Annotated in this window: 32 protein-coding genes and 1 pseudogene (2 of these 33 cut by a window edge); 21 read left to right on the top strand and 12 right to left on the bottom strand. The window is 33.4% G+C overall.

What is annotated here, in order from left to right:
• Both ACMZ42_RS12930 and ACMZ42_RS12935 read right to left on the bottom strand, forming a co-directional pair.
• On the bottom strand, positions 1-1,130 hold the 5' portion of the coding sequence (locus ACMZ42_RS12930; protein WP_415731710.1) for an ABC transporter permease. The gene continues 1,216 nt to the left of window position 1, outside the view; the window shows 1,130 of its 2,346 coding nt (coding positions 1-1,130); it begins with the start codon at positions 1,128-1,130; its stop codon lies off the left edge, out of view.
• Positions 1,130-1,837 carry an ABC transporter ATP-binding protein gene (locus tag ACMZ42_RS12935; RefSeq protein ID WP_370076243.1) on the bottom strand — a complete coding sequence of 236 codons (708 nt, stop codon included), beginning with the start codon at positions 1,835-1,837 and terminating at the stop codon, positions 1,130-1,132. The genes ACMZ42_RS12930 and ACMZ42_RS12935 overlap by 1 nt, the downstream gene beginning before the upstream one ends.
• Positions 1,838-2,708: 871 nt before the next feature.
• Between ACMZ42_RS12935 and ACMZ42_RS12940 the strand changes: the two genes are divergently transcribed.
• The 10 genes and pseudogenes from ACMZ42_RS12940 to ACMZ42_RS12985 all read left to right on the top strand — a co-directional run.
• Positions 2,709-8,519: a type I polyketide synthase gene (locus tag ACMZ42_RS12940; RefSeq protein ID WP_415731711.1), complete on the top strand. Its 5,811-nt coding sequence runs from the start codon at positions 2,709-2,711 to the stop codon at positions 8,517-8,519.
• A gap of 17 nt (positions 8,520-8,536) precedes the next feature.
• Entirely contained in the window at positions 8,537-17,698 is a 9,162-nt protein-coding gene (locus ACMZ42_RS12945) for an amino acid adenylation domain-containing protein (RefSeq protein WP_415731712.1), read from the top strand.
• A gap of 268 nt (positions 17,699-17,966) precedes the next feature.
• A complete protein-coding gene (locus ACMZ42_RS12950) occupies positions 17,967-25,916 on the top strand; it encodes an amino acid adenylation domain-containing protein (protein ID WP_415731713.1) in 7,950 nt (2,649 codons plus the stop codon).
• Between the two features lie 55 nt (positions 25,917-25,971).
• Positions 25,972-26,676 (top strand): thioesterase II family protein, encoded by a 705-nt coding sequence (locus tag ACMZ42_RS12955; RefSeq protein ID WP_415731714.1) that lies wholly within the window; start codon positions 25,972-25,974, stop codon positions 26,674-26,676.
• Between the two features lie 108 nt (positions 26,677-26,784).
• A complete protein-coding gene (locus ACMZ42_RS12960) occupies positions 26,785-27,717 on the top strand; it encodes an acyltransferase domain-containing protein (protein ID WP_370076233.1) in 933 nt (310 codons plus the stop codon).
• A 121-nt stretch (positions 27,718-27,838) separates the two neighbouring features.
• The gene (locus ACMZ42_RS12965; RefSeq protein WP_370076231.1) at positions 27,839-28,684 is read left to right on the top strand and encodes a 3-hydroxyacyl-CoA dehydrogenase family protein; all 846 of its coding nucleotides are present in this window, start codon (positions 27,839-27,841) and stop codon (positions 28,682-28,684) included.
• 26 nt (positions 28,685-28,710) lie between these two features.
• Complete coding sequence (locus ACMZ42_RS12970; RefSeq protein WP_370076229.1) at positions 28,711-28,980, top strand: acyl carrier protein; 270 nt, start codon at positions 28,711-28,713, stop codon at positions 28,978-28,980.
• A gap of 14 nt (positions 28,981-28,994) precedes the next feature.
• On the top strand, positions 28,995-30,128 hold the full coding sequence (locus ACMZ42_RS12975) for an acyl-CoA dehydrogenase family protein (RefSeq protein WP_370076227.1): 1,134 nt from the start codon (positions 28,995-28,997) through the stop codon (positions 30,126-30,128).
• 27 nt (positions 30,129-30,155) lie between these two features.
• Positions 30,156-31,208, top strand: a complete 1,053-nt coding sequence (locus ACMZ42_RS12980) for an HAD-IIIC family phosphatase (RefSeq protein ID WP_370076225.1) — start codon at positions 30,156-30,158, stop codon at positions 31,206-31,208.
• Positions 31,209-31,281: 73 nt separating this feature from the next.
• Positions 31,282-31,581, top strand: a pseudogene (locus tag ACMZ42_RS12985) (thiamine pyrophosphate-dependent enzyme); the annotation flags it as partial.
• A 344-nt stretch (positions 31,582-31,925) separates the two neighbouring features.
• On the opposite strand, the gene ACMZ42_RS12990 reads toward ACMZ42_RS12985, so the two are convergent.
• The 5 genes from ACMZ42_RS12990 to ACMZ42_RS13010 form a co-directional block, all read right to left on the bottom strand.
• Positions 31,926-32,639, bottom strand: a complete 714-nt coding sequence (locus tag ACMZ42_RS12990) for a 4'-phosphopantetheinyl transferase family protein (RefSeq protein ID WP_415731715.1) — start codon at positions 32,637-32,639, stop codon at positions 31,926-31,928.
• Positions 32,640-32,949: 310 nt separating this feature from the next.
• On the bottom strand, positions 32,950-33,822 hold the full coding sequence (locus ACMZ42_RS12995) for a glycine betaine ABC transporter substrate-binding protein (protein ID WP_370076221.1): 873 nt from the start codon (positions 33,820-33,822) through the stop codon (positions 32,950-32,952).
• An 82-nt stretch (positions 33,823-33,904) separates the two neighbouring features.
• Positions 33,905-34,759, bottom strand: a complete 855-nt coding sequence (locus ACMZ42_RS13000; RefSeq protein ID WP_402871916.1) for an ABC transporter permease — start codon at positions 34,757-34,759, stop codon at positions 33,905-33,907.
• Positions 34,752-35,951, bottom strand: a complete 1,200-nt coding sequence (locus ACMZ42_RS13005; protein WP_370076217.1) for a quaternary amine ABC transporter ATP-binding protein — start codon at positions 35,949-35,951, stop codon at positions 34,752-34,754. Before ACMZ42_RS13005 ends, ACMZ42_RS13000 begins: the two co-directional genes overlap by 8 nt.
• A 283-nt stretch (positions 35,952-36,234) precedes the next feature.
• Positions 36,235-36,870, bottom strand: coding sequence for a TrkA C-terminal domain-containing protein (locus ACMZ42_RS13010; protein ID WP_370076215.1), 636 nt, complete (start codon positions 36,868-36,870; stop codon positions 36,235-36,237).
• 273 nt (positions 36,871-37,143) lie between these two features.
• On the opposite strand from ACMZ42_RS13010, the gene ACMZ42_RS13015 reads away from it, so the two are divergent.
• Genes ACMZ42_RS13015 through ACMZ42_RS13030 form a run of 4 tightly spaced genes read left to right on the top strand, consistent with a single transcriptional unit; the run spans position 37,144 to position 40,661 of the window.
• Positions 37,144-37,875, top strand: coding sequence for a GTP cyclohydrolase II (locus tag ACMZ42_RS13015; RefSeq protein ID WP_370076213.1), 732 nt, complete (start codon positions 37,144-37,146; stop codon positions 37,873-37,875).
• Between the two features lie 14 nt (positions 37,876-37,889).
• A complete protein-coding gene (ribD, locus tag ACMZ42_RS13020; RefSeq protein WP_415731716.1) occupies positions 37,890-38,999 on the top strand; it encodes a bifunctional diaminohydroxyphosphoribosylaminopyrimidine deaminase/5-amino-6-(5-phosphoribosylamino)uracil reductase RibD in 1,110 nt (369 codons plus the stop codon).
• Positions 38,996-40,081, top strand: a complete 1,086-nt coding sequence (locus tag ACMZ42_RS13025; RefSeq protein WP_415731717.1) for an FAD-dependent monooxygenase — start codon at positions 38,996-38,998, stop codon at positions 40,079-40,081. The genes ribD and ACMZ42_RS13025 overlap by 4 nt, the downstream gene beginning before the upstream one ends.
• Positions 40,082-40,097: 16 nt before the next feature.
• Positions 40,098-40,661 (top strand): 5' nucleotidase, NT5C type, encoded by a 564-nt coding sequence (locus ACMZ42_RS13030; RefSeq protein WP_415731718.1) that lies wholly within the window; start codon positions 40,098-40,100, stop codon positions 40,659-40,661.
• Between the two features lie 64 nt (positions 40,662-40,725).
• Here ACMZ42_RS13030 and ACMZ42_RS13035 read toward each other — a convergent pair whose 3' ends face one another.
• From ACMZ42_RS13035 to ACMZ42_RS13055, 5 genes are all read right to left on the bottom strand, one after another.
• Positions 40,726-41,493 carry an IclR family transcriptional regulator gene (locus tag ACMZ42_RS13035; protein WP_415731719.1) on the bottom strand — a complete coding sequence of 256 codons (768 nt, stop codon included), beginning with the start codon at positions 41,491-41,493 and terminating at the stop codon, positions 40,726-40,728.
• Positions 41,494-42,023: 530 nt separating this feature from the next.
• Entirely contained in the window at positions 42,024-43,166 is a 1,143-nt protein-coding gene (locus ACMZ42_RS13040; protein ID WP_415731720.1) for a CaiB/BaiF CoA transferase family protein, read from the bottom strand.
• Between the two features lie 20 nt (positions 43,167-43,186).
• Positions 43,187-43,993 (bottom strand): enoyl-CoA hydratase/isomerase family protein, encoded by an 807-nt coding sequence (locus ACMZ42_RS13045; protein ID WP_402871906.1) that lies wholly within the window; start codon positions 43,991-43,993, stop codon positions 43,187-43,189.
• Positions 43,994-44,042: 49 nt separating this feature from the next.
• Positions 44,043-45,119, bottom strand: coding sequence for an acyl-CoA dehydrogenase family protein (locus tag ACMZ42_RS13050; RefSeq protein ID WP_415731721.1), 1,077 nt, complete (start codon positions 45,117-45,119; stop codon positions 44,043-44,045).
• Positions 45,116-46,270 carry an acyl-CoA dehydrogenase family protein gene (locus ACMZ42_RS13055; RefSeq protein ID WP_370076197.1) on the bottom strand — a complete coding sequence of 385 codons (1,155 nt, stop codon included), beginning with the start codon at positions 46,268-46,270 and terminating at the stop codon, positions 45,116-45,118. Before ACMZ42_RS13055 ends, ACMZ42_RS13050 begins: the two co-directional genes overlap by 4 nt.
• A 311-nt stretch (positions 46,271-46,581) precedes the next feature.
• Between ACMZ42_RS13055 and rpoN the strand changes: the two genes are divergently transcribed.
• The 7 genes from rpoN to ACMZ42_RS13090 all read left to right on the top strand — a co-directional run.
• The gene (gene rpoN / locus ACMZ42_RS13060; protein ID WP_415731722.1) at positions 46,582-47,919 is read left to right on the top strand and encodes an RNA polymerase factor sigma-54; all 1,338 of its coding nucleotides are present in this window, start codon (positions 46,582-46,584) and stop codon (positions 47,917-47,919) included.
• Positions 47,920-48,492: 573 nt separating this feature from the next.
• Positions 48,493-49,908 carry an amino acid permease gene (locus ACMZ42_RS13065; protein WP_370076191.1) on the top strand — a complete coding sequence of 472 codons (1,416 nt, stop codon included), beginning with the start codon at positions 48,493-48,495 and terminating at the stop codon, positions 49,906-49,908.
• 162 nt (positions 49,909-50,070) lie between these two features.
• Positions 50,071-51,717, top strand: a complete 1,647-nt coding sequence (locus tag ACMZ42_RS13070) for a sigma-54 interaction domain-containing protein (RefSeq protein WP_415731723.1) — start codon at positions 50,071-50,073, stop codon at positions 51,715-51,717.
• 488 nt (positions 51,718-52,205) lie between these two features.
• On the top strand, positions 52,206-53,534 hold the full coding sequence (locus ACMZ42_RS13075; RefSeq protein ID WP_415731724.1) for an aspartate aminotransferase family protein: 1,329 nt from the start codon (positions 52,206-52,208) through the stop codon (positions 53,532-53,534).
• Positions 53,535-53,572: 38 nt separating this feature from the next.
• On the top strand, positions 53,573-54,970 hold the full coding sequence (locus tag ACMZ42_RS13080) for an aldehyde dehydrogenase family protein (RefSeq protein WP_415731725.1): 1,398 nt from the start codon (positions 53,573-53,575) through the stop codon (positions 54,968-54,970).
• Between the two features lie 244 nt (positions 54,971-55,214).
• Entirely contained in the window at positions 55,215-57,239 is a 2,025-nt protein-coding gene (locus ACMZ42_RS13085) for a hydantoinase/oxoprolinase family protein (protein WP_415731726.1), read from the top strand.
• 23 nt (positions 57,240-57,262) lie between these two features.
• A protein-coding gene (locus ACMZ42_RS13090; RefSeq protein WP_415731727.1) for a hydantoinase B/oxoprolinase family protein crosses the window boundary here: on the top strand, positions 57,263-57,671 show its start. The gene runs 1,574 nt beyond the window's last position; 409 of the gene's 1,983 nt are visible here — the first part of the coding sequence; its start codon is at positions 57,263-57,265; its stop codon lies off the right edge, out of view.

A 57,671-nucleotide genomic window follows, 5' to 3' on the forward strand; every position in this document is an offset into this window, starting at 1 on the left:
TTACAAGACATGAATGATGCTAAAACACCAAATGCAATGGAAAAAATTATAGCGATTAAAATAAAGATATAATATATACGAATTTCAAAGCCAGGAAGTGAAATTATTGCTCTTACTTGGTCCATAAATATTTTTGGAAAGAATATTGACCCTAACAATGATCCAACAAGCCCACCAATAAATCCAATTATTATTGCATAACCAAGATAATGAGTTACTATTTTTGAATTTTTAATACCCAATGCTTTCATGATTCCAATTTGAGTTCTTTGCGAATCCACAAGCCTGGACATTGTTAAAAAGGTAATGATAGCAGCAACTAGAAAGAATATAATAGGCAATATTTTTGCAAGTTCTTCTTGTTGCTTTATTTCACCAGTAAACTGTTTATAACTTAAATTTAAGTCTCTTTTTAATGTATAAAAATAATGTAAATTAGTTGAACTTTTTTCTATTTCATTTTCAACTAAATTTAAATCTAATCCATCCTCTACATCAATAACGACTTCATTATAAATATTTTCCCCTATAATATTACTCATTGTTTGTTCTGAAACGTATGCTATCCCGTATTCTTTATGGTTCGGGGGGAAATCTGAGGTATCCCTAGATTTTATAGTATATTCGGAACTTTCGCCGAATCCGCTTATTTTTAAAGTGATATCTTTATAAGCTGTGCTTAGGTTTATTTCATCACCAACAGAATAATTATGTTCTTTTGCATAATCTGTATCTAATACAATTGAATGAGAGTCTGTTGGTCTATTTCCTTCAATCATTACTATTTGATTAATACGATTATTTTGAGGGAGTGAATGTAGCTTTAAAGTCGTTTTTACATCATCAAACTTTTGATTTGCATCTAAAACATAACGTCCTTCAATATTTTTAATACCATCAATTTCCCCTAATTTTTGGACATCTATAGGAGTTATATTGTCATAGTAAACCCATAAATCAGCTAGGTTCGTCTTTTCGAAATATTCAGAGGAATATTCACTGAGATTTTTTGAGAAAGTTGAAAACCCTGCAAAGAAAAATGCTCCTACAATAATTACTAACGTAATTGCAATAAATTGCCCCTTATATAATTTCAGGTCTCTTATTAATTTTAAAAATAATTTATTCATTACCATTCAATATCCTTTATAGGTTTTTTATTTTCATTTATAGTAATATTCTCAATAACACCACTTTTCACTTTTATTACTTTGTCAGCCATAGGGGCAATAGCTGAATTATGTGTTATTAAGACGACACATTTATGTGTTTCTCTATTTATGTCTTCAAGAAGTTGCAATACTGATTTCCCTGTTTTATAATCTAAAGCTCCAGTTGGTTCATCACAAAGTAAAAGTAATGGATTTTTAGCAATCGCTCTAGCTATTGCAACCCTTTGCTGTTCCCCACCGGAAAGTTGAGAAGGGAAATTATTCATTCTGTCAATTAGACCAACTTGTTTTAGAGTTTCTTCAGGATCTAAATGATTTTTAGAAACTTCAACTGCAAACTCAACATTTTCTAAAGCAGTAAGATTAGGTATTAGATTATAAAATTGAAACACAAAGCCAATTTTTTTTGCTCTGTAGTCCGTTAGTTTTTTTTCATTAAACTCTGTAATATCCTTTTTTTCCACGATTACCTCTCCTAAAGTAGGAGTATCCATGCCACCTAAAATGTTCAAGATTGTACTTTTACCAGCACCACTTGCACCTAGAATGACAACAAACTCTCCCTCCTCAATAATGAAATTTACTCCATTTAACGCTTTTATTGGAACTTCACCTATGAAATATTCCTTGGTAATATTTCTGAATTCAATTAAATTATTAGTCACTAATTTTTTCCTCCTTAAGTAAAATGGAATAAACTACCTATCAATTTTGAGCTCATTGAAAGTGTTTTATCCCTCCCGTACCATGTAAATTAGGTACGTTAGCTTTTATTACATTATTTGTAAAAGCCTTTCTTCTTTAGTCAGTTCATATCAAACTGAAGATAAAATTTCTTAAAAGAGTGGTTTTGTAGAAGGACCTTAGTTAATTCTTCTGAATAATGTCTAATAAATAGAATAGATACAATTGGTAACTCAATAAAATTTGTGTGGTTGCATGAAGGATATGAAAAGAGAAGGTTAAAATTGATAAATATAAAAATTCTAATATTTCACAACAATAGGAATATATCATAATGTTTTTTTATAATCAACCTATTTTGTAAAAAAATAGAAATTTTCAAAAAACAAACAGGATTTTGTTTAATTTGATAAAATTAACATTTTTGTTTGATTAACCAAAAAAGCTGTGATAACATTTTAAAAAATGGCAATAATAGTTATATTTAGTTATATTTATAGAATTACTGTAATTATTATCTGGGGCAAAAAGATGGTGGTGAGTGATATTTAAAATTTAATGTTTTTAAAAGTTATGCTAAGTGCTTAGAATTTTTTCTTCTTACAAAGTCGTAAAATAAAATTTTCATCTAAAAGGCAAAGGTAAGTTTAGATGACCTATTTTCTATATCGATCTTTAAGGAGGAAAATATATTCTTAGCCTTTTTTATTCTTAATAATAATCAGAATTATTTGAATGTAGAGGAAATTTTTGAAATTTCTGTTAAAAACAAAAATAAGGTATATCAAATTTATTTAAACAGTAAGTGAATTAGTCTTAGATAAAATATCTTAACTGAAGGGAATGTATTTAATGGAAAAAAATTTAAAATATTCAAAACAAAATATTTTAACGTATTTAGTAGATTTGATTGAGGATATATTAGATTTAAATATTTCTCACTCTGATGAGCCTTTTACTGATTTAGGTCTTGCCTCTATAGATATCCCATTATTTATTGAAAAAGTTTCGAAAAGATTTGGTATTAACATTCAAGTTTCCTCGTTATTTGAATATCCGAATATAAATGAATATACGGATTATTTATTTAATGAGTTAAATAAAGAAGAAACAACGGTTAATAATTTTTTAGACAGTGATTTAAATGCTACTGACAAAGATTCTATAGCTATTGTTGGAGTTAGTTGCCGTTTCCCAGCAGGAGGAAATAGTCCGGAGGAATTTTGGGATATATTAATGAATGGAAAAGATGGTATATCCAATATGCCAGAAGAGAGATGGGATATAGAAAAATTCTATAGTCCGGATAAAGGCGAACCTGGAAAATTATATACAAAAAAAGGTGGTTTCCTAAATATTCCAATAGAACAATTTGACGCGAAATTTTTTAATATATCTCCAAAAGAAGCTTATGCTTTAGATCCTCAACAAAGAATGCTATTAGAGCTAACTTGGGAAGCTTTTGAAAATTCAGGGATAAATATAGGTAATTATTTTGGTAGTAATACTGGTGTATATGTAGGTATTGCGGGAGAAGAATACTCATTTGCACATTATAAATCAGGAGATTTACGTAAAATAGATGCATATTCTCTAACTGGAACAACTTTTAGTACAGCTTGTGGAAGAATATCCTATACTTTTGGCTTTGAGGGGCCTTCAATGGTCCTTGATACAGCATGTTCCTCTTCTTTAACAGCTTTACATGTTGCATGTAAAGCGTTGGAAGCTGGTGAAGTAGACACTGCAGTAGTAGCAGCAGCTAATTTGATGATTTCTCCAGCTGTTCATGTATGTTTTTCTAAATTAGAAGCTATTTCTGTAGATGGACGTAGTAAAAGCTTTGATGCATCTGCTAATGGATATGGCAGAGGAGAAGGTGCTGGCGTTATTATTTTAAAACGATTAAAAGATGCTGAAAAAAATGATGATAATATATTAGGTGTAGTTCGCGGTACCGCAGTAAACCAAGATGGTAAAAGTAATGGATTAACGGCACCAAATGGTTTAGCTCAGGAAAAAGTTATTAAAAAGGCATTAAATGATGCCAGATTAAATGAATCGGATATTGATTACATTGAAATGCATGGAACTGGTACAAAACTGGGAGATCCAATAGAGGTAAAAGCAGTTGTTGAAACATACGGTAAAAATAGAACGAAAGAAAACCCATTGAAAATCGGTTCAGTTAAATCAAATATTGGGCATTTAGAAGCAGCTGCGGGTATGGCTAGTATCATAAAAGTACTTTTATCATTTAAAAACGATGTAATTCCTGGAAACTTGTATTTTGAAAACCCAAATCCATTTATTCAATGGGATAAATCCCCGGTAAAAGTGGTGGAAAGTAACTCTGATTGGAAAAGTGAGGGGAAAATAAGAAGAGTGGGAATAAACGGTTTCGGTTTTGGGGGATCGAATGCTCATATTATTATTGAAGAGCCTCCAAAGATAAAAACAGTAATAAAAAACAGTAGTGACCCAATCTATATTTTAAAGCTATCAGCAAAGAGTGAGAGATCATTACAGGATAATATTCGAAATTATTTGAATTATATGAAGAGTGATAGTGTAAATATAAAAGATGTTGTTTATACAAATAATATATCTAGATTTGATTTTGATTATAGATTCACGGTTTCTGGAAGAACAAAGAAAGAAATAATGAATAGGATGGAAGCTTATTTAATTAACGGAAATAAAATAGGTATTTCTACCAATATAAATGAACCAATAAAATTCAAAAAAGAAACAGAGGTTGTATTTTTATTTACAGGTCAAGGTTCCCAATATGTAGGGATGGGAAAAGAATTATATGATAATAACCCAACATTTAGAGAAGTATTTGACGAATGTGATAAATTATTTAAACCATTTCTTTTAAAATCTTTAGTAGATCTTATTTATAGTGGAAAATGTACAAATGAAGAAGTGGAAAAGACTTTGTATGCACAACCACTAATATTCACAATTGAGTATTCTGTTTGTAAAATGTGGGAGAAAATGGGTGTTAAACCTAGTGTTGTTATAGGGCATAGTATAGGAGAGTATGCTGCAGCTGTTGTAGCAGGAATAATGAATTTAAATGATGCAGTAAAGTTAGTTGCAATAAGAGGAAGACTAATGGATTCAGCACCTGGAGAAGGAGCTATGTTATCTATCTATGCAAATGAAAATACAGTGAATAAATTAATAGAAAAATATGATGATGCATTATCTCTAGCAATTTATAATGCTGAAAATAATATTGTTGTATCAGGTGAGAAAAATGCTATTGAAGAGCTTGCAAAAGAAGCTGAAAGACAAAAAATAAAGGTAGCTAGATTATATGTTTCCCATGCATTCCATTCAAACTTGATGATACCTATCTTAGAGGATTTCAAAGAGATTGCTTCACAGGTGAAATTTAATCAATCAAGTGTGAACTATATTTCTTCTACCTTTGCAAGAGCAATAGGGGAAGAAGAGATTTTAGATGCTAATTATTGGACAAATCATATTAAAGAAAAGGTTGATTTTTATCATTCTATTACTTCAATAAAGGATGCAGAGGATAAAGTATTTTTAGAGGTTGGAGCAAATAAAACTTTATGTGCCTTGTCAAAATTATCTTTAAGGGGAGAAATAAAATTATTAAACTCTTTAGATATGAAGAAAAGTGACTGGGAACAAATCAGTTATAGTTTAGGGGAACTGTATTGTAGTGGTGTAAAGGTACTTTGGGATAAGTTCGAAACAAATATTAATAAAACATATAACCGAGTTCAATTACCTACGTATTCATTTGAACGAAAACCATATTGGATGGAACCGGTGTGTTCTCATGAAAAAAAATTACCAGATCAAATAAGGAATGATTATCATCCAATTATTGGGCAGAGATTTAGTACACCACAATTAAAAAATAGTTTAGTTTATCAGAACTCCTTTACAATGAATTCTCCATACTTTATGAAAGAGCATATTATTTTTGACACGGCAATATCTCCTGCTGCTGCGCATATGTCAATGCTTGTATCAATTATTGAAGATTATTATAAATCATCTGTATGTATTATTGAAAATGTTGAATTCCATTCACCTTTAATAGCAAGTAAGGGTGATGAAAGAACAGTGCAAATATTAATAGAAGATATCTATGAAGAAAGAAAGAAGTTTCAAATAATAAGTAAAGACAGTAAAGCGGAACATGGAGATTGGTCTACACATTGTCAAGGAAGTTTAACTGTAATAAAGGACGAGACCTCTGAGAAAAAGATAAATATAGATGATCTAAAAAATATGTTTCCGGAAGACTTATCAGGTTTCAATATCTATGATGTAATGAGCAAATTTGGCTTTAATTTAGGCGAAGGTTTTAAAAGAATTAAGAGAGTATGGAGGGGAGAAAGTGAAGGGGTCTGCTTAATTGATCCGAAGATAGAAATTCCAAATAAAGAATCATATACATTATATCCAGGCTTAATAGATTCTATATTCCAATCTGTGTTCGCTGTATCTGAACTAAGTAGGAAAATGAATTCTGAAAAGACAACAGATGTGCTTAAAACAACAATTCCCATCTCATTAGGGAAAATTAAGTATTACTATAAAGATGCAGAAAGTTATTGGTGCCATGTAAAGGTTAATAATGATCAAAAAGAAGGGGTTATTGGAGATATTGCTGTTTATAATGAAAAAGGTGAGATCGTATTTGAGATAGAAAACATTATGGCAAAACTCACAGATCGAAAAAGCCTACTAAAGGAACTAAACTATAGTGGCGATCAAATGCTTTATAACGTTGAATGGGTGGAAAAATCATTTGGAAATATTGAATTTAAAAATAATGAAAAATTCATTATTTTTTCAAATAATAACGAAATCTGCAATAAAATATATGACAAGTTGAGTTTACTTGGAATGGATTCTATTAAAGTCCTGTCTGGTAAAAATTTAATGGAACTGGATGATAATACCTATTGCATTTCCGATAACGAAAAAGAAGATTTTTACACACTATTTAAAGACATAGTATATAAATTTGATAATGAAAAGTTTAACATTTTATTTATTTCTGAATCTAATGAAGAAAGCATCAATCAAATAACTTTAGAGACATTGAAAGAAAAAACAGCTTGCAGTCAATTATTGCATCTTGTACAAGCCATAACTGACTTGAATTTAGTTGAAAAAATGAACTTAAAAGTAATAACTAATAACGTGCATGATTTAGACAATAGTCCAATTTCTATTTATCAATCAACTTTATGGGGCTTTTCACAAGTTATTAGACTAGAATTTAATCCATTATGGGGAGGAATCATTGACGTTGATAGTAGCATGATCAATAAGGAAATTGATGATGTAATTATAAAAGAAATAATAACAAACGATGAGAAACAAGTTTGTTTAAGAAACAATAATAAGAGATATGTTTCGAGATTGGTCAAAAATACCTATTCTAAGAAAAAACATAAAAATCTTGATATAGCAATAAAGTCTGAAGCAACGTATCTCATAACTGGGGGAACGGGTAGTATCGGAATGCTCTATTCAGAGTATTTAATAGAAAAAGGGGCACGTAATTTAGTTTTGTTAAGCAGAAATAAGCCCAAGGGGGATATTCTTGACAAGGTAAAGAGTTGGGAAGAAAGAGGTATAAAAGTACTTATATGTCAGGTTGATGTGAGTAAAGAATCAGATATTTCTGCTTTAATATCTGATATTACCAGGAATTTCCCAGAGATAAAAGGCGTAGTTCATGCAGCTGGTATTTTAGATGATAGGCTTATAAGAGATCAAACATGGGAAAGTTTTGAGCAAATGTTTATGAGTAAGGTTTTTGGAACATACAATTTACATCATTCATTAAGGAATTGTGAGTTGGACTTTTTCGTTATGATGTCATCCATTGCTTCTGTAATAGGAAATATAGGTCAAGCAAATTATGCAACCGCGAATTATTTTATGAACATCTTTGCTCAATATAGAAGAAAATTAAACTTACCTGCAATATCGATTTGTTGGGGACCATGGTCTGAGATAGGTATGGCATCTAGAAATGAAGAGAATATGAAAAGAATAGAGAAACAAGGAATTTATAGCATTAGTACAGAATTAGGGATGAAAATGATTGATAAATTACTTAATGAAAATCATTCTTCTATTCTGGTCGCTGACATGAACTGGGATTTATATAATGAAAACACTAAATTAGAAGAAATGACTACATTTTTATCAAAACTAATAAATTTAGATGATGTTACTAATAGAAAAAAAGACAAGACAAATAGTGAGGCTAATATCTTATCAGTTTTAAGGTCGTTAAAGTTTTCAGAAAGATATGATTATTTACAAGAAAAATTGAAAAATATTGCAGCGACTTTAATGGGGTTTGATGATGCATCCCTTTTAGTATTAGATCAGTCACTAACAGAACAGGGAGCGGACTCATTAATGATTTTCTCTATGAGAAATGAAATAAATAAATTAACAAGCAAAGAACTCGATATTTCTGTATTTTTCAATTATCCATCTTTAAAAGAGTTAAATGATTATCTGCTTATGGAAGTTTTATCTTTCGAAGAAGAGACTAGTGAAAATGACATAAATAATGACGGCTTAAATGCTTCTGAAACTATAGATGACCTTTTAGCAGAAATAGAGTCTTTAGTAGACTAAAAAAGGGAGGAATGGTTGTGGAACAAGAAACGAATAAATACAAGGAAGCTTTGAGAAAAGCAGCTAGGAAAATCGAAGAATTATCTAAAAAAAACCAAGATGATGATATAGCTATAGTAGGACACGGTTGCAGATTTCCTGGAGGTGCAAATAATCCAGAGCAGTTTTGGCATATTCTTTCTAATGGGATTGATACTGTAACAAAAATTAAAAAGGATCGCTTTGATTATAAAGAATATTATAGTGATAATGTAGACGAAATTGGAAAGATGTATACGAAATACGGGGCATTTTTAAATGTCCCTGTTGATGAATTTGATAATCGACATTTTGAAATTTCTCCTGTAGAAGCAAGCTCTATAGATCCACAACAAAGATTATTGTTAGAGGTAAGTTGGGAGGCGCTTGAAGATTCTGGGGTAAATATAAAAAAGTTACGTGGGAGTAATACGGGAGTATTTGTAGGAATTAGTTCTAGTGATTATTTTAGGGCTCATATGTTCTCAGGTGATGAAAAAAAAATAACGCCTTATTCTGTTGGCGGTATAACCTATGGTGCTGCCAGTGGTAGATTATCCTATTTCTATGATTTTAAAGGACCTGCGGTAACATTTGACACAGCCTGTTCGTCCTCGTTAGTGGCTTTAAATGCTGCCGTAGAAAGTCTAAAAAAGGGCGAATGCTCATTAGCAATTGTTGGGGGAGCTAATATGTTATTAACTCCTGAGTCATTCATTGGTCTTTCAAAACAGCACGGATTAGCTGCAGACGGCAGATGTAAAACATTTACTGAGAATGCAGATGGTTTTGGTAGAGGCGAGGGATGTGGCGTCATAGTACTAAAAAAGTTATCCGAAGCTAAAGCAGATAACGATACAATTTATGCAATCGTAAAGGGCGTTTCGGTTGGACAAGATGGAAGAACAAATGGGATGACCGCTCCAAATGGAAGTGCACAGAAAAGAGTAATAAAACAAGCTTTAACTCAAGCTAAAATGACTATAAATGATATTGATTATATTGAAACGCATGGGACGGGCACCCCTTTAGGTGATACCATTGAGGTTCAAGCTCTAAATGAAATATTTAAAGATAAGAAAAATGACTTGTTAATAGGAGCAGTGAAAACCAATATTGCTCATCTAGAAGCCGCATCAGGAATGGCTGGTTTAATAAAAATAATCCAATCATTTAAACATAATCAGCTACCGCCTAATATCCATTTCAATAAAAAAAGTTCTAAAATCGATTGGGGAAATTTACAAGTAGTCAATAAACTTGTTGAGTGGAAACCTGGAGAAAAGATTAGGAGAGCGGGGATTAGTGCATTTGGATTCACAGGTACTTTAGCCCATGCAATTATTGAAGAACCACCATTAGTTAAAGTAAATATCGAAGAGAAGGAATTGCCTTATCACTTGTTAACTTTATCTGCTAAAAATGAAGAGGCATTGAAATATTCTATCATAAATATGAAAGAATATTTGTCTAAATCTAATGAGTCAATTGGTGATATATGTTACAGTTCTAATATTTGTAAGAGTCATATGGATTATCGTTTTGCTGCTAATGGATCAAGCAAAGCCGATATATTAAATATGTTTGATAAATTTGATCATTTTAAAAATGATTCTTCCAAGTTTAAAATGAATAATATTACGTTTTTATTTACTGGTCAAGGATCAATTTATAAGAATATAGGAAAAACATTATATGAAAAATCATCGGGTTTTAAAAAAACACTAGATTTATGTAATGAAAAATTTTATAAAATTTTAAATTTCAATATTTTAGATATTATTTATGGAGAAAATGATAATGATTTATTGAATAAAGCTATTTATTCGCAGCCGATTATATTTTCTATTGAATATGCACTAACCAAAATTTGGGAGTCTTTGGGTATTAAGGCAAACTCAGTAATTGGACATAGTATAGGTGAATTCACTGCAGCCTGCTATGCTGGAATTTTAAGTTTAGATGATGCAATTAAAATGATTGCTCATCGTGGTATGTTAATGGATACCCTAGATATTGATGGGAAAATGGTAGGTGTACTAACAAGTGTGGAAGTTGCAAGCGAGTCAATAAAAGAGAGTGGATGTAAAAATGTTTCAATTGCAGCTATAAATGCTTCTGAAAATGTAACAATATCAGGGCTTAGTGAAGAAGTAGATAAAGTTATTGAAATCATCCAAAAAAAACAAAGAGTGTTTATAGAAGAGTTAAATATTACACATCCATTTCATTCGGTTTTAATGAAGGAATTTATCGATAGTTATAAAGAAAAAATAAGTGATGTGAAATATTCGGAAAATAACGTAACTTTTATATCTTCTATAACTGGAAAGCAAGAAAATAAAGACACGTTTGGGAATGCAATCTATTGGTCCAATCATTTATCCAATACAGTTAATTTTTATAAAGCAATGGAAACGGCCAAGGAATTAGAAAGCGATATTTTTATTGAAATAGGTGGCGACGCAACACTTTGTGGATTAGCTAATCAATGTATTAATGGTGAAGCGCTATTTTTACCGTCATTAAGAAAAGGCTTAAATGAATATAAGCAACTATTTGATTCTATATCTCTATTATATTTAAATGGTGTACAGGTTGATTGGAAATCCTTTTACAAAGAATATAAAAAGGAGAAGGTAATACTCCCTAATTATTCTTTTCAAAGGAAAAAGTATTGGATTGATTTAAATAAGAATAAGAAGAACTACAAAGAATTCGTGTTGAATAAAAATTCAGAAAAATTGGGTGAATCGAATAGCTCCATTGGGAATAATACTCTTATAATAGAGAACTCTTCTTTAAGTTTATACGATATAGAGTTAGAGATAAAAAATATAATTAATATTATAGCTGGATTGAATATAGAGGAGATAAACCGTGAAGATAATTTATTTTCATTAGGTTTTGATTCTTTATTATTACTAAACTTTAAAAAACATATTGATAATAAATATAAATTAAATATTTCTATAAATGAATTCTTATTAAATTTGAACACAGTAGGTTTAATTGCTGAATATATAGAAAAACATTTACCTAAATCAGAAATGTTTAAACAGAGCACTGTAAAACAACAGTCAAATATTTCATGTGAAAATACTGATTACGAGAATGCGGAAAATGTTAATTATTTAAATAATATGGAAAACCGAATTAAGGATATCCATGCCCAGTTAGAAAATTTGATGGATATAAGTAGAAAGGGATTTTCTGCTAAACCAGCAAGCAATTCAAGGAGTGTTTTCCCTAAAATAAATAATAACTCCATGATTTTTGAAGAAGACTCATTAAATAATATGCAAAAAAAATTTGTAGATGATTTTATCTTAAAATATAATACTAAAACAAAAAGCTCAAAAAATCATGCAGAAAAGTATAATACTGTATTCTCGGATTGGATAAATTCACTTAATTTTAGGATGACATTAAAAAAATTACTTTATCCGATTATATCCAAACGATCCCAAGGAACAAGGTTTTGGGATATTGATGGAAATGAATATATAGATTTAGCAATAGGATATGGAGTCCATTATTTTGGGCACAATCCTCCATTTATTACGGATGCTATCAAAGCTCAATTAGAGAAGGGCTTTGAATTAGGACCGCAAAGTGATTTAGCAGGGAAAGTAGCTAAATTGATAAAAGATTTAACCGGAGTAGAAAGAGTTGCCTTCTGTAATACAGGTTCAGAAGCTGTAATGGTTGCTTTAAGAATTGCTAGAGCATGCAAAAGAAAAGAAAAGATTGTAAAATTTTCTGGATCCTATCATGGAACGTTTGATGGTATTCTAACAGATACAGATGAAGAAGGTCCGTATCCTACTTCATTAGGTTCAACATATGGAAATATTAAAGATACGGTAAGTTTACTCTACGGGTCTAAAGAGTCATTAGAATATATTAAAGAGAATAAAAATGATATTGCAGCTGTATTAGTAGAGCCTGTACAAAGTAGAAGACCTGGTTTTCAGCCGAAAGAATTCCTTAAAGAATTAAGAGTATTAACAGAAGAATTAGGTATTATTTTAATCTTTGATGAAATGCTAAATGGATTTAGAATTCAAACGGGTGGAGCACAAGCTTATTTCGGAATTGAAGCTGATATAGTTACTTATGGAAAAATAGTTGGTGGTGGACTTCCGATAGGTGTTGTAGCCGGCAAGCAGGTATATTTAGATAGCATAGACGGAGGAAGCTGGTCATTTGGAGATAACTCTATACCAGATAAAGAAACAGTAACTTTCGCTGGGACATTTTGTAAAAATCCTCTTAGTATGGCGGCTGCGTATGCGGTACTTTCTCTTTTGAAAGAAAAAGGCAATGATTTACAAATGGAAGTAAATGAAAAAACGAGGGTATTTGTAGAAGAAGTAAACGAGTTTTTTGGAAGAGAAAGAGTTCCTATGAGAATAAGTTACTTTGGTTCACAATTCAAATTTGAATCATATGGAAAATATGACTCATCATTGTTTCCAATAGAAATGGATTTATTCTTTTATTTATTAAATTATAAAGGTATTTATACGTGGGAAAGAAGAACATGTTGTTTCAATACAGAAATTTCCTATAAGGATATTGAAATAATAATAAGTAAAATAAAAGAAAGTATATATGAATTAAGAGAAAGTGGTTTTGAGTTTTCAGAAGAAACAAAATTAAAAAAAGTAAAAAATATTTTTCCGAATCATAAAGTAATTCCAATGACTTTAAATCAAAAAAGGCTTTTCTCAACTATTCTAATAAATGAGAATGATCCATATAATATAATAGGGACATTAGAAATAAAAGGTCGAATAAATATAAAAAAATTAGAGACTGTGTTCCAAATGATAATAGCTAGACATGAAAGCTTACGAACAAAATTATACATTGAAGAAGATCTATTTGTTCAAGAGGTTATAGAGGAAATAGATTTTAAAATTAATGAAGTTGAAAAGCAAGAATCTCAGAGTTTAGATGATTTAATCAAGGAGAATATTAGTAAATTTGATTTATCAAAAGGACCATTGTTTAAAGTAACTCTAATTAAAGCTTCACAGGAAAAGGAAATATTGTTAATAGATCTACATCATACAATAGCTGATGGACGTTCATTAGATATATTAGGTCAAGAACTAATAAAATTATATTCAGGTGAAAATCTGGAGCCAATTTATAACCAATATTCAGATTATGTCTTATGGGAAGAAGAATTTTTAAATTCTGAGGAAATAAAGGAAAATGAAACATATTGGTTAAAAAAATTATCAGGTGAAAGAGAAAAGTTAAATCTTCCTTTTGATCACAACCATTATTCGATTAATCAATTTGCAGGTAATACTGTAAAAATGCCGATAGAATCAGATTTGGTTTTTGACCTTAAACAGTTTGCGAAAAAAACTGAATCTTCACTGTTTATGGTACTAGCTGCGGCATTTAAGGTATTACTTTACAAGCTTTCAAAAACGAAGGATATAATAATCGGCACACCTGTTACTAACAGAGGGAATAGTAAATTTGATAATAATATTGGTATGTTTACTAATACAATTATTTTGAGAAATCAAATTTCTAACGAAATGAAATTTACTGAATTTTTAAGTAGGTTAAAACAAAGTTCTCTAGAGGCTTATGCTCATATGAATTATCCATTTAATTTTCTTGTTAATAAACTAAATACAGAAAATAATGGTGAGCGAGACCCATTAATAAATGTCATGTTTATATACGAGAATATAGACGAGAGAATGTTTAGCATTGATAATGTTGAAATCAAAACATATGATTATAAATCAAAAATAGCCGAGTTTGATTTCACATTGGAAATTCTCGAGGACAATGGGGCATTTAACGTTAATTTGAATTATAAAACTAGTTTATTAAAAGAAGATAGTGTCACATTGTGGGGAAAATATTTTATAACAATATTAAAAAATATAATTAAAGATAGTGCTTTATCCATATCTGACATTCAACTTTTGACAGATAATGAAAAGGAAAAAATTATTAAAGATTTTAACAATACAGAGGTAATTTATCCTAAAAACAAAACAATTCAACAATTATTTGAAGAGCAAGTAAGAAAAGTTCCTAATGAAGTTGCAGTTGTATGTAAGGATGATAAATTAACTTATGATGAATTGAATAGAAAATCAAATCAAGTAGCAAGGATTCTTAGGGAAAAAGGGGTAAAAGCTGATTCGATAGTAGGGATATTTGTAGAAAGATCCATTCATATGATCATTGGTATTATGGGGGTTTTAAAGTCAGGTGGAGCGTATCTGCCAATTGATATAAATCTTCCTAGAAGTCGAATAGAGTATATGCTCGAGGATTCAGGTGTAGAAATTTTAATAACAGCCAAGGAATTAGAAGATGATTTACAGTTTACTGGTAGTATTATTAATATTAGTAAAGATTGTTATTCTTTGGATGATAATAATTTGAGTATAGTAAATAACTCACATGATTTAGCAAATGTGATATATACTTCAGGTTCAACAGGCAATCCAAAAGGAGTAATGGTTGAACATAAACAAGTAAATAATTTTATACATGGCATTGTAGCTGCAACAGGCCTAAATGAGTATAAAAATATATTATGTATTACAACAATTTCATTTGATATTTTTGGTTTAGAAACTTTAGTACCACTTGCTCAAGGAATGAAAATAGTAATTGTAAATGAGGAAGAAGTAATTGATGGAGATAAATTATCAAAAGTAATTGTTGCAAATAAAGTGGAGGTAATGCAATGTACGCCTTCCAGATTAAAATTCTTATTAGAAAGTAATAAGTTTAAAAAATCAATAAAAGAATTAAAAACAGTGCTAATTGGTGGAGAAGAAGTTCCTAAAAATTTAGTTGAAGAATTAGATAGAAACGATAATTTAAAAGTTTTTAATGTATATGGACCTACTGAAACAACTATTTGGTCAACAAGCAAACTTTATGTAAATGAAGACAACAACCTTACTATTGGAAAACCAATAAATAACACTCAAGTATATATTCTTGATGAAAATATGCAAATAGTGCCTATAGGAGTTCCGGGAGAATTATGTATAGGTGGAGATGGAGTAGCAAGAGGCTACTTAAATAAAGAAAATTTAACAGCGGAAAAGTTTGTTGAAAGTCCGTTTGAAAAAGGTTTGAAAATATATAAAACTGGAGATTTAACAAGATGGCTATCAAATGGAGAAATAGAATTTTTAGGGAGGATAGATAATCAGGTAAAAGTTAGAGGATATAGAATAGAACTTGAAGAAATAGAAAATAGATTATTGAGTCTTGAAAATATAAAACAAGCAGTAGTTGTAGGGAAAATTGATCAAAATACTCAAAAGTATCTTTGTGCATATGTAACCTGTTATAGAAAATTAAATACATCTGAAATTAAAGATTATTTATCAGCAACCTTGCCTGACTACATGATACCCTCATTCATTATCGAAGTTGCAGAAATGCCACTAAATTCAAATGGAAAAATAAATAGAAAAGCCTTACCTGATCCAAATAAAGAAGATCAAATTTCAAATAACTATGTTGCTCCACGAAATAAGATGGAAGAAAATTTAGTGGAAATTTGGTCAGAAATTTTAGGGGTAAAAAGAATAGGTATAAATGACAACTTTTTTGATTTGGGAGGACATTCATTAAATGCAACAATATTGGTAGGCAGAATTCACAAGTTATTAGATGTAAAAATACCAATAAAAGAATTATTTAAGGCTAAAAATATAAAAGAACTCACTAAATATATTAGCAAAGTGGAGAAGAATAAATACGAAGAGATAGAAAAATTAACAGTTAAACAACAATATTATAGAACTTCCTCTGCACAGAAAAGAATGTATCTGCTACAAGAGAGAAATAATGGAACGGTTTATAATATGCCAAAGGTTATAGAAGTAATAGGCAAACTCGATCTTAATATAATAAATAGAGTAATAAGACAGTTAATAGAAAGGCATGAATCATTAAGAACCAGTTTTGAAATTGTTGATGAAGACATAGTACAAAAAATTCAACCAATAGATGATTTAGTGTTTAAAATTGAAATGCTAACAGTCAAAAACGAAGATGAAATTTCAGAAAAGGTAGCAAATTTTATAAGGCCATTTAACTTAAAAATACCTCCTCTTATTAGAGTTGGAGTAATAAATGTAGAGGAAGAGAGAAATATCATTATTTTTGATATTCATCATATTGTATCTGACGGCATTTCGGTTGCGATATTAACAAAAGAATTTAGTGATTTGTACTCAGACAAAAAGTTGAAATCATTAAAAATTCAATATAAGGAATTCTCTGCTTGGCAATTAAAGATATTAAAAAGTGAAGAACTAAAAAAACAAGAAAAATATTGGTTAGGAGAATATCAAGGGAGGTTACCTGAAACAAAATTCCCTACGGACTATCCTGTGCCAAGTAAACGAGACTTTAAAGGAAATAACATCGAATTTAAAATAGATAAAACTATCACAGATAATTTAAAAGGAATAGGACGTAAGACTAGTAGCACGCTGTACATGGTTATATTAGCAAATTTAAATATTTTATTATCAAAATATTGCCAACAAGAAGATATAGTTGTTGGAACGCCTGTTTCTGGAAGAACGTCAGAGGATTTGGAAAATGTTATTGGTTTGTTTGTAAACACTTTAGCAATTAGAACAAAAGTAGATAATGAATTAAATTTCATAGATTATTTAAACATTGTAAAAGAGAAGACACTAATGGCCTTTGATAATCAAGAATATCAATTTGATGTGTTGGTTCAAAAGGTAGGTGTGGTGGGAGATTTAAACAGAAATCCATTATTTGATGTTATGTTCGTTCTTCAAAATATGCAGGAAGATAGAATAGAACTAGATAATTTAAGAGTTACATCATATCCCTTCAAAGAAAATACAGAAAAATTCAACATTACAATTGCTTGTCAGGAAAAAGAAGGAGAATTATTGTTTAATTTAAGTTATGCAACGTCATTATTTAAAGAATCAACAATTGAGAAAATTATAGAATACTTTAAGAGCATTATACATTTAACATCAAAAAATCTGGATATAAAGATCGAAACTATTGACTTGATTACCGAGGGGGAATTATCGAATATTTACAATGGTGTAATATCTAATGATTTAAACGAAGAAGATTTAGAATTTACTTTTTAACTTCTTTCAGCAGCAGTCTCCCGCCTCTATAGGTAGTGGTTCTAAGACTGTTTACAGCGGATGTCCAAACATCCGCTGTAAGAAGTTAAAGCCTCCGGGCGATTCCCGACGCAATTATCGCGAGGCATACTTGATAAAGTAACTAAATTCACTTAATAAAATAATTCAAATTTATCCCTGTATAGGCGAAGATTTTCTCCCTATAAAGATCTATTTCTATTGATAGGTTTCACAAACTCAGAACAATTATAAAGAGGAGTGAGCTAGAATGAAAGAAGTAAAGTCTGATGTGATAAATAAATCTAAAAGTTTTTGGATTGAAATGTTAGCAACTGAATTTGATCGTTTAGTATTTCAGAAAAATCAAAAGGGCAATGAATCTTATTTCTTAAAAGTTGATATTGATAAAGAAATAACTAATAAAATAAAACAATTAACAAAAGACAAAAATATAATGATATATACATTAATATTAACAGTATTCAAAATTGCATTATCTAGAATGTGTTCATACTCACAATTTGCGATCGGAATTCCACCATATATTAAAGATAATAAAAGACAAGCAAATAATGAGTTTCTTTTATCCAAACAACTATTAACTAAAGAATTGGATTTTAAAAAAGTTCTTTCTAATGAAAAAAATGTTCTTTTTAATTCTTTTTTATATGAATTTTATCCTTTAGAACAATTGTATAAAAGAAACTTTATTTACGAAAAAATAAATGTATTTTGTGTAATGGAAGAATTACATAGTGATCTTCAAATAAAAAATATTTTAAATCTACCAAATAATGATCTTACTTTAAATATTAGAGTAAAAGAAGATTCAATTTCCTTAATATTTAATAGCTTTGATTATGTCGAAGAGAATCAGATATTTATTCTAAAAGATATATTTGTAAATATATTACAAAAGGTAATAAATAACTTAACAATTAGAATAGATGATATTGATATTATAAGTGAAAAGGAAAAAAGTAAGTTGAAAGACATTAATAGTACAAGTATATCTTTTCCTAAAAATCTGTCATTAAGTGAAATTTTTGAAAAACAAGTAGAAAATAACCCAGATCATATTGCGATTGTTTTTAAAAATGAAAAGTTTTCATATAAAGAGCTTAATGAAAAATCAAATATCATCGCAAATAAACTAAAAGATAATAACGTGGAAAAAGGAGACGTAGTTGGATTAATTGCTGAGAAATCCCCAGAAATGATAATAGGAATTTTAGCAATATTAAAAGCCGGTGCAGCATATTTACCTATTGATTATAAATACCCAGAAGAAAGAGTTAAGTATATGTTAGAAGATTCGAATTGTAAAATATTATTAAAACAGGGAAATTCAAAGGATATAGTTAACCTGGGGTGTAAAATAATAAAAATTGATCTTAAAGAGAATGAAATATTAAATGCTGATAACCTTAATATTCCATTTGAAGGGAATGAACTAGCGTATATCATTTATACATCCGGATCAACAGGTAGGCCAAAAGGAACATTAATAAACCAATCTTGTGTTATCAGTCGCCTAGTCGGCAATACAAATTATATTAATATCAATAAAAATGATATCTTCTTACAGTTATCAAGTTATGTATTTGATGGATCTATTTTCGAAATATTCGGTTCTTTATTAAATGGGGCAAGACTTGTAATTCCAGAAAAATATCATACCCTCGATTTGAAAGAATTAGGATCATTAATAGAAAAAGAAAAAATAAGTATATTGTTTATTACAACTGCTTTATTCCATTCATTAGTAGAATTAAATTTAAAATCCCTACAAAATGTTAAAAAAATACTAATAGGTGGGGAAAAATTATCTTTAAAGCATGCAAAGAAAGCATTCGATTTTTTGGGCCCTAATAGAATAATAAATCTATATGGCCCAACGGAAAGTACTATTTTCGCAACTTATTATCCAATAAATGATATAGATGAGGAAGATATATTTGTTCCGATTGGTGGACCAATTTCAAATACAAAATTATATGTTATCGGTAATAATAACAAATTACAGCCAATAGGGGTACCGGGCGAACTTTGTATATCGGGAGAGGGATTAGCATCAGGTTATATAAATAGAAACGATTTAACTGAGAAGAAATTTGTGGAAAATCCATATGAAACAGATGATAAAATGTATAAAACTGGGGATTTGGCAAGGTGGCTTCCAGATGGGAATATTGAATTTATCGAGAGAATAGATTATCAAGTTAAAATAAGAGGATATAGAATAGAACTTGGTGAGATAGAAAATGCATTATTAAAAATAAATGAAATAAATGAAGCAGTCGTATTGGTAAAAGAGATTGAAGATAATAAATATATATACGCATATTATGTAGCTAACTGTAATTATAGTAAAGATTTAATACGAGAGAAATTAAAAGAAACATTGCCAAGTTATATGATGCCTGCAAACTTCATTAAATTAGAGAAAATACCACTTACGATTAATGGTAAGGTTGATAGATTAAAGCTTAATAAATTAGAAGATGAAAGCAAATTAGGCATATACGAACATCCCAAAAATGATATCGAGGAAAAACTAATTCAAATATGGAAGGACATCTTAAAGATAAATTATACGATAAGTATTAACGATAGTTTTTTTGACGTAGGTGGGCATTCTTTAAATGCTATAAAGGTAGTTGGAAGAATTCATAAAGAACTAAATATAGATATTCCTATAAAAGATTTTTTTAGCCTAGAAAATATAAAAAATATTGCTTCCTATATATCTTCAGTGCGTAAAAAAGAGTATAGAAAAATTAAAAAGATTCAAGAAAAAAGATACTATGAGGCATCATCAGCTCAAAAAAGAATATACCTTACTCAAGAATTCGAAACAGCTAGTAATGTTTATAATATTACTGAAGCAATGGAAGTAATAGGCAAGTTGAATGTATCGAAAATAACAGATGGTTTAAAAAAAATAATTAAAAATAATGAGATACTAAGGACTAGCTTTGATGTAGTTGATGGAATAATAGTACAGAAAATTCATTATTTTGAAGAAATTGATTTTAAAATAGAAAGAATGCAAGTGGTAAATGAAATGGATATTGATAAAAAGATTAGAGAATTTTCAAAACCGTTTTTATTGCAGAAGGCTCCTTTATTAAGAGTAGGCGTCATTAGTATAGATAATAAACGGCATATACTAATTTTTGATATTCATCACATTATTGCAGATGGTACGTCAATAAATATTTTATTAGAGCAATTAGCCAGTTACGTTAATGAAAAAGATTTAATTGTGAATGATATACAATATAAAGATTATTCTGCTTGGCAAAAGGGATTTTTCAATACAAAGGAGATAAAAAAACAAGAAAAATATTGGCTTGATGTATTTAAAAGTGAATTACCAATATTAAATTTACCTTCTGATTATAAAAGACCTAGTAAATTTAACTTTGAAGGGGATTCTCTCACATTTGAAATAGATTCTTTTATAACGAATAAACTAAAAAAGATTGCAAAGGAAAATGATAGCACTTTATATATGGTTTTACTTGCTGCATATTCAACTCTTTTATCAAAATATACAAATCAAGAAGATTTAATTATAGGGACACCGATGTCCGGTAGGAATCACATTGATTTACAAAATCTTATGGGTATGTTTGTAAATACTGTTGCAATAAGGAATTATCCTGAGGCAAATAAGACATTTAAAGAATTTTTAAAAGAAACTAAAGAAACGGTTTTGAAGGCAATTGATAATCAAGATTATCAATTTGATGAGTTAATAAGAAAGCTAGAAATTAATCGAGATACAAGTAGGAATGCTTTATTCGATACAATGTTTGTCTATCAAAATTTAGATGAAGCTAATTTTGAATTTGAAGAATTGAAAATAAAAAAATACAATTATATAGGTAAAACATCGAAATTTGATTTGACTTTAAATATAACTGAAGAAAAAAATGAAATGAATTGTAGTTTTGAATATTGTACAAAAATTTATAAAAAAGAAACAATAGAATTGATGAGTGACTGCTTTAGCAATCTTTTATATTCAATTATTGAAAATATAGATCGAAAATTGAAAGATATTAATGTACTTTCTCAAAAGGAAAAAGATAAAATAAATCAATTTAATAATACATCTATGATATATGACAAGAATAAACCAATGCATCAATTGTTTGAAGAACAAGTTAAAAACACACCTGATCAAATTGCAGTTATATACGAAAATAATAAGGTGACATATAGTCAACTTAATGAGAAATCTAATCAACTTGCAAGAATATTGAGGGATAAGGGAGTAAAACGCGATACTGTAGTTGGTATCTTCGTCAATCAATCTATAGAGATGGTAGTAGGTATATTAGCAATATTAAAAGCTGGTGGTGCATATTTACCTATTGATCCAGAATACCCTGAAGAGAGAATTCAATATATTCTAGAAGATAGTAGAGTAGCAATTATCTTAACGCAGGGGAATATAAATACAGGTTTGTTGAAAGAAAAGGAAACAGTCAATGTTGCAGATGATAAAGTATATAAAAATAGTATTGAAAATTTGGAAAATGTAAATGAGATAAATGATTTAGCTTATATTATTTACACATCAGGATCCACTGGTAGACCTAAGGGAGTAATGGTTGAACATAAAGGTTTAGCTAATTTAAAATCCTATTTCGAAAATGAGTATAACATTTGCGAAAAAGATAACATAATTCAATTTGCAAATTGTACATTTGATGCAGCAGTTTGGGAAATGAGCATGGCACTGTTAACCGGGGCAACACTTTTTATTGTTCCTAGATATGTAATTAATGATGTAAACGCCTTTGAAGCGTTTTTAAATATCAATAGAATAACGGTAGCTACATTGCCTCCTGTCTATGCTTCAAATTTAAGTCCTCATAAAATAAACTATTTAAGATTATTAATAACAGCAGGTTCCGAATCAAATAGTGAGTTAGTAAAAAAATGGAATGGTAAAGTACAATATGTAAATGCCTATGGACCAACTGAAACTACTGTATGTGCAGCAGCTTGGACAGATTATAGAATAAACAAAGATAATAAAACAGTACCTATTGGAAAACCGATATATAACACAAAAATTTATATTTTAGATAAAAATCAAAAAATACAGCCTATAGGAGTTCATGGTGAACTTTGTATTGGTGGAATTGGCATAGCGCGAGGATACCTAAATAATCTAGAATTAACGAAACAAAAATTCATTCCAAATCCTTATATTGAATGCGAAAAAATTTATAGAACAGGTGACATAGCTCGATGGTTACCAGATGGAAATATTGAGTATGTTGGTAGAGAGGATTATCAGGTAAAAATAAGAGGATATAGAATAGAATTAGAAGAAATCGAGAGAAGATTACTTCTAAATAGACATATAAATGAAGCGGTGGTTGTTACAATAAAGGACCAGCATCATGAATACAATCTAGCATGTTATGTGGTAGCTGATAAAAAAATGATTCTATCAGAAATAAGAACTTTTTTATTGAATGAGTTACCCGAATACATGGTTCCATCTTATTATATGCAATTAGATTCCATACCCAAAAATCAAAGTGGTAAACCAGATAGAAGAATTTTAAAGGAATTAAAGGGAGATAAATATTTAAAAGAAGGTAATTATGAAAAGCCCTCAAACGAATACGAATGTTTACTTGTGGAAATTTGGGAGGAAATTTTTGTTCATAAAAAAGTTGGGATAAACGATGATTTTTTCCATTTGGGTGGAGATTCCATTAAAGCGATTAAATGTATTTATAAGTTAAATGAAAAGAATTTAACATTAAAGCTAAGTGATATTTTTAAATACAGAACCATAAAAAAAATCGTAGAAGTTATTAATTCACTTGAAAGAAATTCATTATTAATAGAACCTACAGTAGGTAAGTTTAAATTAACCCCTATTCAAAAATGGTTTTTTGAATCACATAAAATTGAACCAGAGTATTTTCATCAAGCAACTTTTTTAAAATGTAATGAAAAAATAAATGTGGATGTATTAAGGGATATATTAAAAGAAGTACAAATGCATCATGATTCATTAAGAATGGGCTTTACAACAGTAAATGATGAAGTAGTTGGGGAGATCTTAGGGTCTAATTATCCTTTTAATTATGAAGTTGTTTACCTTGATAATCTAGAACAGGACAAATCAATTTTTTTGAAAAAAGTAAAGGAATTACAAAAAAATGTAGATCTAAAATTAGGTCCAATGATGAGTACAGTTGTATTTAAAACAAACAATTTTGATTATATATACATCTTAATTCATCATTTGGCAGTCGATACTGTATCGTGGGGTATTTTAATAAATGATATCCAAAGTTTATATAAACAGTTTTTACGTAAGAAAGATATTAAACTAACTAACAAATCTAATTCAATCAAAGAATGGTCTAAAAAACTTTATTATTTTAGTAATAGTGAAGCGTTTTTAAAAGAAAAGTCCTATTGGAGAAATATCCAAAGAAAAATAAATAGCGTTCCTTTTGATTTTAGTCATGATACTAATACTATGAGAGATAGCGATACTTACGAAATATCTCTTAATCTAGAAGAAACTGAGGCTTTGTTGGAAAAATGTTCTGAATTATACAAAACAAGTGTTGTTAATATTTTACTATCTGCGTTATCGTTTGTTTTACAGAATTGGACTGGAAGTAAGGAAAATGCAATTATGTTTGAAGGGCATGGACGAGAAGATTTATTTAATGATGTAAGTATTCAAAGAACAGTAGGATGGTTTACATCTATCTATCCTATTATTTTAGAAGCTCCAGCAACTAATAATTTGATAGATTATTTAGATAGAACAATCTTGATAAGAAATGCTATCCCTAGAAATGGTATAGGTTATCATATCTTAAAATATTTAACTGAAGAAGAAAATAAAAAAGATATTGATAGGTTCATGACTCCTCAAATTTGTTTTAATTACCACGGAGAAACGGATTTAGAGAATAAAGGTAGAATATTCGAGATAATTGAAGAGGAACATGGAAGTAATATTAGTATCAATAGTGAAAGACATTTTGAATTGGAGTTTAATGGGAACATAAGCAATGGAAAATTAAAAATATTATTAACGTTCAATACAAAAGCATATAAATCTGATACTATAGCTAATTTAGCAAAAAAATATAAAGAAATTTTATTAGAATTTATTTCTTTAAATAAAAAGCAATTAAATATAGCTAGTTTAGAAAACAATTTATCGTTTTTTTTAAATAAATACAAGGCTCCAGGATTGATATTGGGAATAAAAGCTCCTGATGGACAAAATACTGTTATTTCAAAAGGGCTTGCGGATATAAAGAATAATATAAATATGAAGTCTACTACTAATTTTAAAATAGGAAGCATTACTAAGACATTTGTGGCAACTATAATATTACAATTGATGGAGGAAAGGTTATTAAATTTAGATGATTCTGTTATACATTTTCTTCCAGAATTATTAGAACAATATAAAGCGGATTATTTTAATAATATAACAATAAAAAGTTTATTAAATCACACTAGTGGAATACATGACTTTGTAAAACATCCTAGTTTTATTAAAGGTTTAGAAAGTAATAGAGAATGGACTAAGGAAGAATTATTATACTATGGTTTATCTTTACCATATGATCAGACATTTAATAATAACATTTGGATTTACTCTAGTACCGGATATATATTATTAGGATTAATTATCGAAAAAATTACACATGTAAGTTTAGAAGAAAATATACAAAATAGAATATGCAATAAGTTGGGTCTTGAACAAACGAGGTTAGTAGATGAGTTACCTAATTTATATAATTTTAGTCGTTGTTATACTAATCCTGAAAAAAAAGATGTGACAAATAATGCTTTAAGTGCAAGTTGGGCATCAGGAGGTATGATATCTAATGCTAGTGATTTACTTATATGGCTTGATGCATTTGTAGATGGAGTGTTACTAAAAAACAAAGATATAATCAATGACTATATTGATATTTCAATGAATTATCCAACTGACTACAAAGTGAATATGGGATTAGGTATCTTTAATGTGAACGATATGTTAGGACATGAGGGGCATGGACTAGGGTTTCAGAATATTCTTTATAAATATAATGGATATAGTTTTGTCATTCATTTAAATCAAGAGGCAGCTGATAAAAGTAATGTTATAAGTGAACCTTTTAAAATATTTAATGAACTTATAACACTTTTAAGGTGATTCAATCAACAGATCTTTAAAAATACTAAATATGTTAAACATAAAAGGGGAGCTCATGATGCTTTTATTTTGTTTGCCATATGCCGGTGGTTCAGAGCTGATATATCATAATTGGAATAAATTTATAAATGAACGTATAGAAATACATGCTATTACACTAAAAGGAAGAGGAAAAAGGTTTTGTGAAGGTTTTTATCAAAATCTAAATGAAGCAGTGGAGGATATTTATTGTCAAATACATGATAAAATCCAACAAGAAGAATATGCAATTTATGGGCATAGTATGGGAGCACTTTTGACATATGAGCTATATTATAAAATCATTAATACCAGTAATAGAAAGCCAAAGCATTTATTTTTTTCTGGCAGATTTTCTCCCAATGTAAAAGGTAATATTATTATTAGTCATAAAATGCCTGATAAAGAATTTATGGATAGGATCGTAGCGTTAGGCGGAATTGCTGATGAGGTACTAGAATCGAAAGAATTACTAGAGTTTATTTTACCTATTCTAAAAAATGATATAAGGATAGTAGAAAATTATGTTTACAAAGAAAGGGATGAAAAGATTCAGTGTAATATATCTGTTTTAAATGGGACAGAAGATAATATAGATTTCTATCAAAAAAATAGCTGGAAATATTTGTGCGATAGAGATTGTAAATTATACGATTTAAACGGCAACCATTTTTTTATTAACAATAATATTAATGTTGAAAAGATAGCCCGAATAATGGAAGAAAACTTATTAAACTCTTAAGCTTTTGGAGAATAAGTATTCATAGTATTGATTACATTTATTATCAATACTATGAATACTCCAATATTAGAACAATGGTGTCTAAAATTATATTATAGGAGGGAAAAGGTGGATTATTTTGATGGTGGAAATGCGTTTCTTTTTCAAGGAGTTGGATCAGAATATCAAAGTTTATTATATTTACTGGATGAAGAGCAATTAGAATTATTACGTAAATATTGCGCCATTGTGGAAAAGGAATTAGATTTAGATTTGTGGAACTATCTATTTTATTCCAAAAAAACGAAATATGATGACTTTTTCAATGATTGGATTGCTATCTACACCTGTGATAATATAGTATTTAATACATATATTTCCATTGGTGTAAACCCTAAAATATTTCTAGGTTACAGTATGGGCTTGATTACTGCAATGTCATGTGGAAAATCTATTTCTTTTGAAACAGGATTGCACATGCTACTAACTATATATGAATATCCTAAAGGTATTTCAAGGCAAGAGGAGTCTATGGCAACTATAATAGGCTTGAATTACCAACAAGTTGTAAACTTAATTGAAAAAAACAATTTTTTCGAAACTGTTAAGATTGCTAGTGAAAATAGTAAGTACTGCATTGTAATAGCTGGAAAGAAAAATGATATAAATCAAATTTTGGATAAAGCGGAAGAGGAGGGCGCTATAAAGGTTGTAAAAATAAATGTCCCCTATGCATTCCATACTCCATTTGCTGAAAAAGGGATTGATAAATTAATAAATCTTGTTGAAAAAATAAAGGTTGATGATAGTAGAATACCGATAGTTTCAGTATTTAACCAAAATGTTCTTCAAAGTGCTTCTGACTTAAAGAAAGAACTAGTGAAAAATATGCCAAGCTCAATGAATTGGAAAATCTCAATAGAAAAAATGATTGATTTTGGTATAACTACTTTTATTGAAGTTAGCCTAGATGACTCCCTTACTAAAATATCAAGAGTGATAAATACAGATTATAAGTTTTTATCATACAAAAAAATAGTAAGGTTAAAAAATAAGCATTAAAATGGTTATATTTATAAAAAAATGATAATACAGGAGGTTGTTGAATGAATGCTAGATAATGATATGAAGTGAATTTTTATATAATTATTAAAATTATGTAAATAAAAAGGGGTAATTTAGTATGAGAAAAATAGCCGTCATTGGAGCAGGAGTAATGGGAAGAGGAGTAGCTCAAAATTTTGCTCAGGAGGGGTTAAATGTCATATTATTAGACATTTCTGAGGGGAAATTAGAGCATGCAAAAGAAGAAATACGCCAAAATATTCGTTTTCACGCTTTATTTAACAAAAACAAGATAGATGATGACTCGGAAGAAATTTTATCAAGAGTCAACTTCTCAACGGATTACCAGCTATTAGAACAAGTAGATTTTGTTGTTGAAAATGTCCCTGAAAAATGGGAGGTTAAAAAATCAGTTTATGAAAAAATAGATAAAATTTGTACAGAAAACTGTATTTTTTTAGTTAATACTTCTTGTATTCCTATTACAAAAATAGCAGCATTAACCAATAGGCCGGAGAAGTGTATTGGAACACATTTTATGAATCCTGTACCGCTTATGACTACTATTGAGGTTATTAAAGGATATCATACATCGGAGGAAACTATTTTTCTAACAAAAGAACTTCTTAAACATATTGGGAAAGAGTGCATTATTGTTAATGATTTACCTGGTTTTGTATCGAACAGAATCTCTCATCTTTTTATGAATGAGGCAGCCTATGTTGTACAGGATCAAGTAGCAGCACCTAAAGATGTAGATAACATTTTTAAAAAGTGTTACGGACATAAGATGGGGCCACTTGAAACAGCTGACTTAATTGGACTCGATACTGTTGTAAATTCACTAGATGTTTTATATGAAAGCTTCCAAGATTCGAAATATCGTTGCTGTCCTTTACTACGTAAAATGGTTGATGCAGGATTGTACGGTAAGAAAGTTGGTCAAGGATTTTATACTTATTAAAAAAATGTCCAAAGGAGTATGAATAAATGTCTGAAACTAAAATGAAAATAAAAACGTATCTTTCTAAGTTTTTTAAAAGCCATGAATTAATGGATAATGAAGATATATTTTCAACAGGGTTTGTCAATTCACTCTTCGCAATGCAGTTAGTTATGTTTATTGAAAAGGAATTTAACATAAAGGTTGAAAATAAAGATTTAGACTTTGCTAATTTCAGAACGATTGATTCAATTGTCTCTTTTATTAGTAAAAAGCACAATGAAACAACTACCGAAAATCAAGTAAATAATAATTGAATGATGGTGAAAATATGAATATAGAATTTACAAAAGAACAATTAAAATATCAAGAAAGTTTTAGAGCTTTTGTTCAATCTGAAATAATTCCTTACGCAGGGGAAAATGATCGAGCTGAATATTTGCCTACCGAACTTATAGAAAAGGTTTCTAAAAGTGGGTTCTTAGGAGCAACTATTTCTAAGAAGTATGGTGGATTAGGCTACGACATGATTACTTTGGGATTACTAAATGAAGAAGTGGGAAGAGGATGTTCTTCAACTAGAGCATTGTTGACAGTACATGGTATGGTAGCCATTGCGATTGAAAAGTGGGGGACAGATGAGCAAAAGGAATATTGGCTTCCAAAAATGGCGAAAGGTGAAAGCATAGGAGCTTTTGGTTTAACTGAACCTAAAATAGGTAGTGACGCTAAAAGTATAGAAACATCTGCTGCACTTTTAAATGGCAACTTTATTATAAACGGTAGCAAAAAATGGATTACTATGGGCCAAATAGCTGATATTTTCATTATTTTTGCAAAATTAGATGGTAAACCAACTGCATTTTTAGTTGAAAAAAATAGCCAAGGTTTTTCAACGAAAGGAATTCATGGAATGATGGGTTTGAAGGCATCAATGGTAGCAGAAATATTCATGGATGATTGCCATATTCCTGAGACAAATATGATTGGTAGACCTGGTATAGGATTATCCCATGTCGCATTCTCTTGTTTAGACTACGGTAGATATACAATTGCTTGGGGGTGTGTTGGCATTGGACAGGCGTGTATTGAAGAAAGTGTACATTATGCAAAGAAAAGAGAACAATTTGGATATACATTAAGTCAAAATCAATTAATTCAGAAAATGATAACGGAAATGGTTGTTAATGTAAAGGCTGCAAGATTAATGTGTTTAAATGCTGGCTATCTGAAGGAAACTGGAGACCCCGAAACCATTATGGAGACATGGAATGCAAAGTACTTTGCTTCTACAATGATAAATAAGGTTGCAGGGGATTCCGTGCAGATTCATGGCGCTAATGGATTAAGCCAAGAATATTCAGTAGAAAGATATTATAGAGATGCAAAGATTAATGAAATCATTGAAGGAACTACACAGATGCATGAAATTTTAATTGCTAAAAATATTATTGGAAACAACTAGAAGAATGGTTCTTATCGGAGGTGTAACATGTTAGAGATTAGTTCACAAGAACGAAAAGTGAAGTGTGTTGTTTGGGATCTTGATCATACAATATGGCAAGGCGTTTTACTTGAAGATAAGAATGTTATATTACGTGAAGGTGTAAAAAAAATTTTAGAGGAATTAGATAAGCGTGGCATATTACAATCTATTGCAAGTAAAAATGAACATCATTTAGCAATTGAGAAGCTTAAAGAATTCGGTATTGAGGAGTATTTTATTTATCCTCAAATTAACTGGAATTCAAAGGGGGAAGCTATTAAAAAGATAGCCCAGTCTATTAATATTGGACTTGATACTTTGGCATTTATAGATGATCAGCCTTTCGAAAGAGAGGAAGTCAGTTTTTCAGTCCCAGAAGTAATGTGTCTAGATGCGACTGATCTAAATGGCTTACTTAGTCTGCCTGAAATGAATCCGAATTTTATAACAGAAGATTCGAAAATGAGAAGAAAAATGTATTTAAGTGATATAGAACGCAATAAAGAAGAAAAAAGCTATGAGGGTACAAAAGCGGAATTTTTAGAAACCCTTAATATGGAACTTACCATATCTCCAGTCAGTGGTGGTGATTTACAGCGAGCAGAGGAGTTAACGGTAAGAACTCATCAGTTAAATGCAACTGGATATACTTATTCTTATGAAGAACTGGATAATTTCAGTAAATCGGATAGACATAAATTATTAATAGCTGATTTAAAAGATAAATATGGAGCATATGGGAAAATAGGAGTAGTACTAATTGAATGCGATAAATATGTATGGACTATAAAGCTGTTACTTATGTCGTGCAGAGTTATGTCCAGGGGAATTGGTACGATTATGCTCAATTATGTTATGCATCTAGCTAAGAATGCAAATGTACGTCTACGTGCAGAATTCGTTCCAACTAATAAAAATCGAATGATGTATATGACTTATAGATTTTCAGGATTTGGAGAGATTGAAGAGAATGAAAATTTAGTATTGCTAGAAAATAATTTAATGGACATTCAGCCTTTACCAAACTATATAAAATTGAACTCGTTTATTATTTTATAAAAGATTTAAACTCTCTAATTGTAAAAATTAACCTTTTTGATATTGAGTGAATAAAAAATAGGGGGTGGATTATTTGGAACAACATTTTCCAATAAGAAGAGTGGTGTGTGAAGAAGGAAAACTTTTAAATAAGGATTATGAATCTCTCATCACAAAAGAATTGGTAGAAACATTTTATTATCATTTATTAAGGATTAGAGAGTTCGATAGAAAAGCAGTAAGTTTACAGAGGCAGTGCAGGATTGGAACGTATGCACCATTTGAGGGGCAAGAGGCATCACAAGTCGGCAGTGCATTAGCATTAAATGAAAATGATTGGTTAGTTCCATCATATCGCGACCATGGAGCATCAATGACATTTGGCCAATCTTTATTAAAATATAAAGAAATATTAATTTGAGTTATAGCCTACATAACTCCAACATCTTAAAATCGAAATTTCACTCATTGGCGCCAACTTCAAAGAATCTGAAATGGCGCCTTATTTTATTACATAAAAATGAATGTAAAGAAATTTTATAATTCAGGGAAGTAGTTTGTTTTTCAAAAGCAACATCATACTCGGCACCGTATATAATTAATTAACTAGTGTTCTACTAATAGGTTTAAGTGTTTACAATCCGAATAATGGCTTAAAAGAATGATTTGTGAGGACAGTATATAGAATTTTATAAAAAACTATGTTTAATTTAAAGTATTTTAGTAGTTAAAGTTACATTATTTATATTTAAGTGAGCTATTATTTAAAGCTTCTATCACCAAATCTTCAGGATCAACATATTTTATATCAGAAGGAAAATCATAATTACGTGCGCAAACTGCGATTTGATAGGTTGAATCTATTAAATAATTTTTTAAATAAAACTTTCTGTCCTGGAATTGTGACTCAATTATAAAATTTTGATCAATGCTATCTTTTATAATTGAGAAAGAGTTTAGAGGAAGAGATAGACCAATTCCGATTGCTTTGATATAGCTTTCTTTTAAAGTCCATATTTCAAAAAATCTATTCAATTGATAGTTTTCTAATGAAAAAATGTAATCACATTCTTTTTCTGTAAAGAACTGTTTTGCTAGCGTAATATCAATAAACTTTTCTTTTTCTATATCAATGCCAATGTGATTACTATTTATTGCACATATTACCCAATCTCCTGAATGGCTTAAATTAAAATAAAAGTTTTCTACATCAGATAAATATGGTTTTCCATAAGGATTAGTTGCAAACTCAAATTGAAAATTATTTTTAAGTTTTTGTTGTATAATAATATTTCGTATTAATATTTCTGCAAAAAGACCTCTTATCGAATCTTCTATTCTAGTAAATTTTTTTAATTTGTCTTGCTTTTTTTGTGGTAAGAATTGCATTAGTTGTTTGTACGTTGAAAAACAAATGGAATTATTGATATTCATAGCAAATAATTCGATCATCTTACGTTCAAATCCTTTACAATTTATATAATGTGAGACAAAATTCTAAATTAAGTTTCTGTTTGCATTTAACTCAAACAATAGATTTTCTAAACAATAAGACCAATAGTTTCTCTTATTGGACCTACATTTAGCTTTATAATACTTGAAATACTAATAATTTTCTTTTTATAAACCATAAATTTATTTTAACACAATATGTATTTTATCGTAATCAATATATATATGAGGTGTCCATATCATGGTAAATATAAAAAGGTGCCTAAAAGCAGCAGTTGAAAACTGCTTTTTAGACACGCATTTTTAATAATTATTTAACATCCTTTGTCCATTCAGCAACTTTGTCTGCATTGGCTTCTACCCAATCTTTAGCGGCTTGTTTTGGGTCTTTGCCATCCATAATTTCTAGCATAACGTTCTCTAAGTCTTCTGATGTCCAGTGGAAGTTATCTAGTACAGAATAAACATCTGGTTGATCTTCTTTTAAACCTTTACGAGCGAATGTGTTAATCGTTTCTTCGCCACCATAAACGCCTTTTGGATCATCTAAATATTTAAGATCGTATTTAGCGAATTTCCAGTGAGGGGACCAGCCAGTCACGACGATGTCTTCTTTGTTTTTAATCGCTTTAGCAAGAGAAGTTGTCATAGCACCAGATGAAGATGTTAATAGATTCCAATCTGCTAAGTTATCATATTCATCTAAAGCTTTTTCAGTAGCAGCTGTAATCCCAGCACCAGGCTCAATACCTGTAATTGTGCGATCTGCTTGCTTTTTTAAATCCTCAATCGAATTAACGTCCATATAGCTTGGTACTACTAAACCTATTTTGGCACCAGCAAGGTTTTCACCTAGCTCATCAAGATCAGCCTTATATTTTTCGTACTGTGGGGCATGTGTATTTGGCAACCATGCGGCAACCATACCATCTGCTTCACCTTTTGAAACAGCCTCCCACATAATTGCATTATCGAGTGGTGTTAATGTTACATTGTAACCTAAATCCTCAAGCACCTGCCCAACTACATTAGTGGAAGCAATTTCTGTATCCCATTCAACGTAGGCTAGATTGACGTCCTTTGAGTTACCATCGCTCTTACTTGAATCGTCACCACTACATGCAGCTAGCAAAAAGCCAAGCCCTAAAGCCATCCCTAATTTAGTTAATGTTTTCAGTTTCATCGAATCTTCCTTTCTTTATTCAACTACAACACGTAAATCTAAAGCTAGAACTAAGACTTTCACTAAAAAATTGTCTCTTTATCTAAACGGCTTTCTTCTTATTAAAACTTTGCGTTAAGCGGTCTATAACAATGGCGAAAATTACTAGACCTAAACCTGCAACAAAGCCATTTCCAACCTGTGTACGTTGTAGTGCAGTTAATACTTCGCGACCTAGACCAGGCGCACCAATCATTGAGGCAGTTACAACCATTGACAGTGATAGCATAACAGTTTGGTTAATCCCTGCCATTATAGTTGATTTGGCAAGAGGGATTTCTACTTTAAATAGTTTTTGATTTGAAGTACTACCATATGAATCAGCAGCTTCTACTAATTCTTTTGGTACTTGGCGAATTCCAAGGTTCGTCATACGTACAGTTGGTGGTAAGGCAAAAATAACGGATGCAAATACACCAGGGACTATTCCAATACCAAAGAAGGCAACGGCAGGAATCAAGTACACGAAGCCAGGCATTGTTTGCATGAAATCGAGTATCGGCTTAATCACATTTTCTGCTACAGTTGACTTAGACATTAGAATGCCAAGAGGAATACCTAAAATGATTGAGATGATACTTGAAAATAGCACGAGCGTGGTTGTTTCCATAAGATGCGTCCATAAGCCTTGATTATAAATAAATAACAAACCAAGTAATGAAAACGTAGCGAGCCCGAATTTTTTGCCGGTAACGAAAAAGGCAAAAATGACAACAAGTAAAATTAGAATAATCGGGGGAATGCTCACTAATAAATCAGTGACCTGATTCATGAGTAGTTTTCCATTTTTTTGAATCAAGTTAAAAAACACTGAAAAATTACTCGTCAACCAGTCCATAACTGATTCTACCCATGGTCCCAGTGGTATAACTGGAATATTGTCTAAAAAATTATTCATTTGCAACTGCCTCCTCATCGCTAGTTGAAAGTGCTTCGATGACAACGCCCCGGATAAGAACACCAAGCAAACGCTCATCTTTTACAACTGCAATAGGAGTAGGACAATTATGAATCAAACCTAATATATCCTGTAAAAGCATATCTGGTGGAACCGTCAACATATCTGATTGAACAATTGAATGTACCGTTTGTTCTTGTCTTTTTGCTGCAGCCCGTGCGTCGTCAGCAGTAATATAGCCTTTTAAATGTCGATTTTTGTCAACGGCCATTAGTAAACTAACCGTTTCTTCGCGCATTCTTTTAAGTGCTACGGTCGGCCCATCTACATCTACATTGACAGATACAGGTCGAACCATGGCATTTTCAGCAGTTAGTACTTTAGAGCGATCGACGTCTTCTACGAAGGTTTTAACATAATCATTTGCAGGGTTTGTTAAAATTTCTTCTCCAGTACCAATTTGGATGATTGAGCCATCTTTCATAATGGCGATACGATCACCAATACGTAATGCTTCATTCAAATCGTGAGTGATAAATAAAATTGTTTTTTTCAATGTGCTTTGTAAATCGAGTAACTCATCTTGCATTTCTTTTCGAATTAATGGATCGAGTGCAGAAAAAGCCTCATCCATTAGTAATATTTCAGGGTCATTTGCAAGTGCTCGTGCTAATCCAACACGCTGTTGCATACCACCTGATAATTGACTAGGATATTGGTCCTTATAAGCAAGTAAGCCTGCATTGTCGAGAGCCTGCTCTGCTTTTGCTTGCCGTTCTTCTTTTGAGATGCCTCTGATTTCAAGGCCGTATTCTGTGTTTTGAAGAAGTGTACGATGGGGGAATAAACCGAAGTTTTGAAAGACCATACTCATTTTGTTTCTTCTTACATTACGTAAACTCTCTTTGCCCATTTTAGAAATATTTTCTCCATCGATGTAAATATTTCCACTTGTAGGTTCTATGAGACGGTTTAAAAGCCGAATCAGTGTCGACTTTCCACTTCCTGATAATCCCATGATAACGAAGATTTCACCTTCATTTACGGTAAAACTTGCATCGTATACACCAACTGTTGCACCTGTTTCTTTTAAGATATCAGTCTTGCTTTTTTGTTGCTTGACGAGTTCTAAGGCTTGGGGAATATGTTTACCGAAAACTTTAGAAACATGTTCCACTTTAATTTTTTCCAATAGAACCACTCCTTTCGTAGATCAATTTCGCCTTGGCGTAATGGGTGTTGCTTCACTTACGCACATATAAATCGCCACTAGACGAGGCGTTTTTAGGCTGAGTCCCTCTATTTCAGTAGGTGTTTGAACACTCACTGAATGAAGATATATACTATTTGAGGATAATGATACCCAAATATAAACAAGTAACAACTTAACCCTAACAAAAAGTTGTTACTTCTGTCAAATCGACAAAATAGAAAAAATCCGCATAAACGCTGTTATATCAGCGTTTATGCGGATTTTAATTTGGATATAAAAAACTCTGAACTCGAGCGAAACTTTCATCATTGCCGATAAAGTAAATGATATCTCCTTCTTCCAAGGACACATATGGACCAGGTGATAGTAATAATTCATTTTTACGACGAATTCCGACAATCGTGCTAGATGTATTTTGCCAAAAATTCAATTCCTGTACGGTTTGGTGGATACAAGGGCTTTCAACTGTCATCTCTAATTGATAAGGAATGAACGGATTGACGGATCTGAAATGTTCAGTTCGACTAATAAGTTGTTTGGTTTTTTCCTGTAGATTTATTAATTCTTGGTGCTGCTTCTGAATGCTAGACATAAGCTCATGTTGTAGTTCATGGACTGATTGAACATCATGGAATTGGCGGACAAAATGTGCAGCCTTTTCATATGAGATGATTATAACCCCACTACCTTTAGTGGCCTCTACAATTTCCAAGTCTTGCAAAACAGCAATCGCTCTTCTTGCAGTTTCCGAAGAGACATTGTATTGACTAGCTAGAGATGATCTTGCGTAAATTTTATCGCCAATTCGATATTTTCTTTCCACGATTTTTGAGGCTAGATCGACAGCAATTTGCTGATATTTTGGCTGTTTCACCTGCACATTTTTTTCTAATTGCATTCTAAACTTCCTTTCGTCATTACAGTTCCCTCAGCTTATTATAGACTAGCCTGCACAGAAAAAATAGCATCTCCATAAGCTATTAGTATATGATAAAAACGTAATATAGCAGTTTTTGTTTCTAATACATTTTTAAAATAGAATAGGAGCTATAGTTTGACAGGTGTTAGTTATTATTATAAACTAAGTTACGTTATGTAAGTGATGTGAAAATACAAGTGCTCAGCTAGTATGTTTAGCTAGCTGTTTAACAATAGAAGGTTGGAGAAAAATATGACAATTACTACTAAAGTTTTGGATATAGTGAAAGACAAAATGACGATCGTGAAGCATTCAGAAACTGAAAGTATTTGCCTAGTTGGTCCAGTGAAATTACCGGTAAAACAGGGTGAATTTTCAGCGACATTTCAATGGTATAACTGGTTAAAAGTAGGCGCTAATCAGTCAAAAGAGGAAATTATTGATGGGTTAGCATCTGCAAACTTAGCTTTTTTACAACAGTCATCAGTGCTTGTTTATGGAGATTTTACACATGCAGAGGATGCTTTAATTCGCATGCATAGCATTTGTCATACAGGTGATATTTTTGGAAGCCAGCGCTGTGACTGTGGTTATCAATTACATGAATCGATGAAAATGATTGTGGAGCATGGCTGTGGTGCCATTTTCTACTTAGCTGATCATGAAGGTCGTGGGATCGGGTTATTCTCGAAATCTCTTGCTTATTTATTACAAGAAGAGGGATTAGATACGGTTGAAGCAAATCATGCTCTTGGCTTCCCAGATGATACTCGTTCTTACGAAGATGCCATTAATGTGTTAGCTGCACTTCGTTCAAAACCAGTTACACTGATTACCAATAATCCTAAGAAGCTTGCCGCATTACAGGCACATGGTTTAGCAGCAGAAGGACATGTCCCATTATGGGGAGGATTAACGGAGACAAATCGATTTTATTTAGACACAAAAGTAGAGAAATCTGGACATTTGCGCGAAGAGAAGTGAGTGGAGGAACGAAGATGACAACAGATGAAAAATATATGCAATTGGCACTTGATTTAGCCGCTAGTGCAAAAGGAAATACGAATCCAAATCCACTAGTAGGGGCTGTAATCGTCAAAGACGGTGTCATTGTTGGAACAGGTTTACACAGAAAAGCAGGGGAACCACATGCAGAGGTGCATGCATTCCGTATGGCTGGAGAACATGCTAAAGGTGCGACACTTTATGTAACTCTTGAGCCGTGTTCGCATTTTGGAAAAACACCTCCTTGTGCAAATTTAGTGAAGGAATCAGCAGTTAGTCGTGTGGTTGTAGCTATGCAAGATCCAAATCCTGCTGTTGCTGGACGTGGTATTCAACTGTTACGAGATGCAGGCATTGAGGTAGAGGTGGGTGTTTTAGAAGCTCAAGCTCGCCGTTTAAATGAACGTTTTATTCACAATATGCTAACAAAACGACCATTTATTATTTCAAAATATGCGATGACTTTAGATGGGAAAATAGCTGCCCATACAGGACATTCCAAGTGGGTAACGGGTGAGGCAGCGCGTGAGGATGTTCACCGTATTCGTCATGAGGTTGATGGTATTTTAGTTGGTGTTGGTACTGTTTTAGCTGACAATCCATCCTTAACGACAAGATTAAAAGAAGATTACGGAAAAAATCCAGTGCGCATTATTATGGATAGTTCCCTTCGTACACCAGCTCATGCCAATGTTCTGAATGTAGAAGAAGCGAAAACAATTATTGTATGTAGTGAGAATGCCAGCCAAGAAAAAATAACAGCATTTGAGAAAAAAGGCGTGACTGTATTGCCAGTTCGACATGACTCTGAGGGGCTTGTTATTGATGATATGCTTGAAAAACTCTATCAAAATGGCATTACGGATATTTTAGTAGAGGGTGGAAGTACGATCAACTCTTCATTTTTACAGCAAGGTGCTATTAACAAATATGTGATTTACATAGCGCCAAAGATTCTCGGTGGTCGTTTATCATTAACACCTTTTGCTGGTCAAAATCCATCTACTATGGATGAAGCATGGGATGTAGAATTTGCTTCGTTTGAGCAGGTTGGGCAAGATTTACGTATTATTGCTTATCCAAAGATAGGTGAAGGAAAGTGAATTATCAAGCAGATGTTTGTATCGTAGGGGCTGGACCAGGTGGAGCACTTCTTTCGCACTTACTAGCGAAAAAAGGTCTTTCTGTAATTCTACTGGAACAAAACGCAGCACTTGGGCAGGCATTTCGCGGTGAACATTTAAATGAGGAGGGTGAGGCTGTTTTAAAAAGTCATCAGCTTTTTGAAGCAGTCGAGGCGCTCGGCTTATTACGTATGGGAAAGCTTGAATATTACGCAGACGGTAGAGTAATAAAAACTATTTTCCCTGATGAAGCTGTTGGACATTTAGGAATTCATGTACCGCAAGCCAATCTATTAAAGGGGATTTTACAAGAAACACAGCATTTTCCTCACTTTTCTTGTTTCCTGAATACGAAGGTAACGAAGCTCATAGTTGATTCTTTGGGCAGATATACGGGTGTCATTGCATCAAGGGATGGGGAAACCATTGAAATTAGTAGTCAGTTAATAATCGGAGCTGACGGCCGTTACTCTACTATTCGTAAGCAAGCGCACATTGAGATTCAAAAGCATAAGCATGGCTTTGATTTATTGTGGGCAAAAATTCCTGCCCCTCAGGGATGGGAGCCATCGATTAAAATGGCATTAATAGGTGATAAACAGCTATCCTTATTTACGCAAGTAGGCGGGTTCATTCAAATCGGCTGGAATATTGAACAAGGAAGTTTTCCTCAGCTCAGAAAAAAAGCATTTACACCATTTATCCAACAGCTTTTAGAACAATTCCCGGAACTATCTGATACTGTAAATGAACATATCAGATCCTGGCAAGATTTTGTCTTACTTGATGTATTCAGTAGTCATTGTGACTGCTGGGGAACAAAGGGGCTTGCGCTATTAGGGGATGCTGTTCACACGATGACACCAACTGGAGCATTTGGACTCAATAGTGCACTCAAGGACGCAGAGTGTCTTGCGTCATTATTAAATAAAGATACGCTTGTTCATTTTAACGTACACGATTTTCAACAAATGCGCGAGCAAGCCATAGAAGAAGTATTAGCGATGCAAATTAAAAAAGAGCAAACATTCGCGACTAACTTCATCAACAAGGCTTCTTGAAGGGAAGAAAAACAACATGAAATTTGGCTTTGATATAGATGACACACTCATCGATTTACGAGCACACGCCTTTGCGCTCTATAATAAAAAACTTGGTAAAAATGTTGCGCTAGAAGTATTTCAAGCTTTGCAAAGAGTTGAAATTCACGAACCTTTTGGATTAACAGATGCTGAAGGGGCGGCGATGTGGAATCGTTCATTAGAGGACATTTATTTTACGGATTGTCCTTCTTTTGAGGGAGCACTAGAGACGCTTCAAGCCTTGGCACAGCAGGGACATGACATTTATTATATTACTTCACGTCCTAAACAGTATTGTGAGCAAACACAAGCATGGATGAAAGCACAAGGATTTCCAATCACAGAAGGTCACTTTTTCTGCGGAATGCAGGATACAGAGAAAGTGGCAATCATCAAAGAACTAGCTTTAGATGTTTATGTAGATGATAAACCAGCTGTATTAGAAACACTGCAAGATGTGAATACAAAAGTGATTTTAAAAAATCAATCCTATAACAAGCATGTTGAACTGCCACGCTTAAATCATTGGGATGATTTCTTGAGATTAGTAAATAATTAAAGCAATAAACCCGAATAGCAAGCACTTAAAAAGTGATTCTATTCGGGTTTATTCTTTGTTTAAATCAATACAATTGCTTTTCGATTTCTAATGCAACGCTTTGAATAGTTTCAATTAATAAATTTTCATCGTAGTCACTGTAGCGTACTTCTGGTATGACCAGTGTCACTGAAGCGATGATTTGTTGAGAAGCATTTAAAATCGGTGCAGATATAGAGCATGCGCCACGCACACGTTCGCTATTACTTTTTGCAAACCGTTGTAAACGGGTATGCTTTAATTCCTTTAACAGCTGCTCTTTTGAAAGTATCGTTCTATCAGTGATAGCTTCAAGACTTATATTCTCCACATATTCTTCAACATTCGGCATAAATGCGAGCAATATTTTAGATGATGCACCTGCATAAAGGGGAGAGGTGTCACCTACAAACATTTTCGTTGAAAGCGGATATGTTGAATCGTAGTTTAAAATACATCGTCTTTCCAATCCATCAATAATATTCATGGAAACACTTTCGCCGATTTCTTCGTTTAGCTTTTTTAAAATAGGCTCTGCGACAATAATAAGACTTGATTCTTCTTTTACTAAATTGCCTAAATACAGAAGTGAATGACCTAATTGATAGCGCTTAGTTTGCTCGTCTTTGTGAAGAAAGCCTTCGTATACAAAGGTAGAAACGAAGCGCTGTAAACTGGAAATGCTGATCCCTGTTTTTTTACTTAACTCAGTTAGGGAAAGGCTAGGTTCATCTTTTGAAAAAGCTTTTAACACTTTAATAGCTTTGTGCAGCGATGACATTGTATAGTTTTTTTCGAAAATCTCCTGATTCATCCCGTCACCTACAGTAATAAAATTTTCTTCGACATCTGCCGGAGGATTTATCTTCAGATATATATGCCGTTATGCTTTTGCCAATAAAAGCATTTATAAAATGAAGATAAACTGGCTAATCACCATAACGTGGGGTTGATTTCCGTTCCGACTGGGCGCTTTGTAGCTGCCGCTTCGCTTTCGCTACAGAAAACATTTGTAGTTGCCGCTTCGCTTTCGCGCAGAGCAGAGCTTCCTGGGCGCGTCCGATGAGCCGCTTCACTCGCGTTGCTCGCTCCAGGGTCTCGGGGCAACAGATGTTTTTTGCGCGAAAGCGTAGTGCTAACGAAGCGTCAGCAGCAGGATGTTGGTCACAAAGGCGTTATCACAGGACGTGATGCTTTTAGCCTTTGTTCCTCTATATCGCTAATCCCCAAGGAGTCGCCCAGTCTCCACTCCAATCAACTTATCCACATGACAGACTTTTTAATAAAATGTCATGCCAAACTATCAGTGATGAACCATTAAAGTACCTCTATTATAGCGCAATTTTATTTTTGTAGAGAGGACTTTTGGAATTGGTTTGTATGTTCTCCAAGTACAGGTGGTGCTAATTTATATTGAATATCTAAATCAGAGAACTTTAACGGGCTTTTGATGAATCTGATTGTACCATATTGTTCGTGCTCTATTTCACCAATCATGTCGCGTGCCATAAATTGCGGTTGTTCTAGTGCTTCTGCAATTGTGTTCACACGTCCGCCGGGAATTTTGTATTGTTGTAATAAGGTAATCCATTCATCCCGTGTTTTTGTCATGGTAAGGTCAGTAATCATCCGAACTAGCTCCGCTTCATGTTGCTTGCGCAATGTATTCGTTAAAAAGCGCGGATCATTGGCCCATTCCTCACGTTGCAACATCGTGCAAAACTTTTTAAATTGTCCATCTGTCCCAACGCAAATCATTAGGGGCCCATCCGCACAGTTAAATACTTGATACGGCGCAACATTATTATGACGATTACCGAGACGTTCTGAGATAAAGCCTGTATTTAAATAAGCACTCGCTACATTCGCTAAGCTACTCATTTGAACGTCTAATAAAGCTAAGTCAATAAATTGCCCTGTATTTGTTTGATCACGCATTCGTAAAGCGGCTAAAATACTAATGACGACATAGTTAGAGGTTAAAATATCTGCAATAGGAACACCAACTTTTGTCGCTTCCCCTTCAGGTGAGCCAGTGACATGCATTAAACCACTCATCGCTTGAATTACTGGATCGAAGCCTGGTTCGTGTGAAAGAGGACCAGTTTGACCGAATCCTGTAACTGCACAATAAATGATTCTAGGATTCACTTTGCTTAATTCCTCATAGCTGAGCCCCATTCGCTCCATGTCACCCGTTTTAAAATTTTCGAGGACGACATCAGCATCTTTGACAAGTTCTTTAAATTTTTCTCTGTCCTCAATTTTCTTTAAATCTAATGTGATTGATTTTTTATTGCGATTGGCACATAAATAATACGTACTTTGACCATTCACAAATGGCCCCCAATCACGCATACTATCAGAGCCATCTGGATGTTCTATGCGAATTATTTCTGCTCCTAAATCTGCCAACATCATGGAGCCAGCAGGAGCAGCATAAACACGAGATAAATCTAATACTCGAATATTTTCAAGAGGTTGCATTGTTCTTCCTCCTAAATACGTCATTTATAAACGGGCTTACGTTTTTCTACAACTGCGTTTACACCCTCTTTGAAATCATCTAGCTCTGTTACAATAGCCATTTGTGATGAAATGTAATCAAGGGCACTACGTAAATCCATTCGTTGACTTTGATAAACAGCACGCTTTATGAATTGCAATGTGGTAGTTGGACGACTTGCTAATTCTTTTGCATAATTCAATGTGTATTCTTCAAGCTCATGGTCTTCTACAACAAATGTCACAACACCTTTGTCTTTTGCTTCATCAGCAGTTAATACACGAGCCGTCCAGAACATGTCCAATGCTTGATCGACGCCGATTAATTTCGGTAAATAATAAGCACCACCGTCGCCCGGAACGATCGCCACGTTAATGTAGCTTTCTGAAATTTTTGTGGATTTTGCAGCAATCCGTATATCGCACATTAAGGCCATATCAAGCCCTGCGCCCATTGCAAACCCATGTACCTGAGCAATAACGGGCTTATCAATTTCTTCAAGGAGAAGGGGGATACGTTGAATCTTTTTCCACAGAGAATTTTTTCGTGCTAATCCTGTAGAAGAGATATCGTCCTCACTTTGGAAAAATCCTTCACCAGCTTGCATCGCCTTAATATCCCCGCCAGCGCAAAATGATTTTCCATTACCTTTTACGATTACAACACGAATGTCCTCTGAATCACGAACAGTTTCAAGGGCTTCAATCCATTTAGCGATCATCTCTTCACTAAAAGCATTGTACGCTTCAGGTCTATTTAATGTAATTGTGGCTACATGGTCTTGCACTTCAAAAAGTAAATCAGTCATTGATAACACTCCTTATCATGTCATTAGTAGTTTGTCACAAATTAATTACTTATCCTTCCACTTTGAGAAGTGGAGAGCTTGCGCTACTTGAAGTTAAATATTCCCATAGACTATCTCCACTATTTTCTAGCAGTTGTGTTGCGACCAAATTAGTCCAATAAGAGGTGCTGGCTCCTTCATCGCGCCATGACCAAAGTCTGCGTGTAAATTGGTGCAAACTATGCTCGTGTGTCGTACCAATTGCAGCGTGTACTTGATGTGCAATTGTTGTCACTGCTTGAATAATTTCTTCGAAACGAATGCTGGCGTAAGCAACCTCACTATTTTGACTGTTCATCTGAAGGGCTTCTGTAACATTATTAAATGCTGCTAAGGCGATCGCTGTTTCACCTGCTAACTGTACAATATGCTGTTGTACGAGCTGGAAGCGATGAATCGGTCGACCGAATTGCTCACGTTCTTTCGTATATTGAACAGTTAAATCATTTATTTTATCGACGGCACCAGTCATCAGTGCTAATTGAAAAGCAGTATTGAGTGTTGTTATAGCGTGTATCTTGTCAGGAGATAACACAGCAGATACTTGTGAAACCTTAGTATGATGGCATTTCACGGTATCACGCGGTTCGCCTGCTAAATTCGACCCTAGCTTAATTTCAGCTTTGCTTAAATCGATTTCTACAAGATGAGTACCCTCCGTGCTATAGGCAAGTGTCACTAGATGTTTTGTATGACGTGCCCAAGGGATTTGGATCGCCTCTCCGGTTAATTTGCCATTCTCTAACGTAAAGGCTTGGTTAGGGCAGAGCATATACGTCGCCAGGTCTTCAATTACTTGTAAACTAGTAAACTCTAATAAATAATTTGCGAATGTGGTTTCGGCAAATGGAATCGGTGCCGCGTATTTTCCAGTTAAACGAACAATATTCAATAAATCCTCTATGTCGCCACCTGCACCGCCATTTTCTTCTGAAATGGCTACAGCTGTCATCCCGTTTTCTTTAAACAGATCCCATAGTTCTGGTGCCCAATGACCTTGTTCCACTGTATCGACTAACTCTTTATCGACTTTTTCTTTTAACATGCGCTCTACAACATCAAGAATCATATCTTTCATTTCGCTCATTGTGCTACAACCCCTTTCGCTACAACGCCATACAGTACTTCTGAAGTTCCTCCTCGGATAGTGAAACCTGGTGCATGTAAAATGGATTCAGCCATAAAGCGATCAATTTTACGATGCGCGTCAAGAGTAGGATAAGTCTGTACGATTAAGCGTGTTATTTCAGGAATACTTTGCTCAAATTTCGTACCGAGTGCTTTCACAAGTGCTGCAGGAATAGATACGTCTTCACCATTACCGGATTCTAAAAGCTGGGCTACTCCAATTGACAAATTACGTAGACCCCAAAGACGAGCTATTATTTTAGACGCTTGCTGTAACCCTTCTAAATTGTTTTGGCGCTTTAACTCTTGAATTAGTTCATCGATTAATGGGAAAGTACTCAATATTCGCTCTGGACCACTGCGCTCAAAGGCAAGCTCTGCTAATCCTTGAGCCCAGCCATTACCGATCTCTCCAACAACCATATTGTCAGGTACAAAAACATTGTCAAAGAATACTTCGTTGTAATGATGCTCACCAGTTAGAAACTTGATCGGAACAACCGTTACCCCTTCCGCATGTAAATCAACAATCAACTGACTGAGCCCTGCATGTTTACTTTTTCCATCAAAAGGACTAGTCCGTACTAAAGTCACCATATAGTGGCAAAGGTGTGCATTACTCGTCCATATTTTTTGACCGTTGACAATCCATCCGCCCTCTACTTTTTCAGCACGTGTGCTAACCGAAGCGAGGTCAGAGCCACTATTTGGTTCACTTAAACCTATGCCGAAGTAGCATTCGCCTTTCACGATTTTCGGTAAGAAATATTCTCGCTGCTCTTCTGTTCCATACCGTAAAAGAAGTGGTCCTGTTTGGCGATCAGCAAACCAATGTGCAGCAACCGGAGCACCAACAGCTAAAAATTCTTCCGTTAAAATGTATCGATCAATAGTACTCCTCTCTTGACCGCCATATTTTTTAGGCCAAGTTAAGCCAATCCAACCTTTTTGACCAATTAATTTAGAGAATTCAGGATCATCTCCACTTAGCCAAGAGTCACATTTAGGCGTGAAAGTTCCTTTTGCTAATTCATCCTGTAGAAACGTTCGAACATCTAAGCGGAATTGCTCTTGCTCTTGTGTAAATTGCACAGTTGGTACATGAAACATTTGATCACTCCTTAAATTTTACCGTAATGTGGTAACTGTTATTGTATATGTGTATTTTATGATGACTTATAACTGTAGTCAACTACTTTTTGGAATTATTTGAAAATTTTACGAGAATAGTGAGGAAGGTTCGTTGCTTATCACCAAAACTTGAGGTTGATTTCCGTTCCGCCTGAGGGGCGTCCGATGAGCTGCTCGCCCAAAAAGATGTCGACTACACTATAATTAAAAAATAATATTCGATGGAAAAATGGAAAAAGGGAGAATAAACATGTTACTATGTAGAAAATTACGTAATGGAGGTGTGGGATATGCAAATAGCTATCAAAACTTCCCAAAAAATAATGCAAGTGTTATCACCACAATTAGTACAGCATTTAGAAATTCTGCAATATTCAACAAATGAACTAGAACAGTATATTTATGATAAGGCTAACGAAAATCCACTGTTAGTTGTCACTGATTCGACGGTGAAAATGCAATATGAGGAAATTATGCAATTAGCAAGTTATTCCGATAAGAGTTATTCTGCGCAATATTATGCACCACAACATCATTCATTTAATCCCATTGAGATGAAGTTTGCAGTAAAAGAAAGCTATGAGCAGTTTTTATTGGAACAAGTACCTATGCATAAAAATCTTTCTTCTGTAGATTTAAAAATCTTAACGTTTTTAATTCAATCGTTAGATGAACGTCTATTTTTAGATGTTGATGTAGAAATTGTCGCTGATAGATGTAATACAAATGTTTTGCATGTAGAGGCACTATTGGACTTACTTCAAACTTTTGAGCCAGTAGGAGTAGGGGCGCGTAATTACAAGGAATTTTTACTCATTCAGGTAGACAGTGATGCGCTTGCACCGAAATTAGCTTCTCGGTTTATCGAAGCGGATTTAGAGCTAGTGGCAGCACAAGCTATTAAACAATTAAGTAAAAAGTATAAGACGTCTCTACATGACGTGAAGAAAACTGTCAACTATATAAAAAATTTAAAACCAGTGATGACAGGAGATAAATTGGAAGCGATTCCATATGTCATTCCAGAAGTCGAAGTAGAAAAATTAGGAGAGGAATGGCTGATTAAATTAAATCGTGGATATTTACCAAGCGTCACTATCGATAAACATTATGTTGAAATGCTAAAGAATGATCCGAACTGTAAAACCTATTTTAAAGACACAATGAAAGATGCTCTTTTATTATTACAAGGAATCGAACAACGTGATAAAACACTGTACGAATTAGCTAGATTGCTAGTGGAATTGCAAGAAGATTTTTTCCATAAAGGCATTGAGGCATTAAAGCCTATGCGATTAAAAGATATAGCGGACATTTTAAGTCTACATGTATCAACGATTAGTCGGGCAGTGCGTGGAAAATATATAAAAACTTCCCATGGCGTATATGCTTTACAATCGTTATTTACAAAAGGAGTAATGAATATTTCTGGAAAAATGGATTCTATTATGTATATTAAAAAGCGGCTCAAACAATTGATTGAGACAGAAGATAAACAAAAGCCATTAACTGATCAGCAGCTTACAAATACTTTATGTGCTGAAGGTATCCAAATATCCAGACGGACAGTAGCGAAGTACAGGGAAGAGATGAATATTATGAGTTCATTTAATCGTGTATATGGATAGATGATGTAAATAAACTTTAATGATGTATTTTTGCATCAAAATTTGAAAAACGCATATGAAAAGATTCATAGATTTTTGTAAAGGCTCCTCACCTAACGTGAAGTTGATTTCCGTTCCGGCTGGGCGCTTTGTTGTTGCTGTCGCTACGCTTTCGCACAGAGCAGAGCTTCCTGGGGGCGTCCGATGAGCCGCTTCGCTGCAGGGTCTCGGGCCAACAGATGTCTTTTGCGCGAAAGCGTAGTGCTAACGAAGCGTCAGCAGCACCGATGTTGGTCGCGAAGGCGTTATCACAGGATGTGATGCTTTTAGCCTTCCTTCCTCTATCGCTAATCCCCAAGGAGTCGCCCAGCCTCCACTCCAATTAACAAAAATTACTATGTTTTATAAAATGTTATAAACAATTTTGGGTGATAAGACAGTTTTTAAATAACAACAATAGAGGTGCAGATTGATAATTTTTTGAAATTTTTAATAATTGAATAGGTTTGGCATCATAATTGCTCATTAAACGATAGACATTGAAATAGAAGAAAGGGGCTAGTAAATGTCTACATAACACAAAGGGGTGGTTTAATGGGGGCTTTGCAAAAATCATTGAAAACACGGCATATTACAATGATCTCCATTGGAGGGGTTATTGGTACAGGACTCTTCGTAGGGACAGGGAAAAATATTTTAAGTACCGGTCCTGCGGCAGTGATTTCATATGCAATTGCATGCATGCTCATAGTTCTGATCATGCAAATGGTTGGGGAAATGGCATCAGGAGAAATAGTATTAGGAAAGAAATCAGGAGGTTCGGCAGAGCTAGGCTCATTTGCTTCCTATGCTGGGAAATATATTGGCCCATGGGCAGGGTTTACAGTAGGGTGGCTTTATTGGGCAAGCTGGGTATTTATTGTGGGGTTAGAAGCGGCACTCATAGGGGGAATGCTGCATAATTGGTTCCCGATGATACCAACATGGCTCGGAAGCGTAGGTATAACATTATTGATGACAATTGTTAATATTTATTCAGTAAAATCATTTGGTGAATTTGAATATTGGTTGTCCTTCGTTAAAGTTACGGCAATTATTGTATTTTTAGTTGTTGGTATAGCTATGATTTTAGGAATTTGGCCAAATTATGAACCTAAGGGGTTAGGGATTTTAACGGAATTCGGTGGATTTGCTCCGAATGGTATTGTCCCAATTTTTACGGCAATTGTCTTTGTTATATTTTCGATTTGTGGTGCTGAGGTTGCAGCCATTGCGGCAGCAGAGTCTGAAAATCCAGCGAAAAATATTGTCCGCGCCATTCGCAACGTTGTCTTTCGATTAGGGTTATTTTTTGTAGGCTCAGTAGCTATTATGGTTTTAATCATCCCTTGGAATGATTCAAAAATATTGTCCGCGCCTTATGCAAATATTTTAACGATGGCAGGGCTTCCAATTGCTGCTCAACTTATTCAAATCGTCATTTTTATTTCACTAATCTCAGTTTTAAATTCTGCTCTTTATACAAGTTCACGAATGTTACTTGAAATGTCGCGTCAAGGCGATGCACCAAAAATATTCTCGCAAATAAAAAATCGTCGAGGTGTGCCTGTACCAGCTGTTATTGGTAGTACAGTAGTAGCGTATATTTGTGCGATGCTTTACTTCATTTCACCTGAAGTCATTTTCTACTTTTTAGGTAATTGCGTTGGGGGATTAATGATTGCTGTTTATATTTTTATTGCTATTTCACAAATTCGTTTCCGCCGTTATTACGACAAAGTTTCAGATGAGCCATTATCGATTAGAATGTGGCTATTTCCATATTTATCGTATGTGACAATTGGTATTTTAACAGTCGTTTATTTATGCCAAGCTCTCATCGAATCCTTACGTTCACAATTCTATTTGAGTACATTTGTATTAATTGGCTCAGTTGTGTTGTTCATGATTATGCGAAAGCTGTCGACAAGACCAGCGGAGCAAATAGAGGAAAAGCTAGCATCAGAGTAGAATATTATAAAAATACAAAAAATTCGCGATATTCCTGCGAGATATCAAGCCATGAAAGAACTTAAAGGATACTTTAACCCTTTTAGGCTTCCAGATGCCCCGTAGAACGAGCGAATTTTTTTGTATGAAAAAGCCTTTAAAGTTCAAAAGGGAGTGATCTAGATGTCGATAACTCAACTACATAAAGAGGAACATTTTTTTATTGTAAAAAATGATGAGGTAATGATTAAAAGTGATATCCAAATAGAGCTTCTTGAAAAAATAATGAAGAAATATAGTAAAGGAATAGAAACCTTTGATGTAGAAGGCTATTTTATTCACGTAATAGAGACTTCGCAAGGTAGCTTGTTTCATGTCAAACCATTCATGCAGTATAGCTATATAGACTTTATGAACCCGTTGTCAATTAAAGTGTTAAACTCCATATCCGATGGCGTTACAGTATGTGATAGCGATGGCAAAATTTTATTTCAAAATGATATTGATATCGAAATTGTTGGCATTGATTTAATGGGGAGATATGCAAAAGATGTCATCGCCGAAGGATTAATGAGTGATTCCATTTCGATGAAAGTAATTGAATCAAAAGAAAAAGTAACTATTTTGCAGACGTTCATTAATGGCAAATGCTTTTTAGTTTCAGGTAAACCGATATTTGATGAATACGGCGAATTACAATATGTAGTTGCTATTACTCGTGATATGACACAATTAAAACTGTTAGAGAAAGAAGTAAAAAAATTAGAAGTTCAAAACGAGAATTTTAAAAATAAGCTACATGCCTTACATAATAAAGAAAACACAAAAAGTAGTTTAATTGCTGTATCTTCAGCAATGATGCAGGTTGTAGAGCGTGTTATGAGAGTTGCAGAGGTAGATTCTACTGTATTAATTGGTGGTGAATCGGGCGTAGGTAAAGAAGAGATAACAAAGCTTATTCACGCAAATAGCCGCCGTCATGATCAGCAAATTTTAACGATTAACTGTAGTGCAATCCCTGAGAATTTGTTAGAATCTGAACTTTTCGGCTATGAAGCAGGAGCCTTTACGGGAGCGTCAAGAGGTGGTAAGGCAGGGTTATTTGAGATTGCGTCAGGTGGTACAGTGTTTTTAGATGAGATTGGAGAGATGTCCGTATTACTACAGGCGAAATTATTACGTGTACTCCAAGAATCAGAGGTTCAGCGTCTAGGTAGTGGAAAGCCTATTCCTATTGATGTACGTATAATCGCTGCGACAAACCGAAATTTAGCAGAGATGGTGTGGCAAGGTAATTTTCGAGAGGATTTATATTATCGTTTAAATATTATCCCGATTGAAATTCCTCCGTTAAGACATCGTCGCCAAGATATCATCCCACTAGTCAACCATTTTTTGGCTATTGTTGAAGAAAAATATGGGATCCATCGGACAATTGAGTCATCTGCAATGAAAATTTTAGAATCTTATGATTGGCCAGGCAATGTACGTCAACTTAAAAATATGGTGGAGCGTATTTGCTTACTAGCAACGCAGCCAGAAATAACAGCATTAATTGTGCAACAAGAGTTAGATAGTAACCCAACTATTACACGTGATCTAGAAAATCCAATAGAACTACAAAGCATCCAGGAACAGGTTGTAACTCCGAGGTTTAGTGGTACTTTAAAGGAGCAAGTAGCTGCGTTTGAAAAGCAGATTATTAAAGAAGCTCTATCTAAATATCCAAGTATTAGGCAAGCTGCTAAATCACTTGGCTGTGATCAGTCAACATTAGTACGTAAAATACAAAAATTCCAATTAACGAAACAAATTTCATATGAGGATTAATGATGTATTTTTGCATCGAAATTTCATTCATGCACAATAAGTTGCAACATTGCAATACTCGCTAATAAATACAAAGAAAATGATGGAATGCCATTAATATTTTAATTTAATTGATGTAGAAGAAAAGGGACATTTTCAAACAAGAAAGCGTCCCTTTTCCTTTTTAAGTAGTTTTTGTGAAGCAGCAATAACGATTCACCACTAAAATTTTAGGATATTATTTGTTAAAACGTACGCCATGTATATAAGTTGATTGGAGTGGAGGCTGGGCGACTCCTTGGGGATTAGCGTCACAGATGAGACCCTGCAGCGCAGCGAAGCGGCTCATCGGACGCCCCCAGGAAAGCGCCCAGCCGGAACGGAAATCAATCACACATTATGAAAATGTAGCAATATTTTTTTCGTTAAAAGAATTTTTTTCTTCAGTTGGCATGAGAATTGCTACTAAAAAAATGAATGAAATTTTAAACGAAAAGAGGTTGGTATTTATGACAGTTCAACTAAAAGAAGAGTTAAAGACGTTAGATCAAAAACATTTTCTACACCCAACAACGTCGATTGAGCAACAACAAACACAAGGGCCAGCAGCCATTTTTACAGAGGGCAATGGCATTTATTTAAAAGATATAGAAGGAAATATCTACATTGATGGGATGTCTTCTTTATGGAATGTAAATATTGGGCATGGTCGTAAAGAAATTGCCGAAGTGGCGAAGGAGCAAATTTCTACATTAGCATTTAGTTCCTGCTTCGCATCGTTTAGCAATGAACCGGCTATTCGTTTAGCGACGAAAATTGCTTCTTTAACTCCTGGAGACTTAAACACTGTATTTTTCACTTCTGGAGGTTCAGAATCGAACGATACAGCAATTAAATTAGCACGTCATTACTGGTTACTAAAAGGACAGCCAGAGCGCCAAAAAATTATTTCACGTACCCATTCATACCACGGTGTAGCAATGGGTGCTACAAATGCGACAGGTTTACAGGCATTTCGTGACTTTACGAATTCGCACGCACCTGATTTCCACTATGTATACAGCGAATCCGTACGTAATTTACGTGAAACGATTGAAGCGTTAGGCCCTGAGACTGTGGCAGCATTTATTTCTGAGCCTGTACAAGGTGCAGGAGGGGTTAATATTCCACAAAAAGATTACTTTAAAGAAGTGCGAAAAATTTGTGATGAGTACGGTATTTTATTCATTGCAGATGAAGTCATTACCGGGTTTGGTCGTACAGGTAAATTTTTCGGTATGGAACATTACGGGGTAGTGCCAGATATGATGTCATTCGCTAAAGGAGTATCGAGTGGTTATGTTCAACTTGGTGGTGTGGCGATATCCGAAAAGCTGCATCAAGATCTTTGCGAACTTTCTAAAGGGACATTAATGCACGGATATACTTACAGCGGTCATGCACTCGCTTGTCAAGTTGGGTTGAAAAATATAGAAATCCTTGAGCGTGAAAATCTCGTTGAAAATGCTGCAAAGATGGGCGATGCCATGTTAGAAGGATTCCGAGCACTGCAAGAAAAATATAGTTTTATCGGACGCGTGCGTACTCTTGGATTACTTGGAGCCATTGAATTAGTAAAGAGCCGTGAGACGGGTGAATTGTTTGAGTCTCCTCTTAGTCCAATTTTTGTACAAGAAACGATGAAACGAGGATTGATTCTACGAACAGTTACGTATGATCAAGATACAGTTGTTTTTTCTCCACCTCTCATTCTATCAAAAGTAGAGCTAGATGAAATGTTACGTATTTTAGACGAGACATTTGATCATATACGTAAAACAATTGTTGAAAAAGAGTAATGTCAACGTAAAAATTCATAATTTGAAGGAGGAGTTTTATGACAACTATCGTTAGAGAAATACGAGAACAATTTAATCCAGCGAAACCATCTCAATGTATTGGCAAAGTTGAGCTTTTGACTATAGATGAAACGAAAGACGTAATCGTTGCGGCTCAGGAAGCGTTTGAAGGTTGGAAAAATACGTCTTCTGTTGCACGTGGAGAAATTTTACGCGTGACAGCAGACTTACTTGAGAAAAATATTGATAAAGTAGCTGAAATAGCTTCGAATGAAATGGGTAAAACGAAAAATGAAATGCTTGGTGAAGTTAAACGTGGCGCTTCCATTTTACGTTATTTTGCACAAGAAGGAATGCGGGCAACAGGTGAAGTATTACCTTCTGCCAATGAAGCGAAATTATTGTACACAATGCGGGTACCACTTGGTGTCGTTGCAGCCATAACTCCTTGGAATTTCCCTGTAGCTATTCCTCTATGGAAAATTGCACCTGCATTAGTGTACGGCAATACGGTTGTTTGGAAGCCTTCTATTGAAAGCGCTTTAACTGGTGAATTGATTGGAGAACTATTTCAACAAGCAGGTTTACCAAAAAACGTATTAAATGTCGTACAAGGTCGCGGTTCAAAGGTGGGGCAGGTATTATTGGAGGCATCAGAAGTAAAGGCGATTACATTTACAGGCTCAAATAGTGTAGGGCAAAGTATTTTAGATACTGCTGGATCGACTAATAAAAAAATTCAGCTTGAACTTGGAGGGAAAAATGCAGCGATCATTTTAGCTGATGCCAATATCAATCAAGCTGCAAAACTAACGATTGATGGTGCAATGAAGCAGACTGGACAGCGTTGTACAGCAACTAGTCGAGTTTACATTGAGGAATTGGTTTATGAAAAGGTAGTAGAGCAGTTAATTGAGGAAGCCAAAAAAATTGAAGTTGGTGTCACGATGGGACCTGTGTCATCTAAAGGACAATATGATTCCATATTATCCGCCATTGAGAAAGCAAAAGTTGAGGGAGCAGAGCTAGTATTTGGCGGTGGTCCTACAAAAGGTATATTAGAAGGATACTATATTGACCCAACAATTTTTACGAATGTAACTCATGAGATGTCGATTGCCCATGAAGAGATTTTTGGACCAGTTTTAGCGGTCATCAAAGTAAAAGATTATGAAGAAGCGATTCGATTATCGAATGATTCTAATTTTGGATTGAGTGCTTCTATTTATACAAATAACATTCCGAAAGCATTTGATTTTATTAACCGTAGTGAAGTTGGACTTGTACAGGTTAATGATGAAACAGGTGGAGCAGAGCCTCAAGCACCGTTTGGAGGAATGAAAAACTCAAGTACCGGTGCCCGTGAACAGGGGCAGGCAGCGAAAGAGTTCTTTACAACGTTTAAAACAATTACGATTAGCACAAAAAGTGAGTAAAAAGTTTATCATGCAAGAAATTTAAAATAGAAGACAAAAAAATAAATGTCACATATGCCTCGGTGTAATGACCCAGATTTTTCTTGAATTGTACGCGATAACATAAAAAAATCTGGGGCATCCGCTCGAGGCATTAACTTTATACTCAAAAATACGTTTTGATGAAAGCAAAGTAACACGATGTGAACAACCGCAAAGGCGTTTTTGCCTTTTTAAAATTTATTAAACGAAAGAAGGTAGAGCTATGGCACAAAGTCGTTTAGCAATTGATGTCGGTGGAACGTTTACGGATGTATTTGTTTTTAATGAAGAGACGGGAGAAGTAATTGTTACAAAAACGTCGTCTACACCTTCAAATCCAGAGCAAGGAATTTTAAATGGAGTAGCAAAAGCAGAATTAAATGGCAAGGATATTAAAATTTTTTCTCATGGTACAACAGTTGGAACGAATGCGTTAATTGAGCGCAAGCTGCCAAAAACTGCTCTTATTACGACAAAGGGCTTTAGAGATGTCATCGAAATCCGACGAGGAACGAAAGAAGATATTTGGGATACGTATAAAGATACTGCGAGGCCCTATATTCAACGACGTGATCGATTTGAAGTGACAGAACGAATAGATTATGAAGGAAATATTCTTCAAGCTATTGATGAAGAGGAAATTCGTTTATTAGCAAAAAAATTAAAACGTCGAGGAACAGAATCCATTGCCGTGAGTTTCATTAATGCCTATGTGAACGGGGAAAATGAGGCGAAAGTCAAAGGGATTTTAAAAGAGGAATTACCGGATGTCTATGTTTGTATTTCCAGCGAGGTGCTTCCGGAAATTTTTGAGCATGAGCGTATGAGTACAACTATTATCAATGCAGTTCTTGGACCAATTATGAGTAATTACATTAGTAAGTTAAGCACTGAAATGCAGAAAAAAGGCTATGACGATGAAATATTAGTTTTACATTCTGGTGGAGGTGTTATGACTTCAAGTACAGTACCCCGCTATGCTGCTAGATTGGCAAGTTCCGGGATAGCTGCTGGAGCAATTGCAAGTAAGCATATCGCAAAGTTATGCGGATTTGACAATGCAATCGGCTTAGATATGGGTGGTACAAGTACTGATATTTCACTGATGTATAAGGGAGATATTCGAATCACAAAGGATTGGTCGATAGAATATGGCTATCCAATTGGTTTCCCTAGCATTGAAATATTAACAATAGGAGCCGGTGGAGGTAGCCTCGCCTGGAAAGATGAAGGCGGTTCTTTACGAAATGGACCACAAAGTGCAGGGGCAGTACCAGGTCCAGCTTGCTATGGCCGAGGAGGCACTGAGCCCACTAACTCAGATGCAAATTTAGTGTTAGGACGTCTAGGTGTGGATTTGTTAGATGGAACGATGCAGTTAAACAAAGAGGCAGCTAGTGAGGCTGTGAACAAAATCGCCAATGCATTCGATCAAACGGTTGAGGAAGCGGCAAGTGCCATTATAGAAGTTGCAAATGCCAATATGAGTGATGCAGTTCGATTAATATCAGTACGGAGAGGCTATGATCCCCGTGATTTCGCGCTTGTAGCTTTTGGTGGTGCGGGACCATTACACGGAGCCTATTTGGCAAAAGATTTAAATATCCCAAAAGTCATTATTCCTACGCATCCAGGTGTTGCAGCAGCAATGGGGTGCCTACTTGTAGATGTGCGCCATGATATTTCTAAAACGTATGTAAAAAAACTAGATGAAGTAAGTGTAGAGGAACTGACAAATCAATTTAGTGAATTGCGGGAAGAAGCAAGAGAATTATTAGAAGAGGAAGGAATAGCAGAGAACACATCGTCATTAACGAATTATATAGATCTTCGTTATAAGGGACAATGGAGATCTCTTGCTGTTCTCGTATCCGATCAATTCACTTCCTTAGATGCTATTTTGGAAGCGTTCCATCAAGAACATGAACGAGAATTTGCATTTTCTGATAAGGATCAAGCTATAGAAATATTTGGCTTACGTGTAACAGCTATAGGCACAGTACCAAAACCTAATTTCCCTCAATATGTTTCTGAAGGTTCACTTGAAGATGCTTTTAAAGAAACACGTCCTGTTTATTTTGAGGGTAAATATATTGAAACAAACGTATATAATCGCGATAAAATACCCGTTTATACACAATTTGCTGGTCCTGCCATTATCGATCAGCTAGATACGACGACTGTTATTCCACCAGGGTTTACTGCGGAAGTAGATGCCTATAAAAATATTATTATTACGGTGAACTAATACGCGATAAGGAGGAATTGGCTATGAGTACAACGAAATTGGAGACACATCATAAGGTCCAAAATCTAGACCCAGTAACATTTGAAGTGTTAAAAAACGGTTTTGTGAATTTAGTCGATCAAATGGCTGAACAAATGCTACGTACATGTTATTCGTTTGTCATTTATAATCGAGACTTTAGCTGTGCATTATGCGATGCACAGGGGAATACCGTTATGCAAGGTACGCAAGATATTTCCGTACATGTAGGGACATTACATTTAACTGCAAAAGCTGTTTTAGAGGATTTTGTTGATGACATTCATCCAGGTGATGTATTTTTAGTAAATGATCCTTATCGTGGAGGAACACATTTCAGTGATGTACGTGTAATTTTACCAGTGTTCCATGATGATAAACTGATTGCACTTATGCAAACAAATGGTCACTGGG

Source organism: Lysinibacillus sp. NPDC056185 (genome assembly GCF_047737915.1).
Classification (GTDB): domain Bacteria; phylum Bacillota; class Bacilli; order Bacillales_A; family Planococcaceae; genus Lysinibacillus.

Coding starts and splice junctions, on each gene's coding strand:
- rpoN (WP_415731722.1), top strand. CDS start 46,582: ATGCAAATAGCTATCAAAACTTCCCAAAAAATAATGCAAGTGTTATCA.
- ACMZ42_RS12965 (WP_370076231.1), top strand. CDS start 27,839: ATGAGAAAAATAGCCGTCATTGGAGCAGGAGTAATGGGAAGAGGAGTA.
- ACMZ42_RS12955 (WP_415731714.1), top strand. CDS start 25,972: ATGATGCTTTTATTTTGTTTGCCATATGCCGGTGGTTCAGAGCTGATA.
- ribD (WP_415731716.1), top strand. CDS start 37,890: ATGACAACAGATGAAAAATATATGCAATTGGCACTTGATTTAGCCGCT.
- ACMZ42_RS12990 (WP_415731715.1), bottom strand. CDS start 32,639: ATGATCGAATTATTTGCTATGAATATCAATAATTCCATTTGTTTTTCA.
- ACMZ42_RS13000 (WP_402871916.1), bottom strand. CDS start 34,759: ATGAATAATTTTTTAGACAATATTCCAGTTATACCACTGGGACCATGG.
- ACMZ42_RS13055 (WP_370076197.1), bottom strand. CDS start 46,270: ATGTTTCATGTACCAACTGTGCAATTTACACAAGAGCAAGAGCAATTC.
- ACMZ42_RS13035 (WP_415731719.1), bottom strand. CDS start 41,493: ATGAATCAGGAGATTTTCGAAAAAAACTATACAATGTCATCGCTGCAC.
- ACMZ42_RS13065 (WP_370076191.1), top strand. CDS start 48,493: ATGGGGGCTTTGCAAAAATCATTGAAAACACGGCATATTACAATGATC.
- ACMZ42_RS12980 (WP_370076225.1), top strand. CDS start 30,156: ATGTTAGAGATTAGTTCACAAGAACGAAAAGTGAAGTGTGTTGTTTGG.
- ACMZ42_RS13050 (WP_415731721.1), bottom strand. CDS start 45,119: ATGAGCGAAATGAAAGATATGATTCTTGATGTTGTAGAGCGCATGTTA.
- ACMZ42_RS12950 (WP_415731713.1), top strand. CDS start 17,967: ATGAAAGAAGTAAAGTCTGATGTGATAAATAAATCTAAAAGTTTTTGG.
- ACMZ42_RS13040 (WP_415731720.1), bottom strand. CDS start 43,166: ATGCAACCTCTTGAAAATATTCGAGTATTAGATTTATCTCGTGTTTAT.
- ACMZ42_RS12975 (WP_370076227.1), top strand. CDS start 28,995: ATGAATATAGAATTTACAAAAGAACAATTAAAATATCAAGAAAGTTTT.
- ACMZ42_RS13010 (WP_370076215.1), bottom strand. CDS start 36,870: ATGCAATTAGAAAAAAATGTGCAGGTGAAACAGCCAAAATATCAGCAA.
- ACMZ42_RS13080 (WP_415731725.1), top strand. CDS start 53,573: ATGACAACTATCGTTAGAGAAATACGAGAACAATTTAATCCAGCGAAA.
- ACMZ42_RS13075 (WP_415731724.1), top strand. CDS start 52,206: ATGACAGTTCAACTAAAAGAAGAGTTAAAGACGTTAGATCAAAAACAT.
- ACMZ42_RS12970 (WP_370076229.1), top strand. CDS start 28,711: ATGTCTGAAACTAAAATGAAAATAAAAACGTATCTTTCTAAGTTTTTT.
- ACMZ42_RS12940 (WP_415731711.1), top strand. CDS start 2,709: ATGGAAAAAAATTTAAAATATTCAAAACAAAATATTTTAACGTATTTA.
- ACMZ42_RS13045 (WP_402871906.1), bottom strand. CDS start 43,993: ATGACTGATTTACTTTTTGAAGTGCAAGACCATGTAGCCACAATTACA.
- ACMZ42_RS13070 (WP_415731723.1), top strand. CDS start 50,071: ATGTCGATAACTCAACTACATAAAGAGGAACATTTTTTTATTGTAAAA.
- ACMZ42_RS13085 (WP_415731726.1), top strand. CDS start 55,215: ATGGCACAAAGTCGTTTAGCAATTGATGTCGGTGGAACGTTTACGGAT.
- ACMZ42_RS13030 (WP_415731718.1), top strand. CDS start 40,098: ATGAAATTTGGCTTTGATATAGATGACACACTCATCGATTTACGAGCA.
- ACMZ42_RS13015 (WP_370076213.1), top strand. CDS start 37,144: ATGACAATTACTACTAAAGTTTTGGATATAGTGAAAGACAAAATGACG.
- ACMZ42_RS12995 (WP_370076221.1), bottom strand. CDS start 33,822: ATGAAACTGAAAACATTAACTAAATTAGGGATGGCTTTAGGGCTTGGC.